Below are 57422 nucleotides of genomic sequence, written 5' to 3'. Positions count from 1 at the left end.
GTGCGGCCGCCCCGGCCGATGACCTTGCCCAGGTCATCGGGGTGGACGTGCACCTCGACGGTGCGCCCGCGGCGGCCGGTGATCAGCTCGACACGGACATCATCGGGGTTGGCGACGATACCGCGAACCAGGTGTTCCACGGCATCGGCGACGACGACGCTCATTACTCGGCGGCCTCAGCGGACTCGGTCGCCCCGGCGGCGTCCTCTTCCTTGTCCTTCTTGGCCTTCTTCTTGGGGGTGATGGCCTCGGCGACCGGCTCGTTCTCGGCGGCGGCCAGCGCGGCGTTGAACAGGTCCAGCTTGGACGGCTTGGGCTCGGCGACCTTCAGGGTCCCCTCGGCACCCGGCAGGCCCTTGAACTTCTGCCAGTCGCCGGTGATCTCCAGGAGCCGCTGCACCGGTTCGGTCGGCTGCGCGCCGACACCCAGCCAGTACTGCGCCCGCTCCGAGTCGATCTCGATCAGCGAAGGCTCTTCCTTCGGGTGGTACTTGCCGATGGACTCGATGGCCCGGCCGTCACGACGGGTGCGGGCGTCCGCGACGACGACGCGGTACTGCGGGTTGCGGATCTTGCCCATACGGGTGAGCTTGATGCGAACAGCCATCTGCTGATCTGCCTTTCATAGTGGTCACGGCGCAATTCAGCGACTCACGCGGTCTCGCGAGCCCGGTTTTGCGAATGAAGTGTGTGACCGCCGCGCGGTACGTGACCGGAGACGGGCTGACACTGTCCAGAAGGACGGTCGACCATTCTGCCAGACGCCGCGGCCGACCCGGAAACCGCCCGGGTCCGCGAGCTCACGGGCGGCGCCGGGGCGTGTCGTCCCCGTCGGCGGGGATCCGCCGGTTGGCAACTGGTCAGTCGTCTGAGTAGCGTCCGACCGGCCGTATCCGGGCAGGATCCGGCCGAGTCGAATGGGAGTACCGACCACGTGTCATTCTCGAACAGAATTCTGGCCGCGGCCGCGGCCGGGGTGATCGGTCTGGTACCGGTCTCGGTTCCGGCCCTGGCCCAGCAGTCACCGCAGCAGCCGGAGTACGCGCCGACCATGCTGGTCCTGGACGCCTCGGGCTCCATGGCGGCGCCCGACCCCGGCAGCGGCACCAAGATGGACGCGGCGAAGAACGCGGTGCGGTCGTTCGTGACCGCGGCACCGGCGATGGCGGAGGTCGGGCTGACCGTGTACGGCACGTCCACGGGATCCGCGGACGCGGAGAAGGACGCCGGCTGCCGCGACGTCCAGGTGCTGCATCCGGCCGAGACCCTCGACAGGCCCGCGCTGACCGGCGCCACGGACCGGATCGTGCCCAGCGGTTACACCCCCATCGGGACCTCCTTGCGGACCGCCGCCGCGGCCCTGCCCCAGGAGGGTCCGCGTTCGATCGTGCTGGTCTCCGACGGCCTGGACACCTGCGCGCCGCCGGACCCGTGCGAGGTCGCGCGCGAACTGTCCGCCCAGGGCGCCGAGGTCGTGGTGCACGCCATCGGCTTCGGTGTCGACGATCCGTCCCGAGCCCAGCTGACCTGTATCGCCCAGGCCACCGGCGGCACCTATACCGATGCCGTGGACGGGAAGGCCCTGGAACAGGTCCTTCCGCGGGTGACCGCCACCGCCCTGCGTACCTACGCACCCGCCGGCAGCCCGATTGCGGGTACCGCGGGATACCGGGACGCACCGCTTGCCGCGGCGGGCCAGCACCTGGATGTACTCGGGCAGCGCGTGCCGCGCTATTACGCGGTGGACGTACCCGACGATGCGACGGCCTATTTCAGCGCCACCGTCTCCTTCCCGCGCGGCGGGGACGCCGTGTTCGCGAACAACCGCCTCGACCTGCGGGTCTACGGCACCGACGGCGAAGACTGCCATGTGTACGAGAACGAGCTGGCCACCCGCTCCACCGACGGTGTGGCGCTGACCGTGGGCACCGCGTGGACAGGCGCGGCCGAACCCGACACCGGCAGTCCGAGCACCGACCGGTGCCGGGGCGGCGGACGCTACTACTTCGCCCTGGAATGGGCTCATGTCGCCGAGAACGCTCCGGCGCAACTGCCGGTGGAGTTGCTGATCGGCGTGGAGCCCGCGGTCACCGATCCGGGGCCCGCCCCGGACCCGGATCCGGTGGAGTTCGCCGCACCGGACGGGGTGACCGTCCCGGCGATCGGCGGTGGCTCGTTCGATGTCGCGGCCGTCCTGTCCGGTTCCGGCCGGTACACCGATACTCTGCAGCGCGGCGAGTTCGTCTTCTACCGGGTGAAACTGGAGTGGGGCCAGGGACTGGCATACCGGGTGCGGTTCGCCGCGACCCCCGACCGCGGCAGTGACTACGTCTCGAATATCGCCACCACGCTCTACAACCCGTACCGGGCCGAACTCGATTTCGATTTCGCCGCCTACACCGGGACCGAGAACATTCTGCCGAGCAACGACACGGCGCTGGCCACCACACCGATCAGGTTCCTGAACCGGGAGGCCGCCGATCACACGATGCACGACCAGGCGGTGGCGGGCTGGTACTACATCGCGGTGAAGCTGGGCCCCGCCCACGGCGAACGGGCCCGGGTCGCGCCGGTGCCGGTCGAGCTGGAGGTGGATATCACCGGCAAGCCCGAGCCGGGGCCGCGCTACGCAGGCGATTCCGCGAGTCCGGGCACCTTCGGCACAGACCCGCAGCAGACCGGTGCGCCGGATCCCGCCGCCGCGGCCGACACAGCGGCCGACGGCCTATCGCCGCTGGTGTGGGTGGCCGTCGGTGGCGCGGTGCTGGTGATCTCGGCGGCGACGATCGCCTTCCTGCTCAGCCGTCGCAGGAAGCGCTGACCGACCTCGTCGGGGCGCAGCCGATGCGCACCCGCCCGCTGTGCCCCGTTTCCCGGCCGCGCCCCCAACACCGATTGGTCGCGCCCCCAACACCGGTCCCGGTCGGTCTCGGTCTCGGACTCGGACTCGGACTCGGACTCGGACTCGGACTCGGACTCGGACTCGGACTCGGAGCATCGAACCCCGACGCAACCACGAACAGCGAACACCAAATCCCGACGCAACCCAATGCGTCGAGTTTTACGAGACACAACAAAGGGTTGAGGCCCGTCTCGCCGTTCAGGCCTCGAAGCACATGCGCCGAAGGCGCGAGTCTCGAGGCCTGAACGGCGAAACACTAGGGGACCTCAACCCCGCGACGCCGCAGGCGGCGCCAATAACACAGCTCACTTATCCGGGAACTTGAACTTGGAGAGATCGAAGTTCTCCAGCCCCGGGGGCAGTTGATCGAGGCCGGGGGGCATATTGGACAGATCCGGCATGCCGCCGCCGGGCAGGCCCGGCATACCGGGGAATCCGCCGCGCGTCTTCGGCTGGGTGGGTCCGCGCCCGCCCTTCTTGCCCTTCTTGCCCTTCTGTTTCTTGTTACGACGGTTGGCGCCGGGCATCCCCATCTGCCGGCCCATCATGGTCATCATCTTGCGGGCCTCGAAGAACCGATCGACCAGTTGGTTGACATCGGAGACCTGGACTCCCGACCCGTTGGCGATGCGCAACCTGCGGGAGGCGTTGATGATCTTCGGGTTCTCCCGCTCGGCGGGGGTCATACCGCGGATGATCGCCTGCACCCGGTCGAGCTGTTTGTCGTCGACCTGGGCGAGGACGTCCTTCATCTGACCGGCGCCCGGCAGCATTCCGAGCAGATTGCCGATGGGTCCCATCTTGCGGATGGCCAGCATCTGGTCGAGGAAATCCTCGAGGGTGAGCTCGCCACTGCCGATCTTGCGCGCCGCCTCTTCGGCCTGCTGCGCGTCGTAGACCTGTTCGGCCTGTTCGATGAGGGTGAGCACATCGCCCATACCGAGGATGCGGCTCGCCATCCGGTCGGGATGGAAGACGTCGAAATCCTCGAGTTTCTCGCCGGTGGAGGCGAACATGATCGGCGCGCCGGTGACATTACGCACGCTCAGCGCCGCGCCGCCGCGGGCGTCGCCGTCGAGTTTGGTGAGCACCACACCGGTGAAGCCGACACCGTCGCGGAAGGCCTCGGCGGTGGAGACCGCGTCCTGGCCGATCATGGCGTCGAGGACGAACAGGGTCTCGTCGGGTTTCACCGCGTCACGGATACCGGCGGCCTGCGCCATGAGTTCGGCGTCGATACCGAGCCGGCCGGCGGTGTCGACGATCACGACGTCGTACTGTTTGGCGCGTGCCTCGGCGAGACCGGATTCGGCCACCGCGACCGGATCGGCCGCGGTGATCCCGAGGGCGTTCTCGCCGCCGCCGATCGAGGTGCCGGGATGCGGCGCGAACACCGGCACACCGGCGCGTTCCCCGACCACCTGCAACTGGGTCACCGCGCCCGGGCGCTGCAGATCGCAGGCCACCAGCAGCGGCTGGTGCCCCTGGTCGCGCAGCCATTTGGCGAGCTTGCCGGCGAGCGTGGTCTTACCGGCACCCTGCAGACCGGCCAGCATGATCACCGTCGGCGGGGTCTTGGCCAGCGTCAGGCGCCGGGTCTCGCCGCCGAGGATCCCGACGAGTTCCTCGTTGACGATCTTGACGACCTGCTGGGCCGGGTTCAGCGCGGCCGAGACCTCCGCGCCCTTGGCCCGCTCCTTGATCCGGGCGATGAAACCGCGGACCACCGGCAGCGCGACGTCGGCCTCCAGCAGCGCCAAGCGGATCTCGCGGCAGGTGGCGTCGATATCGGCCGGCGACAGACGTCCCTTACCGCGAAGATCCTTCAGGGCACCGGTCAACCGGTCGGAAAGGGATTCGAACACCTGGCGCGCTCCTGATCTCGAGTGACGTCACTGAGTCCCAGGGTAATGGGCGTCCCAGAGTAGCGGGCGGCCCGGCGGGGCCGGGGCCCGCACCGGACTGCTCGCATACATCACCGGAGATGGTCACCGGGCAGCCGTACCGGAGACCGGCCGTGGCGCCCGTCCGCACACATCTCGACCGCACCCCGGAGGGCCGGTCTCCACGGTCGGGGTCCGCCCGGGTTATGGAGCGAAGGTACGCAGCGATCGAGCGGCGGAGTGAAGAACCGGGGTCACGAAGGCCCCGACCCCGCGGCGCCGGAGGTGTCGCCGATGTACTCGGTGGAGAACCCGCGACGGTAGTCGTGCTGTTCCACAGCAACCAGATAAGCCGCCTCGCGCCCGGTGAGCCCGAGCTCGCGGGAGAGGCTGTCCAGCCGCGACCAGTCGTCGTCGGGCGGTAGCCCGTTGGTCGCTACGGCGGCGGCCACATTCATCGCGGCCATCGCCTGGGGTTCGGTGAGTGTGCGCCCCGGCAACCAGGACACCACCCAATAGGCGTCACCTACACATCGGGCGATGTGCGGTGTCATATCGCTGGTCATGATCGACGAGGTCACCACTTGGATTGCCACCGACCTGCTCCCCTCATGAGCGCGACAGCTGACCACCCGAATGTTAGGGGCCCGATCACCCGCCATCGCCGACTCGCTGGCAAACGGTGAGCAATCGACGCGCAACGGTGACATTCTCCTCGAACGCTAGTTCTGGTCGGCCTCCGGAGATTTGCGCGGAGCCGGTCGCGGAACCACCCCCAGGATCGCCGATTCGAGCTCCGCGCGGCGATCGGGGCCGGATCGTTGCCCCAGATCCACGCAGAATACGTCCACCACGAACGAGCCCATCGTCACGACCTTCGCCCAGCGCACATCGGCGCCCGCACCCGCCAGCACCGCGGCCAACCTGCAGAGCAAACCGATTCGGTCCTCGGCCCGCAACTGCAGGATCAGCCGGCCGGGTATCGCGGTCTCCGCCCACAGCAACCGGGGCTCGGCCTGGGCCCGGCGCGCCGCGCCGAGGGTCTCTCGTTCCCGCGTCTCCAGCGCCGCGCGCACATCCAACTCCCCGGCCGCCGCCCGTTTGATCTCCTGCCGCAACAGGCCCGCATCCGGCGGGCCGCCGAAAGTCGGTGTCACCACGAAGGTGTTGATCGCCGAACCCCCCGCACCGCCGACCGACGCCGAGAGCACCCGCAGCGAATGCAGGGCCAGTACGCCCGCGGTGTTGGAGAGCAGTCCGGGGGTGTCCGGGGCGATCACGGTGGCGATATGGGTGTATTTCCCCTCGCCCGGCGTCAATTCGACGTGCACGCCGCCGCCGGCGGCGCGGGCCAGCAATTCCTCGGGGATGGGTTCGGGTTCGGGCAGGGCGTCCCCCGCCATCACGGTGCGGCAGCGGCGGACCAGTTCTCCGATCAGGGTCGCCTTCCAATCGCCCCATACGCCCGGGCCGGTGGCCAGCGAATCGGCCTCGGCCAGCGCGTGCAACAGTTCGAGCCGGCGTGGATCGTTGTCCAGCGCGTCGACCACGTACCGCACGGTGTCCGGATCGTCGATATCCCGATGCGTGGCGACATCGGGCAACAGCAGATGGTGGCGGACCATGGCACTCAGGATCTCCACATCCGAGGGCCACAGGCCCAGCCGGCGGCCGATATGGGTCGCCAGGTCGGCGCCCACCGCGCAGTGGTCCTCCACCCGGCCCTTGCCGATGTCGTGCAGCAGCGCTCCGAGGGCCAGCAGATCGGGCCGGGCCACCCGGGTACTCAGCGCGCTCGCGTAGGCCACCGTCTCCACCGAGTGCCGGTCCACCGTCCACACGTGCAGCGCGTCACGCGGCGGTAGATCCCGGACCGCGCCCCATTCCGGCAGTAGCCTGCCCCACAGACCGGTCCGGTCCAATGCCTCCACCGCGTCGATCACGCCCCGGCCCGCGCCGAGCAGCACCAGCAGATCGTTCAACGCGTCCTTGGGCCACGGCTCACGCAGTTCGGGCGCGTCCTCGGACAGGCGGTTCAGAGTCGTGGCCGACATCGGCAGTCCGGTCTGCGCGGAAGCCGCGGCCACCCGCAGCACCAGCCCCGGGTCGCGCTGGGGCCGGGCGTCCCTGGCCAGCACCACTTCTCCGGCGTGTTCGACCACGCCCTCGTCCAGCGGCCGCCGCACCGGCATCCGGCGCAAGCGGGCCAGACCGCGGCGCGGCAGCGTATTGCCCGCGGTGCGCAGTCCCACATCCACCGAATATCCGACGGTGCGCGCCGCATCGCTGAGCGTGCGCGCCAGATCGAACCGGTCACCGATACGCAGCGCAGCCCCGATCTCGTCGGCATCCTGGGCGCGCAACTGGTCGCGGGCCCGGCCCGCCACCCGGTGCAGTTCGGTGCGCACATCCAGGAGCCGCCGATGGGCCTGGGCCAGGCCACCACCGGGCGCGTCCGGGCCCAGCCCGGGCATGGCGTCGGTGAGCTGGGCGATCGCCAGCGCGTCCAGCAGCTGGATATCGCGCAATCCGCCGCGCCCGTTCTTCAGATCCGGTTCGCTGCGGTGAGCGACCTGACCGCTGCGTTCCCAGCGCGCGCGTACTCCGGCGACCAGTTCGTCGAAGCGACCCCGTATTCCGCTGCGCCAGTCCCCGCGGATCCCCGCGACCACCCGGTCGCTGAGATCGGAGTCACCCACGATGTGGCGGGCATCGAGCATGCCGAGCGCGGCCACCAGATCGTCGGAGGCCACCTTCAGGGCATGCGGTACCGTGCGCACACTGTGGTCGAGTTTGATATGCGCGTCCCACAGCGGATACCAGAGCCGGTCGGCGATCTCGGCGACCCGTTTCGGGTCCATATCCTCGTGTAACAGCACCAGATCCAGATCGGAGTACGGCAGCATCTCCCGGCGGCCGAGCCCGCCCACGGCCATGATCGCCAGCCCGCTGCCCGGCGTTATCCCCACTTCGGCGCCCTTGCTGGTGAGCCACAGCTCGTACAGATCGACCAGTGCCGCGCGCAGCGATTCGGCGTCCAGCCGCGGATGCCGCGGCGCGCCGCCACCCAGCAGTTGATCCCGGGCCCGCACCAGGTCCGCGGCACCGTGTGACAGTGCGGCCGCTTTTCCGGGCCGCCCGCCGCCGGCTCGCCCGGGCTCTCGATCCTGCCGGTTGTCTCGCAACGAAACCACCACCCGTTCACGCAGGCGACCCCGCCCCGACCGGTAACCGGTGGGAGCGGGGCCGCGTTGTCGTTGTGCACCCGCCGGCGCGCTCGATGCGCGCAGGGGTCTATAGCGCGTCGGTGCCGCGTTCCCCGGTCCGGACCCGGACGATTGTTTCGACCGGGGTCACCCAGACCTTGCCGTCGCCGATCTTGCCGGTGCGCGACGCCTCGACGATCAGATCCACTACCCGGTCCACCGTCGCGTCGTCGACCACGACCTCGACCCGCACCTTCGGCACGAAATCCACCGAGTACTCGGCCCCGCGGTAGACCTCGGTGTGGCCCTTCTGCCGTCCGTATCCCTGGACCTCGCTCACGGTCATACCGAATACGCCCGCCTGCTCCAGGCCGGTCTTGACGTCTTCGAGCGTGAACGGCTTGACGATTGCGGTGATCAGTTTCATGGGGTTCATGCCTCCTTGACGGCCGAGCGTGCGGTTCCACCCAGTGCAGCGAAATCGTATGCCGTCTCCGCGTGCTCGGAATCGTCCATACCATTGGATTCCGCCTCGGCGTCGGCGCGCAGGCCGATCGTGAACTTGATCGCGTACGCGATCACCAGAGCGATCACGAAGGAGTACACCAGAACCGCGACCGCGCCGAGGGCCTGCCGGCCCAGCAGCTCGAGGTCACCACCGTAGAACAGGCCTTGGGCACCGGCGGGCGCCTCGGGCGCGGCGAACAAGCCGATCAGCACCGTGCCGAGGATACCGCCGACCATGTGGATGCCCACGACGTCGAGCGAATCGTCGTAACCGAACTTGAACTTCAGGCTCACCGCCAGCGCGCACAGCACACCCGCGATGACGCCGATGGCCAGCGCGCCGAGGACGTTCACCGAGGAGCAGGAGGGTGTGATGGCCACCAGGCCGGCGACGATACCGGAGGCGGCGCCCAGCGAGGTCGGCTTGCCGTCGCGGATCTTCTCCACCACCAGCCAGCCGATCATCGCGGCGGCGGTGGCGACCAGCGTCGTGACGAAGGTGGCTCCGGCGACACCGTCGGCGGCCGCCGCGGACCCGGCGTTGAAACCGAACCAGCCGAACCACAGCAGCGCGGCGCCGAGCATGACGAAGGGCAGATTGTGCGGGCGGAAGGGAGTTTTCGGCCAGCCCGCGCGTTTACCGACCACAATGGCCAGCGCGAGCGCCGCGGCACCGGAGTTGATGTGGACGGCGGTACCACCGGCGAAGTCGATGGCCTCGACCTTCTCCATGATCCAGCCGCCACCCCAGACCCAGTGCGCGACCGGGAAGTACACCACGGTGGCCCAGATGGCGGCGAACACCAGCCAGGCGCTGAACTTCAGGCGGTCGGCCACCGCGCCGGAGATCAGCGCCACGGTGATGATCGCGAACATGGCCTGGAACGCGACGAATACCGTCGCGGGAATGGTTCCGATCAGCGGGACACCCGCCGATTCGTCGCCGAACCCGGCGATCAGGGTCTTCAGACCGAAGAACTGCCCGGGGTCGCCGAGTAGTCCGCCTTTGTCGGTGCCGAATGCGACCGAGAAGCCGTACAGCACCCAGAGCACGGTGACCACGCCCATCGCGCTGATGCTCATCATGATCATGTTGAGCACGTTCTTGCCACGGACCATACCGCCGTAGAAGAACGCCAGCCCGGGTGTCATCAACAGGACGAGCGCGGCGCTCGTCAGTAGCCATGCGGTGTCGCCGGCATTGGGCACGCCGATCACGGTTTCCACCAGTTTCCTCCCTCATCCTCTGGCCCGCCGCTCGCGCGATATCGGGCCCGCTACTGAAGGGTCCTCACTCGGTGTTTCATCCGTGACGCCCAGGTGTTTCACCTACGTGAATGGATCGCGCACCAATGTTTCGGGTGTGTTGCGCAAGCTGTGCGGAGGTTTCCGGACCGCTGTGCGACACGCCGGAAACCCCGTACCGGGACAAGACCCGCGGTCGTTATCGCGGCGCGGTGAGGGCGTATGCGAGCCGCGCCGCCTCGTGCGCGAGGCCCGTGGGGTCTGTCGCGATGAACGTCGAGGTGCTCGCGATATTGCCCTGCGCATACCAGGTGCGGTCGGGACGGCCCGAGAGGAGAAGTCTCCCGGTGCCGGGTTGAGTGGTCAGCCCCCCGAACGGATGCCGTTCGGCCGATGCGGCGGCCATCAGCGAACGAACCAACCCCTCGGCCGCCCGGGGCACGGTGTAGGCCGGTGGGTTGACGGCATTGATCACCACATCGGCGGTCCATTCGGTGTCGTCGGTCACCGTGAACCCGGCAGGTGAGTGTGGCCGGATCTTCTGCAATCCCGGCCGCAGCCGTACCTGGCCGGAATCGAGCAGTCGCAGCAGGATATCCGCGTTGTGCGGCACCATGGGCGAGCTCAGGCAATTGATGGTGCGGAAGTACGTGCTGCGCAACATCGTCTTGTCCTGCTCGCGCAACAGCGGCCACACCGCCGGCACGACGGTCCGGATGGCCCGCCCGAGGAGCCGCCGGCCTTGATGCGGGTCCGCCACCAGGGACAGCTGGCGCCGCAACCGCCGCACAGGAGGTTCGGTGTCGTTGCCGACGACCTCATCGGCCAGTGTCCCGAAATCCTGCCCGAGCTCGGAGAGCTCCTTGTCCATCAGTTCGATCAGTGTGGTGAGTGTCATCGGACCTCCGCTTTCGCGAGCCCGTCGCAACGCGTACTCGGGTGTCAGATACCGCGGCTCGTATCGGATGGGACGTTGCTGTACGGCGGGCAATACGCCGCTTCGGGACATCAGGGTGATCGAACCGGTGTGTCCGGTGGAGACCAGTCCGGTGACGATATCGACCGCGGTCAATCCGCTGCCGATGACGGCGACGTGCCGGTCCGGGGCAACCTCGGCCATCGTGCGGTAAAGGGGGTACGGCTCATGGACATACCCGGGCGCGGCGGCCAGCCCGTAATCGTCGTGTGGCTGTCCGCCACCGACGGACAGCACCGCGCGGTCCACTCGGAATGCGCCGTCGGCGGCAGTGTGCAAGGCGGCGTCGGTATCTCGCGAGAACCCGGTGACACCGGAGTTGACCACGCTGACCCGCCACCCGTTTCCGCGCAGGTCGCCGATGGCGGTACGCGCGGTGTGTTCCAGGTATTGTCCGTACACCGCGCGCGGCACCACCGGTAGGCCGAGTCCTTCGTCGAGGTAGCGGGCGAGTTCCGGGCGTTCCTGCAACCAACGCAGGTAATGATCCAGGTCGCCGCCGCGGGCGCTCATGGCCATCGGTGGTGCGTTCACTCGTACGGAGTCCTGGTCGTATTGGTATGCGCGGCCGCGCCAGACAGCGGCGGAGGTCTCGAACACGGTGATCTCCCCCGGCTCCGCGTCCGCGGCGGCGATCGCGTCGAGCAGGGCCACCGTAGCCATTCCCGCGCCGACGATTCCGATATGCATGGTTGATTCCTCTTCCGAGTCTCCGACGGATGTGCGCCGACCAGCCTCCTCGGCCACCGGGCGGGATCCCATCCCCCGATCAGGGGGTTTCGCGAGGTCGTACAACCCCTCGGTTGCGGGGTTGTACGACCCCACACGCACGGGAACCATGGCGGCATGAGCAAGTCGATCGGTGAGCCCCCCAGCGGACTTCTGGCGGGAATCGCCGCAGCGCCCGACGCGGCGGGCCTGTTCGCCGTGACGTCGGCCCGCCTGCGCCGGATCGCGCCCTTCGATGCGGCCGTATGGGTTGCCACCGATCCGATCAACGGGTTGACCGCGGCACCGGTGCGGATCGAGAACCTCCGGCCGGGGGGATGCGGCATCTATTGGGAATCGGAATTCCTCGTCGATGCCGTCAATCCCTTCCGGCATCTGACGAAGTCCGCGGTTCCGGTTTCCGGGTTGCGCGACGCCACCGGTGATCGTCCGCTGTCGAGCCCGCTGTATCGCGATTTCATGCGGCCCCGGGGCTTCGACGACGAATTGCGTGCCGTGTTCCGGGTCGACGGCAGGCCCTGGGGACAGGTCAGTCTGTTCCGCGAGCGCGGTCGAGCACCCTTCCGGGCCGAGGAGATGGCAGTGGTCGGCTCGTTGTCGAGCCCGGTGGCGCAGCGGCTGCGCTCGTACGCCCAATCCGCGCAGCCGCCGCGGCGGCCCACCGATACGCCGGGAATGCTGCTTTTCGACCGTGCGGGAAACCTGATGTCGATCAATGACGAGGCCCGCGATTTCCTCGCGGATATGCCGCCGGAGCCGCGCGCGGCGACGCCGTCCGGTCTCGACCTACCGCTACCGGTGTGGATTCGCAGCACCGTCGGTCGTGCCCGCGAGACGGGCGCGAACGCGCGAATCCGGATGCGCGCGCTCACCGGCGAGTGGCTGATATGTCATGCCTCGTGCCTGCGTGGTGCCGACGCCACCGACGGGATGACCGCGATGACGATCGGGCCCGCCCCGGTATCGGAGATCGCCACGCTGGTCATCGCCGCCTACGAGCTGACGCCCCGCGAGCGTGAGGTGACCGAACTGATCGCGCGCGGGCTGTCGACCACGGAGATCGCGAGCCGGCTGTTCCTGTCGCCGCACACGGTCCGAGACCATGTGAAGGCGATTTTCGAGAAGGTCGCCGTGGCGAGCCGGGGCGAGTTGGTCGCGAAACTCTATACCGAACACTACGAGCCGCTCATAGCGCCCGGGAGCGCCCGCGTCCACCGCCCGTAGCCAACAGTGAAGAGCCTCGTTTCTCGCGCACCTAGCCCAGCAGCGCGTCGACGAAGGCCGAGGGCTCGAACGGCGCCAGATCGTCGGCGCCCTCGCCCAGACCCACCAGTTTGACCGGAACGCCCAGCTCGTGCTGGATCTGGAAGACGATTCCGCCCTTGGCGGTGCCGTCGAGCTTGGTCAGTACGACACCGCTGATGTCCACCACTTCCGCGAAGATGCGCGCCTGCGCGAGACCGTTCTGGCCCACCGTGGCGTCGAGTACGAGCAGCACCTCGTCCACCGAAGCCTTCTTCTCCACCACCCGTTTGACCTTGCCCAGTTCGTCCATCAGCCCGGTCTTGGTGTGCAGCCGGCCTGCGGTGTCGATCAGGACCACGTCCACACCGGCGTCGATACCGGTGGAGACGGCGTCGAAGGCGACGGCTGCCGGATCGGCGCCCTCCCGGCCGCGCACGGTGTCCGCACCGACCCGCTCACCCCAGGTCTGCAGCTGGTCGGCCGCCGCGGCACGGAAGGTGTCCGCGGCGCCCAGCAGCACCCGGCGGCCGTCGGCGACCAGTACCCGGGCGAGTTTGCCGGTGGTGGTCGTCTTCCCGGTGCCGTTCACGCCGACCACGAGCAGGATCGACGGATGGTCGGCGTGCGGCAGCGCGCGCACCGAACGGTCCAGTTCCGGCCGCAGCGACTCGATCAGCACATCGCGCAGTACCGATCGCGCGTCCTCGGCGGTCCGGACACTGCGGGCGGCCATCTCCTCGCGCAGCCGTTCCACGATGACCGTGGTGACCGCGGTACCGATATCGGCCAGGACCAGCGTGTCCTCGACCTCTTCCCAGGAATCCTCGTCCAGGTCGCCACCGCCGAGCAGGCCCAGCAGGCTCTTGCCGACCGCGTTCTGCGACCGGGACAACCGGCCGCGCAACCGGGTCAGCCGACCCGAGGTCGGCGCGATCTCCTCGACCTCCGGCACCAGATGAGCTCCGGCGGCGGTATCGGGAGCCACCACCGCGGGCTCGGCACCTGCCTCGGCGGGCGCACTCGCCTGCTCGGCAGCCGGTTCGGCCGCGGTATCCGGGGTCGCGGGGCCACCGCCGGTCTCTGTAACCGGCCCGGTGCTGCCGGTGTCCGCCGGCGTCTCCGCGGTCTCGGGCGCGACGGTGTCGGTGCCGTCGGTGGTGACCGCACCGGACTCGGTTCCGGTCGGCGCGGTGTCGACGGTATCGGTTTCGGGCAGCGGTACATCGGTGATGCCGCGGCGCGGAGCGTCTCGCGGGATGGCGGCGTCGTCACCGATATGCGGCTGACCCTCCACATCGGTCCGCTCAGTGGGACTCGGAGCCGACGGTTCTGCGCGGCTGCCCCCCGGCGGCGCGGGGGCGGCGGTGACACCCTGGCCGCCTCGGCTGAAGGAGAAACCACCCGCCGCCTGATACCCACCCGACCGGTCGGTCAGCTCTCCCTTCTCCGCCGGCGCGGTCAGCGAGATCCGGCCGCGCTTGTACCGGACGAAACCGGCCACGAGCGCGACCAGCAGTACGGCGGCGATCACTGCGATCAGAATCCAGGCTTGCGCACTCACGCCGACCATCCTTCCAGAGCGGTACCGAGCGGTAGGTTACCCGGCCCGGCCCGCGCGGCGGAGGTCCGCACCCGCCGCCACGCACCCGGCACATCCCCAGCTCAGCCCCGCGAACACCACCGGTGAGATTTCTTGTCCTGCGGAACTTCTCGCGGCAGGCCAATAGGATCGGCGATGTGACCGATCGAAACGTGCTTGGGGGTCCGCTACAAGAGTGCGGCACCGATCCTCTGACCGGGTTCTACCGGGACGGCTGCTGCAGCACCGGCCCGGAGGACCTGGGCAGCCATACCGTGTGCACGGTCGTCACCGCAGAGTTCCTCGAGCATCAGGCGTCCATCGGAAACGATCTGAGCACGCCTCGTCCGGAGAACAATTTCCCCGGGCTCCAGCCGGGGGACAGATGGTGTGTCGTGGCGGTGCGCTGGTTACACGCGCACGAGGACGGTGTCGCCGCACCGGTGGTGCTGGCGGCGACCCATGAGAATGCCCTGGAAGTGATAGCTATGGAAATCCTGCGCAAATACGCGGTCGACGTGCCCGACGACGTCAGCGACCTGCTCTGAACGCCGGCGCGGGCCCACGGCATCGCCGGGCATACGGCGCGGCGGCTACTGTGCCGGGCTCCCGGCGGACGCGAGCTCGTGCCCGCGCAATCGCTGCGAGATGACCTGGGTGATGCCGTCGCCGCGCATGCTCACGCCGTAGAGCGCGTCGGCGATCTCCATGGTCGGCTTCTGGTGGGTGATGACGATCAGCTGGCTCTTCTCCCGCAACTGCTCGAACAGTCCGATGAGCCGGCGCAGGTTCGTGTCGTCGAGTGCCGCCTCCACCTCGTCCATCACATAGAACGGCGAGGGACGGGCGCGGAAGATGGCCACCAGCAGCGCCACCGCGGTCAGTGATTTCTCCCCGCCGGACAGCAGCGACAGCCGCTTGACCTTCTTCCCGGGCGGCCGCGCCTCCACTTCGATACCGGTGGTGAGCATATCGGTGGGGTCGGTGAGCAGCAGCCGGCCGTCGCCGCCGGGGAACAGCGCGGCGAAAACCTGGACGAACTCCCGTTCCACATCGGCGTAGGCGTCGGTGAAGACCTGCAGGATCCGCGCGTCCACCTCGGCCACCACGTCCAGCAGATCCTGGCGGGCCTTCTTGACGTCCTCGAGCTGGGTGGCCAGGAAGTTGTAGCGTTCCTCGAGCGCCGCGAACTCCTCGAGGGCCAGCGGGTTGACCTTGCCGAGAGTGGCCAGATCCTTTTCGGCGCGTTTGGCGCGCCGCTCCTGTGACGCGCGGTCGAACGGCATCGGGACCGGTGCGCTGACCTGCTCACCGCGTTCCTTGGCCTGCTCGTATTCCCGCATCTCCAGGTCGCTGGGCGGCAGGGCGACCTCGGGACCGTATTCGGCGATGAGATCGTCGAGCGCGATACCGAACTGTTCGGCGATGGTGGCTTCCAGCTGTTCGATCCGCAACGCCGCCTGCGCTTTGGCCACCTCGTCGCGGTGGACCGCGTCGGTGAGCTGCTCGAGCTGGGCGTTCAGGGCGCGTACCCGCTCTTTGATCCGGTCCACTTCGGTGGCGCATTCGGTACGCCGCCGGACCAATTCGTCGCGGCGCGCGGCGGCGGCCGCCACCACTTTCTCGAGTTCGGCCGCCAGATCCGCACCGGATCCGGCGACCGCGGCGGCGACGCCGGCGGCCTGACGCCGGGCGGCCTGCGCCCGTTCGGCCCGGGCCCGCGCCTCGCGTTCGGCCCGGGCGGCGCGCCGGAGCGTTTCCGCCTTACCGCGGACCGATTCGGCACGCTCCTCGGCCGTACGCACCGCCAGCCGCGCCTCCACCTCCATGGCCCGGGCTTCGGCCAGGGCGGCGGCGGCCTCTTCCCGGGCCAGTGCGGCGGCCTCGGTCCCGGCAGCGCCCGCGGCCTCGCTGTCGGTATCGGCCTGTTCGCGCTCGGCGTGCCGCAGCCGGTCCTCGAGCTCGGCCAGCTCGCCGATCGCTTTCTCGTGCGCGGTTTCGGCGTCGGCGCGCTGGCCGGTCAGCCGCTCGGCGTCGGTGTCGGCCGCGCGGACGGCCGCACCGAGCCGGCCGAGCCGTTCGTACACGGCATTGAGGGCCTGATCGGATTCGTGCAGGGCCAGTAAGGCGTGGTCGACCGCTTCTTTGCGGTCGGTCTGCTCGTCGAGCGCCCCGGCCAGACTCGCCTCCAGTTCCTCGGCGTGCCGGTGGGCGGCGACCAGATCGGCTTCGGCGGCATCGATACCCGCCTGGATCTCCAACCGGCTCGGAGACCGATCCGAACCGCCGACAAACCATCCGGTCCCGGCCAGATCGCCCTCCCGGGTGACCACCCGCAGTTCCGGGCGTGCGGTCAGCAGCGCCGACGCCGCGTCCAGATCGTCGACCACCGCGACCCGGCGGGTCAGCGCCACCACGGCCGCCCGTACCGGCCCCGGGCAGTCCACCACGTCCAGCAGCCAGCGCGCCGACCCCGGCAGTTCCGGTTCCGCGGGATCTGCCACTTCCGGCCCCTCGTACACCAGCGCGGCCCGCCCGCCGTCGGCCTTCCCCAGCGCCCGCAGTGCGCCCAGCGCCGTTTCTCCGGTATCGGCCACCACCGCTTCGGCCACCGGGCCGAGTACCGCCGCCACCGCCGGCTCGTACCCGGCGTGTACCCGCAATTGCCCCGACAGTGGGCCCAGCAGTCCGGCCGGCTGGTTCTCGGTGAGCCAGGCCGCGCCGTCGCGGCTGGCCAGGTTCATACCGAGCGCTTCGATCCGCGCGGTCAGCGAGGCGACCAGACGACCGGCTTCCCGATCCTCGGCGCGCAATTCGGTGACCCGGCGGTCGGCCAGGCCGAGCGCCTCCACGGCGTGCTCGTGCTGGGCGTCGAGCCCGGTCTCGCCGGCCTCCAGCTCGGCCAGTTCGTCCTGTACCGCGTCGAATTCCGACCGCGCAGCCGTCCCCCGGGCACGGGTCTCGGTGATGGCGGTGGACAACCGCACGATCTCGGCGTCGATCGATTGCGCGCGGGTGCGCAGGTTCTCGACCTGCCCCGACAACCGGACCAGCCCCTCGCGCCGGTCGGCGATGGCCCGTACCGCGGCCAGATGCGCCTGTTCGGCGGCCTTGGCGGCATGCTCGCGGTCGCCGAGAGCGTCCCGCGCGGCTTCCAGCGTTTCGGTCGCCATCTCGACGGCCTCACGCAGTTCGGCTTCCTCGGCCTCGACGCGGTCGGCTTCGGCCTCGAGCTGCTCGGGGTCGCGGCCGGTGTTCGCGGGGGCGGCCGTATCGAGGTGCCGGGCGCGATCGCCGGCGATCCGGATGGTCGCGTTGACCCGTTCGGAGAGCGCGGAGAGCTGGAACCACAGTTGTCCGGCGGCCTCGGCGCCGGGGGTGAGCCGGGAGAGCTGGTATTCCTGCTGGGCGAGCGCGGCATTGGCGGCATCCAGCTCGCTGCGTACGGTGATCTGCTGTTCCCGTGCGTAGGCCTCTTTGCTCTGCTGACTCTGCAGTTCGTTGCGCCGGGTGACCAGATCGTCGGCGGCCAGCCGCAATCGGGCGTCGCGCAGATCCGCCTGCACCGTCTGTGCCCGGCGCGCGACCTCGGCCTGCCGGCCCAGCGGTTTGAGCTGGCGGCGGAGTTCGGTGGTGAGGTCGGTGAGCCGGGCCAGGTTGGCCTGCATCGCATCCAGTTTGCGAACGGCCTTTTCCTTGCGTTTGCGGTGTTTGAGCACACCGGCGGCTTCCTCGATGAAGGCGCGCCGGTCCTCGGGGCGCGATTCGAGGATCGCCGAGAGCTGCCCCTGCCCGACGATGACATGCATTTCCCGGCCGATACCGGAGTCGCTGAGCAGTTCCTGCACATCCATGAGCCGGCAGGAGTTGCCGTTGATCTCGTATTCTCCGGCGCCGTCGCGGAACATGCGGCGGGTGATGGAGACCTCGGCGTAGTCGATGGGCAGGGCGCCGTCGGAATTGTCGATGGTCAGCGTGACCTCGGCGCGGCCCAGCGGGGCCCGCCCGGAGGTGCCGGCGAAGATGACGTCCTGCATCTTCCCACCGCGCAGCGCCTTGGCGCCCTGTTCGCCCATCACCCAGGTGAGCGCGTCGACGACATTGGATTTACCGGATCCGTTCGGTCCCACCACACAGGTGATCCCGGGCTCGAAGCGCAGGGTCGTCGCGGACGCGAAGGACTTGAATCCCTTCAACGTCAAGCTCTTCAGGTGCAACGCCGACGACCCTTTCCGCCTCCGTGACTGTCCGCCTCGCCCAGGCCGATCAGCCATCGTATCGGCCTGCGGCGCCGTATCACCGACCGGCGCACCGGCCGTGGCCGATCGATTGCCGGGTACGCCGGCGACCGCGGCCGGGCGTTCGCACCGGCCGGACGTCACGAAGGCTACCGGGCGTTATATCTTCCGGCGATGGCAGTGGCCGCTCTCGATACCGGTTGCCGCCCGCACTGCCAGCACCGCACCCCACGGGCCGATGACCCATATGGGCCAGAAATAGGTGAACTCGCCGACGCCCAGCGAGATCGCGCCCCAGATCACCAGCACCAGCACGCTGACCGTGAGCCACGCGGTGCCCTCGATCCGCTGCCAGATCGGGAAACGCGAGCGCGGTGACGCCGAACGCGCCGGCGCCAGGGTGGGCAGGTCGGCGAGGACGCCGGTGAGCTCCTCGCGGGTGGTGGTGCGGTACACCTGCGCGACCCGCTGATCGTATTCGGACAGGTCGATGCGGCCGTCACCGAGATGGCGGCTCAGATCGCGCACGATTCGATCGCGTTCGGCGTCCGAGGCCCGGGTTCCCGTCGTGATCTCCATTACCGCTCCCCTTACAGGTCGGACCACCTTCCACAGTGGATGCACTCAGAGTGCACCTTCCACTGTGTTATGTCAAGGTGGGCGGTGATCTCGCGGGACTACCGCTCGACGAAACCTCCCAGCCCGCCCCGCGCCGGCTCCCACGACTCGACCACCAGGTCCACCCGGCCGGGCGTATCCCCCGACCGCAACAGCGCCAGCAACCCCTCGGCCGCGGCACGCGGCCCCTCCGCCACCACGTGCACCCGGCCGTCGGCGGCATTCGTGGCATGCCCGGTGAGGCCGAGTTCCAGCGCCCGCGCCCGCGTCCACCATCGGAAGCCCACGCCCTGCACATATCCGTGCACCCAGGCGCTCAACCGCACCGGGTCGGTTCCTTCCGTAGCCGCGGCCACGATCAGTCGACCGTGTCGATATCGAACGACAGCGTCACCTTGCTGCCGGCCTTCAAGGTACGGCCGACCGTGCAGACCTTGTCGATGGCTCGCTGCACCGTCACCAGCAGCCGGTCCCGGGCCGCGGCGTCGAGCTCGCTGAGATCGAGCTCGAAGACCTCGTCGAGCTGCGGATACACCTCGTTCTCCCGGTCGGCGGCGCCGGACACCCGGATGGTGGCGTCGTAGTCGTCACCGAGCCGCCGCGACAGCGGGAGATCCGAACTCATCCCCGAGCAGGCCGCCAGCGCGATCTTCAGCAGCTCACCGGGGGTGAACACGCCGGGCACGCCTTCGGAACCGATGAGCACCTCGGCGCCGCGCGAACTGTGTCCGGTGTAGCGGCGAGTACCCGTCCGTTCCACCCACAGGGTGGTCGGCCCGGCCTGCGCCGCGGGCGCCGTCTCGCCCGCTGCCGGGGCTGATGCCGTAGAGGTGTTGTCAACCATGCTCGCGATCCTGCCACCCGCCGTCGCCACACCGTGCACCCGACCTCGGCCGATCGCGCCGTACGGCCCACGGCGCCTGCGCACGGCCTTTCGGCCCGCCGCTCATCGCGGACTCGAAGGTACGGTCGGCGCCACCGGCACCGCCACGACACCGTCAGGAGCCTGGGTGGCACACACGCGAACCCGCATAGCGGTTGACCACGCGTACCGGCTGATCGGCACCACCGACCTGCCGCCAGTTCGACACCCGCCCCTGGAACAGGTCGCGGATCTGCCCGCCCGTCAGATCCCGCACCCCGCACGTTTCCGCCGGTCAGCCGCCAGGAGTACGGGTCCACTCCAGAAGTTCCTCCACGGGGCGGGTGTTCACGACGCGCTCCGGCGGGACCTCGGCGGCCACCGCGCGGGCACAGCCGTAGCCCTGCCAGTCCAGCTGGCCCGGTGCATGCGCGTCGGTATCGATGGAGAACTCACAGCCCATCTCCACTGCGAGCCGGATCAACCGCGACGGCGGGTCCTGCCGTTCGGGGCGGCTGTTGATCTCTACCGCCGTACCGTAGCGGCGGCAGGCCTCGAACACGATCCGGGCGTCGAAATCCGATTCCGGCCGGGTACCGCGCCCGCCTTCGACCAACCTGCCCGTGCAGTGGCCGAGCACATCGACATTCGGGTTCGCCACCGCGTACACCATCCGCCGGGTCATGGTGTCGCGGTCGTCGCGCAACCGCGAATGCACACTGGCGACGACGATATCGAGTTCGGCGAGCAGATCGGCGTCCTGGTCGAGCGAGCCGTCGTCGAGGATATCGACCTCGATTCCGGTCAGTACCCGCAACGGCGCCAGTTCCGCGTTGAGTGCGGCCACCACGTCGAGTTGCCGCCGGAGCCGGTCGGCCGATAGCCCATTGGCCACCGTCAGCCGCGGCGAATGGTCGGTGAGGGCGCAGTACTCGTGCCCGATCGCGGCGGCACAGCCCATCATTTCGGCGATCGGGCTGCCGCCGTCGGACCAGTCCGAATGGGTGTGCAGATCACCGCGCAGCAGATCACGCAGGGGCGCGCCTTCGGCGCCGATCGGTTTCGCGGCGGCACGTAATTCGGCCAGATAGCGCGGCACGGTCCCGGCGTACGCCTCCTCGATCACCGCGGCGGTTTTGGGGCCGATTCCCGCCAGCTCCTGCCAGCTGCGGTCCCGGCGGTGCCGATCGGCCGCGGCATCGTCGAGGCCGGCGAGGGTGTCGGCGGCCCGGCGGTAGGCCTTCACCCGGTGCGTCTGCGCCCGGTCTCGTTCGAGCCAGAATCCGATCTCGCGCAAGGCCGCGATGGGCCCCGGCGCGGGCGATCCGGCCTGCTCCGCCCCCGGCGACTCGCCCGCCACCACCTAACCCACCCGGCCGTACTTGACGAAGGCGACGCCATCCTCGAAGACCTGGCTGGTGATCACCCGGAAACACGCCGGATCCGGCAGTCGCGGACCGGTCCCGAACAGCGGCCGTCCACGGCCCAGCACGATCGGATACAGCTTCAGGAAGACCTGATCGATCTCCGGCAGCAGCGCCCGGGCCAGTTCACCGCCACCGCACAACCAGATGCCCAGACCCTGCTCCCGTTTGAGTTCGGCCACCGCGGCGACCGGATCGGCGCCGATCAGCGCCACCGCCGGGTCCGGCGGGGCGGTGAGCGTAGTGGACACCACGTACTGCCGCAGATGCGCGTACGGGCTCGCGGTACCGGTACGGACCCCGAAATCGTGGGTCCTGCGGCCCATGATCACGGTGTCGAAGTTCTCGTTGCGCTTGGTGATACCCAGCGATTCGCGCACCCGCGACGGTAGCGTTTCCGGATACTGCGCGGTGATGGCGGGACCGTGGTCGCCGCCGACCGGGAAGAAATCCACCGAGCCGTCCTCGGTGGCGATGAACCCATCGATGGTGGCGGCGACGTAATAGGTGAGCTTGCGCATGGCCTGCCTCCCAGCCGGACCGGGTCGGTGATCTTGCCGAGGCCCACCGTAACCCGCCGCCGGGCCGGGCGCGAGAGGGTCGTCAGGAGGAAACGCGACGCCCGCGTGGCGGCGGCTGACAGCGCGGGCAGGAATAGGACGAGCGGTTCATGAACTTCTCCCGCACGATCACCGCCCCGCAGCGCGGGCACGGCCGGTCGCCGCGCCCGTACACCGCCAGGGCACGCTCGAAGTACCCTGATTCGCCGTTCACGTTCACGTACAGGGCGTCGAAGGAGGTACCGCCGGCGGCGAGCGCGTCGGTCATCACCGCGCGGGCCTCGGCGAGCAGGGTGCGCAGTACCGGACGGGTGAGCGCCGAGGCGATCCGGCCGCCGTGCACCTTCGCCCGCCACAGCGCCTCGTCGGCGTAGATGTTGCCGATCCCGGAGATCACGGCCTGATCCAGCAATACCCGCTTGATCTCGGTGTTCTTGGATCGCAGCACACCGATCACCCGCTCGGTGTCGAACCGGGGGTCCAGCGGATCACGGGCGATATGCGCGAGCAGGTCGGGGAGCAGATCACCGTCCACCTCCACCAGCGGTGCCAGTACCCAGCCGCCGAAGGTGCGCTGGTCGACGAAGCGCAGTTCACGCCCGTCGTCGAGGGTCGCCCGGATATGTGCGTGCTTCTCCACCGGTGCGCCGGCGGGCTGTACCAGCATCTGCCCGCTCATACCCAGATGCACGACCAGCGCGGTATCGGCGGATCCGCCGCCGGGTTCGTCGAAGGTGAGCCACAGATACTTCCCACGCCGCTGCGCCGCGGCCACCGTGAGCCCGGTGAGCCGGGCCGCCATATCGGCGGCACCCGCCTCGTGCCGGCGCACCGACCGCGGATGGGTGACGGTGACCGATTCCACGGTCCGCCCGCACAGATGTTCGGTGAGGCCGCGGCGTACGACCTCCACCTCGGGAAGTTCGGGCATTCAGGATTCGCCGGTCAACGCGCGGTAGGCCGCGCCCGCCGCCTTCTGCTCGGCTTCTTTCTTCGACCGGCCGACCCCCTGACCGTAGGCATCCCCGGCGATCACGGTGGTCGCGGTGAATTCCTTGTCGTGGTCGGGGCCGGTGGAGGTGATCTCGTAGCTGGGTACACCGAGACCGCGTTCGGCGGTCAACTCCTGCAGGCTGGTCTTGAAGTCCAGCCCCGCGCCCATCCGCGGACCGCGTTCGAGCAGATCGGCGAACAGCCGGAGCACGACCTCACGGGCCACGTCGATGCCGTGCTCGAGGTGGACGGCACCGAGCAGCGATTCCATACCGTCGGCGAGGATGCTGGGCTTGTCCCGGCCGCCGGTGAGTTCCTCACCTTTGCCGAGCAGCAGATGCGCGCCCAGACCACCCTCACCCAGGTTGCGTGCCACCTCGGCGAGCGCGTGCATGTTCACCACACTCGCGCGCAGCTTGGCCAGCTCACCCTCGGATTTCTCCGGATGCTCATGGTAGAGCCGTTCGGTGATGCTCAGACCGAGCACGGAGTCCCCGAGGAACTCGAGCCGCTCATTGGTCGGCAGGCCGCCGTTCTCGTACGCGTACGAGCGATGGGTCAGTGCCAATCGCAACAATTCCGGAGCCACCTCGACGCCCAGGGCGGCGAGCAGACCCGAATGATCACCCGGTTCACCGGGCTCGTCTTTACCCGCGGTCAACGGTCGCGGGGTCAGACGGCGGAAACGACCTGGCGGCCCTTGTAAGTACCGCAGGAGGGGCACGCGATATGCGGCGGGGTCTTCTGACCACACGCCCGGTTCGGGCAGGTGATCAGGGTGGGGGCGGCGGCCTTCCACTGGCTGCGCCGCGACCGGGTGTTGGAACGGGACATCCGGCGCTTGGGAACGGCCACGACTACTTCTCCTCTGTACTGTTACGTGCTGTCTCGGTGGAATGATCTCCGGTGGCCGCACCCTCGTCGGGGCTGCCGCTGCCGGGCGATCCGGAGGCGAATTTCGCCAGCCCGGCCCAGCGGGGATCAAGTATCTCATGCCCATGATCGGATCCCGCAATCGCCATCCGGACGCCGCACTCCGGGCACAGGCCCGGGCAGTCCGGCGAGCACAGCGGCTGCAGCGGCAATTCCAGACCCAGCTGGTCCACTACCAGGGGCTCGAGGTCGATGAGGTCGTCGCTCATCCGGTAGATCTCATCCTCGGAGGAGGTCTGGTCGGTGGCGCTGTCCGGGTAGGCGAACAACTCCGTCAGCGACAACCGCACGGTATCGGTGAACGGTTCGAGGCACCGTGAGCACTCACCGGCCACCGGTGCCTCGAGGGTGCCGGTGACGAGCACTCCCTCGGACACCGATTGCAACCGCAGATCCAGTTCGACCTCCGCGCCGACGGGTACGCCGACGAGGTCGAGTCCGAGTCGTTCGGTGGTGGTGACCGTCCGCCGCAGTTCGCGCATCGAGCCCGGGGCGCGACCGAGGCTGCGGACATCCAGCACGAAGCCCGCGCCGTGTGCACGAGGTGCACCCGAACGCGAGCGCGCGGTGGTATCGGCAGGCATCGCAAACACTCCACTGGGTGGGTCGGGGCTGTTGGTTTTGCGCCGGAATCGGCGAGCAACTACACCACAGTACGCGGCTTGGTCGGACCGGCAAAACTCGGTGGGAACGCAGCGACCGATCGCGGACGGTCACCGTCCATGGCGGGAAGTACCGACTTCGGTCCGCCGAGCACCTTTCGTCTACTCCGAATGGCCGGCATTCGTGGTCGGGCCCGCCCCCGTTTCTGGAGCGTATGCAGCCGAAAGTCCAGAGACTGGTGACCATTGAGCACTTGCGGCGACGTGCACCTCCCCAGGCCGGTCCAGGCGCACGACAGCATGCACCTTCTGTCTATTTCTGATGGTCTACCTCCACGGTCGGGGCCCGCCCCCGATTCTGGACCGACGGAGCGATTCTGGACCGACGGAGCGAAGGAGCGCAGCGACTGAACGGAGGAGGGAAGAATCGGGGTTACAGGGCCCCGACCCGCGCGCCGGAGGCGCGCAAACAAACACAGCTCACCGCCGGAACTCCGCGGCGTAATCGGGCACCCCAGACCCGTTGCGCAACTGCTGGCGGCCCCGGCCGACGGTGCGCAGCGCGCTGCCGAGGGTGTCCTCGAATTCGGCGAGTTTGGTGTCGACGTAGTGGTCGCAGTCGGCGCGCATCCGGTCGGCGTCGGCGTGCGCGGTGTCGATGATGCGGGCCGATTCGGCGTGCGCGGCCCGCACCACCTCCGTGTCCTCCACCAACCGACGCTGCTCGGCCTGGCCTTCGGCGACCGAGCGGTCGTAGGCGGCCTGGCCGGCTTCGACGGTCCGTTCGGCTTCGGCGCGGGCCCGGCCGGTGACCACCTCGTACTCGGCCTTGGCGTCGGCGATAAGGCGTTCGGCCTCGGCGGTGGCCGTATCGACCATCCGGTCGGCGTGCGCGGTGGCCTCGGCGACCATCCGGTCGGCGTGCGCCTTGGCCTCGGCGAGGATCCGGTCGGCCTCGGCGCGGGCGTCGGCCACGGTGCCGGCGGCCTGTTCGTCGGCGGAGCGGATGGTGTCCTGCGCGAGACCCCGGGCGTCGTCGACGATCTTGTCCCGGTGATCGAGCACATCCTGGGCGTCGTCGATCTCGGTGGGCAGCGCATCGCGCACGTCGTCGAGCAGATCGAGGGTTTCCGGACGCGGCACGATGCAGTTGCGCGTCGCGGGGATACCGCGTGCCTCCTCGACTATGGCGACCAGTTCGTCGAGCGCCTCGAATACCCGATACATGCTCAAAGTCCTCCTGCTGACGATCGGCGACACATCACGCCGTTCCCAGTGTGCCCCGGGCCGGTGGATGCGCCGAACCTACTTTCGGTGTGTCGCCGTTCTGCCCGATATCTGCAGAGTCACACAATCAACTGGAGACCCACCCTCCGCTTGGTGTTAAATTCTTGGGGAGCCCAACCGCGGCGCGGAGGGGTGTCTGTCCCTTGCCCGATCGGAACCGCCCATGACCATCCTGCAGTTGCCTACTTCCACGGCACTGACCACCGGGGATCTGGATATCGATTGGCCGGAAGCATTCACCCCCACCGCCTGGCGGCAGCGCCTCCTGCAGTACCTGCGCGGTGACCGTGCGTTCCCGCAGTTGATTCGTTTCGCACTGGTCGGCGGATTGAGCAATATTTCCTATGTCCTGCTCTTCCTGACCCTCACCGGCGCCGGGCCGCTGCTCGCCAATGTGGCCGGTTCGGTCGTGAGTACCGTCCTGGCCAACGAACTACACCGCCGGCTCACCTTTCACGCCGCCGAGCGGGTCGGCTGGTTCACCGCGCAGTGGGAAGGCGGCGGCCTGGCGCTGCTGGGGCTGGGTATCAGCACCGCGGCCCTGGCCGCGCTGGAGGTCCTGGCCCCGGCACTGAACGAGCCCGCCCAGGCCGCGGCCGTGCTGGCGATCAGCGCCGTGGTCGGGGGCCTGCGGTTCCTGGCGCTGCGCGGTCTGGTGTTCCGGCCGCTGCAGCGGGCCCGGGAAGTGACCGCCGCGCGGTCCGGGTCAGCCCGCTCGCTCGGCCAGCCGGTCGAGTAGCCGTTTGTGTACCAGCGGCGGCAGCATATCGCTGACATCGCCGCCGAAGGCCGCCACTTCCTTGACAAGGGAGCTGGACAGGTAGCTGAAGGTGGGGTTGGTCGCGATGAAGAAGGTGTCCACACCGGAGAGCTTCTTGTTCATCTGCGCCATCTGGAGTTCGTAGCCGAAATCACCGGCGTCGCGCAGCCCCTTGACGATGGCGGTGATGCCCTGCTCCCGGGCGAAATCGACCAGCAGACCGTCCCAGGAGGCGACCCGCACGCCTGCCAGATCCGCGGTGGCGTCGCGCAGCATCTCGATCCGTTCGTCGATCGAGAACATGCCCTGCTTCTTCTTGTTGATCATCACCGTGATCACGACCTCGTCGAATTGCTCGGCTACCCGCCGGAACACATCGAGATGGCCGTTGGTCACCGGATCGAAGGATCCCGGGCACAAAGCTCCTGCCATGGATCAGACGCTAGCAGGTTCGTCCCGGTTCGCCGGGTCCGCGCCGACGTACACCGCCGACTCGATCCGGGTCTCCCCGTAGCGCCGGGCGGCACGACCCTCGAAGCCTGCGGGCCAGTCGATCTCGACCGACCGGGCGGAGCGTTCGACCAGCAGTAACGCATCCTCGGCGAGCCAACCGTACGCGGCGAGCGCCGTGAGATCCCCTTCGACGGCCTCGGTCGGCAACTCGTAGGGCGGATCGGCGAACACCAGATCGAAAGCGCCCGCGCCGCCGTGGGCGAGCACCTGCGTCACCGTCCCGATCCGCACCTGTGCACCGGCCAGGCCCAACTCGGCGATATTGCCGCGCAGCACCCCGGCCGCCCGGCGGTCGGATTCGACCAGCAGTGCGGCGGCGGCGCCACGCGACAGCGCCTCCAGCCCGAGCGCGCCCGAACCGGCGTAGAGGTCGAGCACCCGGGCGCCGGCGAGGTCCATCCACGCCTCGATCGAGGAGAACACCGCCTCCCGCACCCGGTCGGAGGTGGGCCGGGTCCCGGCGGGTGGCACCTTCAGGCGCCGCCCACCGGCGGTCCCGGCGACGATCCGGGTCATTCGGATTCGCGCTCGCCCAGCTCGACCAGCAGATCACCGCCTTCGACCTGCTGTACCTGCGTGATGGCCACCCGGCCCACCACCCCGCCGCGCGGCGCGGTGATGGCGGCCTCCATCTTCATGGCCTCGATGGTGCCGATGGTGTCGCCCGAGGCGACCGCTTCCCCTTCGGCCACGGTCAGCGTCACGACGCCGGCGAAGGGCGCCGCGATGTGATGCGGGTTGTTCTTGTCGGCCTTCTCCGCGGCCGGGATCTCACTGGCGATGGAACGGTCACGCACGGATACCGGGCGCAACTGCCCGTTGAGGATGCACATGACCGTGCGCATCCCGCGTTCGTCGGGTTCGGAGATCGCCTCCAGCCCGATGAGCAGGATGACGCCCTTCTCTAGCTGTACCCGGTGTTCTTCGCCGTGGCGCAGGCCGTAGAAGAACTGGTTGGCCGACAGGCCGGTGGTATCGCCGTATTTCTCCCGGTGCGCCAGGAACTCCGCGGTCGGACCGGGGAACAGCAGCCGGTTGAGGGTCGCGCGTCGCTCCTCGGAGCTACCGGCCAGGCCCGCTTCGTCCGCGGCGGACAACTCGGATTCGGGTTTTGCCGCGCTCCGGCCGGCGAGCGCTCTCTCCCGGAACGGCTCGGGCCAACCGCCGGCCGGTGTGCCGAGTTCGCCGCGCAGGAAACCGATCACCGAATCGGGGATGTCGTAGCGACCCGGATCGGCGGCGAACTGCTCGATATCGATACCGGAGCCGACCAGCGACAGCGCCAGGTCACCGACCACCTTGGAGGAGGGCGTGACCTTGATCAGCCGGCCCAGCAAACGGTCCGCGGCCGCGTATTTCGCCTCGACCTCCTCGAACCGGTCGCCCAGCCCCAGGGCGATGGCCTGCTGGCGCAGGTTCGACAGCTGCCCGCCGGGGATCTCGTGGGTGTAGACGCGGCCGGTGGGCGCCGGCAGACCGGATTCGAACGGCGCGTACACCTTGCGCAGCGCCTCCCAGTAGGGCTCCAGATCGCAGACATTGCGCAGATTCAGCCCGGTGTCGTATTCGCTGTGCGCGGCGGCGGCCACGATCGCCGAGAGCGCGGGCTGGCTGGTGGTGCCGGCCATGGCGGCCGACGCGCCGTCGACGGCGTCGGCACCGGCCTGCCAGGCGGCGAGATAGGTGGCCAGCTGCCCACCCGGAGTGTCGTGGGTGTGCACATGGACCGGCAGATCGAAATTGCTGCGCAGCGCGGTCACCAGTTTCGCCGCGGCGGGCGCGCGCAACAGTCCGGCCATATCCTTGATCGCCAGTACGTGCGCGCCCGCGTCCACGATCTGCTCGGCCAGCTTGAGGTAGTAGTCGAGGGTGTAGAGCTTCTCGTCCGGGTCGGTGAGATCACCGGTGTAGGACAGCGCGACCTCGGCGATCGCGGTACCGGTTACCCGGACCGCGTCGATGGCCGGACGCATCTGGTCCACATTGTTCAGGGCATCGAAGATTCGGAAGATATCGATACCGGTCTCGGTGGCCTCGGCCACGAACGCCCGGGTCACCCGTTCCGGATAGGGGGTGTAGCCGACGGTGTTGCGGCCGCGCAGCAGCATCTGCAGGCAGATGTTCGGAATCGCCTCGCGCAGCGCGGCCAGCCGCTCCCACGGGTCCTCGTAGAGGAACCGCAGCGCCACATCGTAGGTCGCCCCGCCCCAGGCCTCGATGGACAGCAGTTCCGGGGTCAGTCGCGCCACATGCCCGGCCACATCGAGCAGGCCGTTGGTGCGTACCCGGGTCGCCAGCAGCGACTGGTGCGCGTCGCGGAAGGTGGTGTCGGTGACCCCGACCGCCTTCTGTTCGCGCAGCGCCCGCGCGAATCCCTCCGGGCCCAGCGTCAGCAGTTTCTGCCGCGAACCGTCCGGCGGCGGCACCGACAGGTCGATCGCGGGCAGTTTGTCGTGCGGGTACACCGTGGTCGGGCGGGCGCCGTGCGGTTTGTTCACCGTGACATCGGCCAGGTAGTTCAGGATCTTGGTGCCGCGGTCGGCGGGTTCGCGGGTGGCCAGCAGTTCCGGGCGCTCGTCGATGAACGAGGTGGTGATACGGCCCGCGGTGAAATCGTCGTCGCCGAGTACCGCGAGCAGGAACGGGATATTGGTGGTGACACCGCGGATCCGGAATTCCATCAGCGCCCGCCGGGCCCGCGCCACCGCCGCCGGGAAGTCCCGGCCGCGGCAGGTGAGCTTGACCAGCATGGAATCGAAGTAGGCGCCGATCTCCGCGCCGAGGTTCGCGCCGCCGTCGAGCCGGATACCGGCGCCGCCGGGGGTGCGGTAGGCGGTGATGCGACCGGTATCGGGGCGGAAGCCGTTGGCCGGGTCCTCGGTGGTGATCCGGCACTGCAGCGCCGCGCCGCGAATGGTCACCTTGTCCTGGCTCAGTCCCAGATCCGCCAGACTCTCCCCGGCCGCGATCCGCAACTGCGACTGCACCAGATCCACATCGGTGATCTCCTCGGTCACCGTGTGTTCCACCTGGATCCGCGGATTCATCTCGATGAACACGTGATTGCCGCGTTCGTCGAGCAGGAACTCCACCGTGCCCGCGCAGCTGTACCCGATCTGCCGGGCGAAGGCCACCGCGTCCGCGCAGATCCGGTCCCGCAATTCCGGATCCAGATTCGGGGCCGGCGCCAGCTCGATCACCTTCTGGTGCCGCCGCTGCAGCGAACAGTCCCGCTCGAACAGATGCATCACATCGCCCTGGGTATCGGCCAGGATCTGCACCTCGATATGCCGCGGGTTCACCACGGCCTGCTCCAGGAACACCGTCGGATCACCGAACGCCGACTCCGCCTCGCGCGAGGCCGCCTCGATCGCCTCCCGCAGCCCGGACGGCTCGGCCACCCGGCGCATCCCGCGTCCGCCACCGCCGGCGACAGCCTTCACGAAGACCGGGAACTCCATGGATTCCGCGGCCGCCAGCAACTCGGCCACATCGGCCGACGGCGCGCTCGAATCCAGGACCGGCAGCCCGGCCGCGCGCGCGGCCGCGATCGCGCGGGCCTTGTTGCCCGCCAGTTCGAGTACCTCGGCCGACGGTCCGATGAAGGTGATGCCCTCCCGCGCGCACGCGGCGGCCAGATCGGGATTCTCCGACAGGAACCCGTAGCCGGGGTAGATCGCATCGGCGCCCGCGGTCTTCGCCGCCTCGATGATGGCGTCGACCGAGAGGTAGGCGCGGACCGGATGACCTTCCTCGCCGATCTCGTATGCCTCGTCCGCCTTCAGGCGGTGGACCGAATTGCGGTCCTCGTGCGGGAAGACGGCAACCGTTCCGACACCGAGCTCGTACGCCGCGCGGAAGGCTCGGATGGCGATTTCGCCGCGGTTGGCAACCAAGACTTTCGAGAACATTGAACCAACGTACCCGGCGCCACACCCAGGAGCGACAGCGAAGTCCACTTCGCACAATCTTCACAAGCTCGTATGGCAACGCTGCGAAGTCCTGTTCACCGCAGCGTCATATCTCACCGCCCACGATCCCGGCCTGTGCGTATCGTCCGCTGCGGCCATCTCCCGGCTATCCGAGCGGTCCGGGCATCTTACGAAGATGTGCGAAGCCGGACGCGGATCCGGATACTGTTCGAGCCGCCGCGGGCGGGCTCGGCGCGTCCGCGTTATGGTGGATCCGCAGCTGGTCCGCCGGCCGGACGAACAGGAGCCCCGAACGTCCGCCCCCGGCGCCGAAGCCCGCACCACGCGGGTGAGAGGGAATCCGGTGGGAATCCGGAACTGTCCCGCAGCGGTGAGCAGGAACGACCGCCGTCATCAGCACTGGGCAGTACGCCCGGGAAGCGACGGCCAGTAGGTCGGCCGACAGGCCGGTGCCCGCGAGTCCGAAGACCTGCCGGTTGTACCGGATACGCCGTATCCGGTGGCCGTCGCCTCGTGGAGCGGGCGCCGCCACCAGTGCTGACATCCGGCCCGGCCGTACGACCGGGTCGTTCGGGGTCTCATCGGTGCCGTGCGCCCGGTAACGGCGATGTCCGTCGAACTTCACAGCACTGGAGAACACCGTGACTGTTATTTCGCACCATCCGTTCACCGCAACGGTTCTCGGGCTTCCCCGGGTGGGGCCACGCCGGGAACTCAAACGCGCGACCGAGTCGTATTGGGCGGGCCGGATCGATGCGGCGCAGCTGCACGAGACCGGTCGTGTCCTGCGCCGAAACCAGTTCGCAGAACTGACCGCCGCCGGGCTGGATTCGATCCCCGTCGGCACCTTCTCCTACTACGACCAGATGCTCGACACGGCAGTCCTCCTCGGCGCCCTGCCCGCCCGGGTCGCCGGTATCGCGGATCGGCTGGACCGCTATTTCGCCGCCGCACGCGGAACCGAGTCGGTGGAACCGCTGGAGATGACCAAGTGGTTCGACACCAACTATCACTACCTGGTGCCCGAACTCGGCCCGGACACCACCTTCGGCCTGCATCCGCAAGACCTGCTGGCCCAGGTGGCCGAAGCGATCGAACTCGGCGTGCGGGCCCGGCCCGTGGTCATCGGACCGGTCACCTTCCTGAAACTGGCCAAGAGCACCGGTGGTGCGGCGTTGGACCGGATCGACGAGCTGATCCCGCTGTACCGCGAGCTACTGCCGCTGCTCTCGGACGCGGGCGCGGACTGGGTACAACTCGACGAGCCCGCGCTGGTCACCGATCTCACCGCGGCGGAACTGGCGACGGTCCGACGGGTCTACACCGAACTCACCGCGGCGGCGCGGCGCCCGGCGATGCTGGTGGCCACCTATTTCGGGCATCCGGGCGCCGCGCTGGAGGCCCTGGCCGCCACCGATATCGAAGGGATCGCCGTCGATCTGGTCGCGGGTACCGATGTCGCCGCGGTGGCGGCCGTCCCCGCGTTATCGCACAAACTGCTGGTCGCGGGTGTGGTCGACGGCCGCAATATCTGGCGCACCGACCTCGACGGCGCGCTGTCGACGCTGGCCACGCTGCTGGGCAGCGTGCGGACACTGGCGGTTTCCACCTCGTGCTCGCTGCTGCACGTTCCGTACTCGCTGGCGGTGGAGACACGACTCGACGACACGCTTCGCTCCTGGCTCGCCTTCGGCGCCGAGAAGGCCACCGAGGTGCGCGTGCTGGCCACGGGCCTGCGTTCCGGCACCGAGGCGGTCGCCACGGAACTGGACACCGCCCGCACCGCCGCGGCGAGCCGCCGCGCCGATCCCCGGATCAGCAACGCGCAGGTACGCGCGCGACTGGCCGCGCTGGGTCCGGATGCCGCGCGACGGGCTCCGGCCGAACAGCGCCGGATCCTGCAGCAGGAGCGTCTGCAGCTGCCGCCGCTGCCGACCACCACCATCGGCTCCTACCCGCAGACCGCGGCCATCCGGCTGGCCCGGGCGGCGCTGCGGTCCGCAGAGATCGACCGGGACGAGTACGTGCGACGGATGCGGGCCGAGATCGGCGAGGTCATCGCCCTCCAGGAGGAACTCGGGCTCGATGTCCTCGTGCACGGCGAACCGGAACGCAACGATATGGTCCAGTATTTCGCCGAACAACTGGACGGGTTCGCGGCGACCGATCTGGGCTGGGTGCAGTCCTACGGCACCCGCTGCGTACGCCCGCCCATCCTGTTCGGTGACGTCTCCCGCCCGGCCGCGATGACGGTGGACTGGATAACCTACGCGCAATCGCTCACCGATAAACCGGTCAAGGGCATGCTCACCGGCCCGGTCACCATCCTGGCCTGGTCCTTCGTCCGCGACGATCAGCCGCCGGCGGATTCGGCCCGGCAGGTGGCCCTGGCGATCCGTGACGAGACGGTGGAACTGCAGAACGCCGGTATCCGGATCATCCAGGTCGACGAACCCGCGCTCCGTGAACTGCTACCACTGCGCGAGGCCGAGCAGCAGACCTACCTGGACTGGTCGGTGCACGCGTTCCGGCTGGCGACCTCCGGAGTGGCCGACTCCGTCCAGATCCACACCCACCTGTGCTATTCGGAGTTCGGTGAGGTGATCGACGCCATCGCCGGGCTGGATGCCGATGTCACCTCCATCGAGGCCGCCCGCTCCCGTATGGAGGTGCTGGACGATCTGAACGCCTCGGGCTTCGCCGCCGGCGTGGGACCGGGCGTCTACGATATCCACTCGCCCCGGGTGCCCGGCGTCGAGGAGATCACCGCGTCTTTGCGCGCCGCCCTGAAAGCTGTTCCAGCGCAACGTCTCTGGGTCAATCCCGACTGCGGCCTGAAGACCCGCCGCCCGGCCGAGGTGGAGGCGTCCCTGCGCAATATGGTGGCCGCCGCCCACGGCGTCCGCTGAATTCCCGGCCCGGGCCGCATCGCGCCGGTCCGGGCCGTTCAGCCCTCCAGCTCTTCCGCCCCGGGTTCGCGGCGTTTCGTCCGCCGGGCCACACAGTGCGGGCAGGCCTGCGCCGCCCGCAGCACCGGCCTGATCCGCGCCGGCACGGACGGCCCCCGCCGCACCGACCGGCACCCCTGTCTTTCCTGCATGACGCCAACCCCTTTCCCCTCGGCGATTCCGTTGCCAGGTTTGACGCCGAGCGCCCCGGCACGGTTCCCGTGCTGCCGATCAGGATTTGGCCAGGTACTCCAGGCGTTCGGAATCGACGGCGGCGTGCATCATCGCCGCAAGGCCGGGGTGCCGGGTCAGCCCGGGATCCTGCTCGACCAGAGTGCGGGCCAGTTCCTGGGCGACGGTGATGACCTCGAGATCGTCGAGCAGCGACAGCAGGCGCAACGACCGGGTGGTGCCCGACTGCGCCGCGCCGAGCACATCCCCTTCGCGACGCTGCCGCAGATCGAGTACCGAGAGCTCGAATCCGTCGGTGGTGGCGGCGACGGCCTCCAGCCTGGTCATCGCCGGTCCCCCGGGTGCGGCATCGGTGATGAGCAGGCACAACCCGGGATGTGCCCCACGCCCGATCCGGCCCCGGAGCTGGTGTAGCTGGCTCACCCCGAACCGATCGGCGTCCACGATCACCATCACGGTCGCGTTCGGCACGTCCACGCCCACCTCGACCACCGTCGTACAGACCAGCACATCGATATCGCCGGCATTGAAGTCGCGCATCACCTGGTCTTTTTCATCCGACGGCAGCCGTCCGTGCAGCAGCCCGAGCCGCAATCGCGCGAGCGGTCCGGTGCGCAGGCGGTCGAAGACATCCACCACGGCCTGGGTGGACGGGGCCTCCTTCTCCGCGGCTTTCTTGCCCCGCGGCCCGGAACCGTCCTCGTCGTCACCGATGCGCGAGCACACGACATAGGCCTGCCGGCCCGCGCCGACCTCCTCGGTGATCCGCTCCCAGGCCCGGTCCACCCAGTTGGGATGCACCCGGCGCGGTACCACCTTCGACTGGATCGGCGAACGGCCCCGGGGCAGTTCGGTGAGGGTGGAGGTCTCCAGGTCGCCCAGGGTGGTCATGGCGATCGTGCGCGGAATCGGGGTCGCGGTCATCACCAGCAGATGCGGCGAGAAACCCGTTTTCGCCTTGGCCCGCAGCGCATCGCGCTGCTCCACCCCGAACCGGTGCTGTTCGTCCACCACCACCAGGCCCAGATCGAAGAATTCGACCGTGTCCTGGATCAGTGCGTGGGTTCCGATCACGATGCCCGCGTCCCCGGTCACCGCGGCGAGCAGAGCGGCCCGTTTCGTCGCGGCCGGCATGGAGCCGGTCACCAGCGTCACCGACGTGGCGGTATCGGCCGCTCCCAACTCCCCCGCCTGCCCGAGATCGCCCAGCATCGCCCGCAGCGACCGATAGTGCTGGGCGGCGAGTACCTCGGTGGGCGCCAGCAGTGCGCACTGCTGACCCGCGTCGATCACCTGCAGCATGGCGTGCAACGCGACGATTGTCTTACCCGAACCCACCTCGCCCTGCAGCAGCCGGTGCATGGGCTGTTCCCGGGACAGATCCCCGGAGATCTCGCCGATGACCCCGCGCTGGCCCGCGGTGAGTTCGAAGGGCAGCCGCTCGTCGAAGGCGGCGACGATACCGTCCCCGCGCAGCGGGCAGGCCCGGGCCGTACGGCCCGCCACCTCGTGCCGGCGTTCGGCGAGGACCAGCTGCAGCGCCAGAGCCTCGTCGAAACGCAGCCGCTCCCGGGCACGCTCGATATCGGAGGTGTGTTCGGGCAGGTGGATCAGGCGCAGCGCATCGCCTACCGGCATCAATTCCCGTTCGTCGCGCACCTGCGCGGGCAGCGGGTCGGCGAGCGGGTCGAGCTGATCGAGAATCTGCCGGACACAGGCCAGGATCTCCCAGCTCTGCACCTTCGCCGTGGCCGGATAGACCGGGATGAACTCACGATCGAAGAAGGACATGTCCACCCCGTCGGCGCCCTTGGCGCTCTGCGCGATTCCACGCAGGTCACCCCCACCGCGCACGGTGGTCAGGGTCGGCTCCTCGTCGTCGGCCTCCGGCAGGATCAGATAACCCGGATGGCTGAGATTCCACTGACCGGGGCGCCAGTAGTTGACCGTGCCCGACATCATGGCCCGGACACCCTGGCGCACCGCGTATTTCACCTTGTCGCCGTTGAAGAAGGTGACATCCACACCGCGCCCGCCGCCGGTATCGAGCACCACCTTCAGCAGCGACCCCCGCCGCTGCCGCATCGGCCGCAGATCCGCCTTGGTGACCCGCCCGATCACCGTGATGTGCGCCCCGTCCTCCGGCGCCTCCTCGGTGAGCGGCTGCCCTTGGGTGGCGTAGCGCAGCGGATAGTGGCGCAGCAGATCTTCCACGGTGTGCATATCGAACGCGTCCGCCAGCGACGCGGCGGCCTTCGCGCCGAGCAGATGGTCGAGCCGGTCGCTCAGTGTCGCCATCGCGCTACTCCTGTCCCCACGGCCCGCGGCTGCGGGTCCGGCGGATACTCATTCCACACCGATCTGTATCAGGTCGCCTTGCTGGCCTCCGGCATACACCGTGACCTCCACACCGGGGAACGTGGCACCGATATGGCGCGCGAGGTCGTCGGCGAGCCCGTCCGGCGCGTGCGCGCCGACCAACAGGGTCACCAATTCACCGCCCAGCCCGAGCATCCGGTCCAGCAGGGTCTGCGCCGCGGCCCGGGTATCCCGGTCGATCACCACCACATCGTGGCCCACGAGACCGAGTCCGTCGCCGGGCGCGCAGGTCCCGACCATGGTGAGCGCTCGTCCACGGGCGCGGCGCAGCGCGCCCCAGCGGGTGCTCGCGGCCGCCTCGGACATGGTGAAGGCATCGTCCACGGCGATGCGGGCCCGGTCGTGCACCGCCAGGGCCGCGAGGCCCTGGACCATGCTGGCGCTGGGCAGCAGCAGCACGTCGCGATGCGCGTCACGCGCCGCCGCACCCACCGCCACCAGTTCGTGGGCCGGTAGCGCGCCGTTGGGAAGTACCAGCACTTCCCGATGCGGAAGCTGCCGGATGGCGGCGAGCAGCACTGCCGACTCCAGCGTCCGTTCGGCGTTCAGCACCACCGCGCCCCCCGTTTCGAAGAGCGACGCGGCACCGGCACCGGCCGCGACGGCGAGCACCCCACGATCGGCGGGTTCGCCGGTGCGCCCGCTGATCTGCCGGGCGGCCCGGTCGTGCACCGGCCGGCTGTCCGCCGCCTCGCGCACCCCGGTGGCCACGGCGCCACCGGCGCGCGGACCGCCGTGCCCGGCGGTCCCGTGGCCGCAGTCCTCGATCAGGTGCTCGATACGGATTGCGACCGGGCGGCCCACGGCGAGCCCGGCCTCCACCGCCGCACCCGCGTCCGCGCAGTGCACATGTGCCGACCAGCCACCGGCGCCGTCGGCGGCCACCACCACCGAATCGCCCAGTGCGGCGAGCCGCGCACGCAGTTCGGCGGCGAGATCCGGGTGAGCCCCCTCGATCCGGTACATGACCTCGTAGCGCCGCGCCGATTCGGCCCGGGCCGACGGCGTGCGCAACCCCGCGGCCGGGTATGCGGCCCGCACCGGGCTCTCGCCGGTCACCACGGTGACCAGCTCGTCCAGCAGTACCAGCAACCCGCGGGCACCGGCGTCCACCACTCCGGCGTCGCGCAGCACCGCCAACTGGTCACGGGTGTCCTCCAGCGCCCGCGCCGCCGCGTCGGCGCCGGCGCGCACCACCGCCGCCAGTCCGGGCTCGACGCAGCGGTCCGCCGCGGCCCCCGCCCGATCGAGAACCGTGAGGATGGTGCCCTCCACCGGATCGCTCAGGCTTCCGCGGACCAGTGCGGCCGCCCGCGCCAATGCGACCCGATAGGTCAGTTCGGTCAGCCCGCCGTCCACCGTCGCGTCCGCGATACCCCGCAGTACCTGGGACACGATGATGCCGGAATTGCCCCGCGCTCCGGCGGTCGCGCCCCGGGCCAGTGCCGCGGCCACCGGATGGGCGGCCGGCCCCTCCGGCTCTCCCGCGGTGCCCGATGTCGAGTTGTCCGCTTCCGCGACGGCGGCGCGCATGGTCGCCAGGAGGTTGGTGCCGGTATCGGCATCCGGTACCGGGAAGACGTTGAGCGCGTCTATCTCCGCGCGTCTTTCTTCCAGCGCGGTGACGCAGAGACGACCCCAGGCCAGAAGTTCGGCCCCGCCCAATCCGCCGTGTGCGGAACCGATGGCCGGCGAATCGCCGCGCACCTGCCGGGTTTCGGGCACCGTCACCTCGTTCCTCGTCGTCGCACAAGTCGAACGCCAGGTTAGCGGCCGCTCCCGACACCGCGACCCGGACCGGGCCGCGGCGATATGGTGTCTCGGTCGGGTCGGTGGTTCGGCCGCGGTGTGATCGATCGGCCCCGGTTTGGTGGATCGCAGCGGGTCGGGCTACCCTTGCAGGGTTGCCTGGCGCGGCCGTTATCGGCCGGCGCTCTCCGATGGTCATCGAATCCGCCGATGCTCGTCGGCGGGCATGACGACATTGACCAGGATCGACCGCTGTACCGGTGGCTGGTCCCCCATGATGACATGAAGGAGTTCGCGACTATGGCTGCCGTCTGCGACGTCTGCGCCAAAGGCCCCGGCTTCGGTAAATCGGTCTCGCATTCGCACCGGCGCACCAACCGTCGCTGGAACCCGAATATCCAGACCGTGCGGGCGCAGGTCGCCCCGGGCAACACCCGCCGGATGAACGTGTGCACCTCCTGCCTGAAGGCGGGCAAGGTGGTCCGCGGCTGATCACCGGGTAACCGGTTTCTCAGTTCTTCGATACGACCTCGCCCCGGCTCCACCACAGGAGCCGGGGCGAGGTCGTATCGCTTTCCGGCGAAGGAGCAGCAGATGAGTAGCCGAGCCGGTGATCCGCGCAGCGCGGACGCCCCCTGGACGCTCACGGCGCTGCGACCCGCCCATGCCCGGGCCCTGGCCGCCTGTCATATCGCCTGCTGGCGCGAGGCCTATCGGGGCCTGGTTCCCGACCATGTGCTGGCCGCCTTCGATCTCGATCGGCGCGCCGCGAACTGGGAGCGCATCGCCGGCCACCACCGCGGGCGGATCCTGGTCGCGGAATCGGGCGACGATATCGCCGGGTTCGTCCATTACGGCCCGCCCCGCGACGCCCCCGCGGTCGCCGAGCGGGAGCTGCAGGCCATGTACGTCCGCGCCGAGTGGTACGGCAGCGGGCTGGCCCGGGCCCTGCTGGATGCGGTATTCGAACCGGAGCGCTCGTGTTCGCTGTGGGTCTTCGAAGACAACCCCCGGGCCCGCGCCTTCTACACCAAATACGGTTTCGTCCCCGACGGCACCGCGCGGGCCGAGCGTTTCGCCACGGCCACCGAGATCCGCATGGTGCGGCCGTAGCGATATCCCGGCGCGGCCGCGCGCAGTAATGTCGCGGCCATGAGCACCGAAGCCGAATACGTCCGCATCGACGACGGGGTCCTGGAGATCACCCTGTCCACCGCAGCCAAGGGCACCTCACTGGATTTCGCCGGGGTCGCCGCGGGCACCGCCGCCCTGGCCGACCCGGGATCGGATATCGGTGCCGTACTGCTCACCGGCGCGGGGCCCAATTTCTGCGCCGGTGGCGATGTGCGCGATTTCGCGGCGGCGCCCGACCGCGCCGCACACCTGTACCAACTGGCCGATACCCTGCACGTTTTCGTCCGGGCGCTGGACAGCGCGCCGGTGCCGGTGGTCGCCGCGGTCCACGGCTGGGCCGCCGGCGCCGGGATGAGCCTGGTCTGTGCCGCCGATATCGCGATCGGGGGCCCCGGTACCCGGATGCGCCCCGCCTATCCGGGGGTCGGACTCAGTCCCGACGGCGGTATGTCGTGGACGCTGCCCCGGCTGGTGGGTGCGGCCAAAGCCCGCGAGATCCTGCTGACCGACGCCGTACTCGATGCCGCCGAGGCCCAGCGCCTCGGGATTCTGGCGCGTATCGCCGGCAGCGACGAGACAGTCCGCGACGACGCCCGCGAACTCGCCCGCACTCTGGCGCGCGGACCACGCGCGAGCTACGCCTCGATCCGGACGCTGCTGAGCCGGTCGGCCACCGCGACCCTCGGCGAGCAACTGGACGCCGAACGCGATGCGATAGGAGCGGCCGCGGGCAGTCCGACCGGTCGTGAGGGTGTGGACGCGTTCCTCGCCAAACGCACCCCGGACTATTCCGGACCGAGCTGACCGTCCGCGGCCGCGCGGGGCCGGATTCGCGCCGCCCGCCGTCCGTGGCGGGCTCGGCCGGTCCCGGTCAGCGAGCCCGTGTGACGAACTTCGCGACCGCCTCGGTGAACGCGTCGTTGTCGTCGCCGGCGGCCGTATGTGCGGCATTGCCGATTTCGACCAGCTCGGCATGCGGGACCAGCTCGAGGAACTCCGCGGCACCCGCGGCGCTCACCACATCCGACTGCAGCCCCCGCACCAGCAGGACCGGAATATCGAGTGCCCGTGCCGCGCCCTCCAGGGTGCGGGCCATCTCGTCGGGGTCGGCGGCTTTGTCGCCGAGAATGCCCGGATCCCAGTGCCAGTACCAGCGACCTTCACGTTTGCGCAGGTTACGCAATAGTCCCGCGTTGGATTTCGGCCGAGGTCGGTGCGGGAGATAGTCGGCCACGGCGTCGGCGGCCTCCTCCAGGGTGGCGAACCCGTCGGGATTCTTGCTCAAGAAGGTGAGCACGCGGTTGACGCCTTCGGGCTCGGGCCGGGTGACGATATCCACCAGGACCAGCGCGCCGATCGCGTCGCCGCCCGGGGCCGCGGTGGCCAGCAGACCGGTGATCCCGCCCATACTGGCACCGACCACCACCACCGGGCCACCGCCCAGCTGGTCCAGAACCGCGAGTACATCGCCGACCATGGCCTCGTAGCGGTAGTCACGATCGAAGGCCCATTGGCTGTCACCGTGGCCGCGCGCGTCCAGCGTGACCGCCCGGATCCCCGCCGCGCCGAGCTGGGCACCGGTCTGTTTCCAGGAATGCCGGGTCTGGCCGCCGCCGTGCAGGAAGAGCACGGCCGGGCCGTCCGGTGGGCCGTACTGGTCCGCAACGAGCTCGATCCCGCCCCGGCCGCGTAACCGCAGCTGGACGGGATCGAGCAGATTGTTCGCATTACTCACGATTTTCAGCATCGCAAATATGCGGGCGTTACGCCGTACGAACCGGCGAATCAGCAGTCCAGGTCCATGGCGCTCAGGGTCCGCTGGAAGAGGCAGGCGCCTTTGGCGTTCACCGAGGCCGAAATCGTGGACGAGCCGCTCGAGGTGAAATCCTCGGCGATCGGGGCCGCGGGCTCGGTCGCCGGACTCATCGGTTCCAGAGTCAGCGGGGCCGCTCCGGCCGTCGCTCCGGCCGCCCCCGTCAGGGCGGCGCCCAGCGCGAGCGAGGCGGTGATGCCGCGCAGTTTCATGGTGTGCTCCTCTTCTTGTTTCTCGTTCGACGCCCACTCAGGGCAGGCGCCAGTCCACCGGCTCGGCGCCGAGTTCGTCCAGCAGTTCGTTGACCCGGGAGAACGGACGTGAGCCGAAAAACCCTCGTGATGCCGACAGCGGTGACGGATGCGCGGATTCGATACTGGGCACCTCCGCCGCGGCCAGCGCCGGTTTCAGCGAGGCGGCGTCCCGGCCCCACAGCACTGCCACCAGCGGCTCGTCGCGCGCCACCAGGGCCGCGATCGCCTGCTCGGTGACCTTCTCCCACCCTTTGCCGCGATGGGAGGCCGGTTTGCCCGGCGATACCGTGAGGACCCGGTTCAACATCAGCACACCCTGGCGCGACCAGGGGCTCAGGTCGCCGCAGCTCGGGGTGGGATGGCCCAGGTCCTTGGAGTATTCGGCGAAGATGTTCGCCAGACTGCGGGGTACCGGCGAAACATTCGGCGCCACCGAGAAGCTCAGTCCCATCGGGTGACCCGGAGTGGGATAGGGGTCCTGGCCGACGATCAGCACCCGGACGGCCTCGAACGGTTCCTGGAAAGCACGCAGCACATTCTCCCCGGCGGGGAGATACCCGCGGCCCGCGGCGTTCTCGGCACGCAGGAATTCGCCCATCTCCGCAATACGGTCGGCGACCGGATCCAGTGCCTTCGCCCAGCCCGGATCGATGATTTCCACGAGTGGTTTCGTGCTCATGACCGCACAACCTATCGTGAGTGGCCGACATTCGCCGAGTCCGTCCCGGAGAATGCTTCCCAGCCCTGCGGACCGCGGTACCGCGCGCCGTCCACGGTCACCCCCTGACCGGCCTCGATTTCGCCGATGACGGTCCATCCGGGTGGCACCGGCGACCCTGACGGCCAGACGCCGGCGAACACATGATCCTCACCCCCGGTCAGAATCCATTGCCGCGCATCGATTTCCAGGAAAGTCGCGCACTCCTCGAGTTCGGTATCGCGTAACGCCGCCGAACGCACATCGATGGCGACTCCGGAAGATTCGGCCAGATGCCCGATATCGGCGAGAAGCCCGTCGGAGATATCGGTGAGCGCCACCGGCGGATGCGCCCCGGTGACGGCGGCACGAACGAGGTCGTAGGCAGGTCGCGGGGCACGGTGCGCGGCCACAGCCGTCGCCGCACCCGGACCGGACTCCGGCGAGTGCCCGCCCACGAGTACGGCGTAACCGGCCGCCGACCAGCCCGGCCGCCCGGCGATCGCGAGGAGCCCACCGGGCCGCGCACCGGATCGGGTCACCGGTTCTTCGCCCAGCGGGTCACCGAAAGCCGTCACCGAAATCACCACCTGCGGACTGCGCACGATATCCCCACCGGCGACCGAGCCTCCCGCCCGTGTCGCCTCCGCCCAGAACCCGTCCGCGAGGCCGGTCACGAAATCCACCGGGGTCCGTTCCGGTACCCCGAGGCCAACCACGTAGCCGACCGGTTCGGCGCCCATCGCGTAGATATCGGCGGCGTTCTGGGCGATCGCCTTACGGCCGACGTCCTCGGCGGGCGACCAGTCCAGCCGGAAATGCCGGTCCTCGATCAACATATCGGTGCTCACCACGTAGCGCCCACGCGCCGCCGCCAGCACCGCCGCGTCGTCGCCGGGGCCCAGCTGCACGGCGGGCCCCTGTTCCCGGCCCGCGTTGATCCGGGCGATGAGGGCGAATTCGCCCACCTCGCGCACTGTGGGTCCTGTACTGATGGTGGGACCTTCCTCACTCGCTGCTGCCACCGACGGCACCGGCCGCCGCCTCGCCGGCCCGGACAACGCCGACCGTGTATCCACCGGCGGAACGCCGCTCCGCCGCACCCCCGACGACGCGGCTCCCCGATCCCGCGCGCCCGGCCGGTACTTCGCCGCTCCCCGCACGACGGTACCCTGTGCCCGGTGACCAGGCGCGGCGGCCGGGACCCCGCATGCGCCCCGCCCACCGCGTACGCGCTGACGAAAGGACCGCCGAGGATGCCGGGGACATCGCCGGACGACGACACCGATACCCCGGACAGCAGCGGCGCCGAGCGTAGCGGATATTCGCCCGCGCTCATCGCGACCGCGGTCGCGCTGCCGATCGCGGTGCTGATCGGCGTGGTGGTCGCGGCGGTCATCGCCGCGCGCACACCGGTCGAACGCGAACCGCTGGCACTGGGCCCGGTTCCGGCGCCCGCGGCCGACGGTTCCGCCTGTGCCACCCTGCTGCCCGCACTGCCCGCCGACCTCGGCGAATACACCCGCGCCACCCTCGTCGAACCGGTGCCGCCGGCGACGACGGCCTGGCAGCGGCCCGAAGGCGGTGAACCGATCGTGCTGCGCTGCGGACTCGACCGCCCCCTGGAGTTCAACCGGGCGTCCCCGTTACAGATGGTCGACGATGTGCAGTGGTTCGAGGTCCGCGACGACGCGGCCGCCACGGCCACCTGGTTCGCGGTGGATCGCGAAACCTATATCGCCCTCACGGTTCCCGACGGGTCCGGCCCGACGCCCCTGCAGGCGGTTTCGGATACCCTCACCGCGCAGCTGCCGGCCCGCCCGATCGACCCGGGCGAACTGCCGAACTGAGCCCGGTCACCGCAGCCCGGTACCGCGGGCGAGGGCCGTTTCCACGAGCGTGGTCAGCAGTTTTCCGTAACCGACCCCGGTCTCGTCCCACATCCGCGGATACATCGAGATCGGGGTGAATCCGGGCATGGTGTTGATCTCGTTGATCACCGGGCCGTCCTCGGTCACGAAGAAATCGACGCGGGCCAGACCCTGGCAGTCCAGCGCGCGGAAGGCACGTACCGCGAGCGCGCGGACCTCGTCGGACACCTCGTCGTCGAGTTTGGCCGGTACATCGAATTCGCAGACGTCGTCGAGGTATTTGGTGTCGAAATCGTAGAAGGCCGGCCCGGGTTTCTCGCCGGCGTCGGCATCGGCGAGATCCTCGGGCATCTTGATCTCGGCGAGCACACTGGCTTCCACCCGGCCGTCCGGGAATTCCAACACCCCGCATTCGACCTCGCGGCCCACGATGCCCGCCTCCACGATCACCTTCGGATCGTGAGCGCGTGCGGCGGCGACAGCGGCGTCCAGATCGGCCCAATCGGTGACCTTGGTGATCCCGATCGAGGAACCACCGCGCGCCGGTTTCACGAACACCGGCAATCCCAGCCGCTCCCGCTCCGCGGAGGTGACGGTCGCGGTTCCCGGCCGCAACACCACCTGCACACCGACCGGCAATCCGTCGGCGGCGAGGAGTTTCTTGGTGAACTCCTTGTCCATACCGGCCGCGCTCGCCAGCACCCCCGGCCCCACGTAGGGGATACCCGCCAGTTCGAGCATGCCCTGCACGGTGCCGTCCTCGCCGAACGCACCGTGCAATACCGGGAACACCACATCGATGGCTTCCAGGGCGGTGTGCGGATCGTCCAGCGCCACCAGTGTCCCGGCTCGGCTCGGGTCCGCGGCCAGCATGAGTTCCCGGCCGCCGCCGGTGACCGAGGGCAGGGTACGGTCGTGCCGGCCGAGTTCGGCGGCGTCGCCGCCGGCCAGCACCCAGGTGCCCTCCGGGGTGATCCCGATCGGTACCGCGTCGAAACGCGCCGGATCGAGGTTCCGCAGCACAGCACCGGCCGACACACACGACACCGTGTGCTCGTTGCTGCGTCCGCCGAAGACTACGGCCACCCTGATCCGGTTCATGACCGAACCGTACCCTGCCGGGGCACCCGCCAACCGTGCCGGACCACCGGTGTGGCTATTCCGGTTTTATCTGTCGGCCCAGCAGCTTCTCCACTGCCGTCTGCACCGCCAGTCCTTCGTGGCACACCTGGTGCACGGCCTCGGTGAGCGGCATCTCGACATTCTTCGCCGCGGCCAGTGCGCGCACCGAGGTGCACGATTTCACCCCTTCGGCGACCTGGCCGTGTGTCGCCTCCTGTGCGGCCTGCATGGACCCACCGCTACCGAGGACCTGCCCGAAGGAGCGGTTCCGGGACAACGGCGAGGTACAGGTCGCGATGAGGTCCCCGACGCCGGCCAGCCCGGCCAGGGTCACCGGTTCGGCGCCCAGCGCCACACCGAGCCGGATGATCTCGGCCAGCCCCCGGGTCATCAGCCCCGCGAGGGAGTTGTCGCCGAAACCCATTCCCGAGGCGATCCCGCAGGCCAGGGCGATGACATTCTTGCAGGCGCCGCCGAGTTCGCAGCCGATCACATCGGTGTTGGTGTAGGGCCGGAAGTAACCGGTCACGCAGGCGCGCTGCACCGCGGCGGCCCGTTCGGCATCGGCGCAGCCGATCACCGTGGCCGCGGGCTGCCCGGCGGCGATCTCCTTGGCCAGGTTGGGGCCCGACAGTACCGCGATCCGGTCCGGCGCGGCACCGCTGACCTCGGCGATCACCTCGCTCATCCGCAGCAGGGTGCCGTTTTCGATCCCCTTGGCCAGACTCAGCAGTGTGGCGTCGGAGCCGATGGCCGGTGACCAGATCTTCAGATTCGCGCGCAGTGATTGCGACGGCACCGCGAGGACCACGATATCGGCGCCGTCGAGGGCCCGCGCGTAGTCGTCGGTCGCCGCGACCGGCGGCAACTGCACTCCCGGTAGGTAATAGGGGTTGCGGTGGTCGGTGGCCAGCGCCTCGGCGACCTCGGGCCGGCGCGCCCAGATGGTCACCTCGGTTCCCGCCTCCGCCAACACCTTCCCGAATGCCGTGCCCCACGATCCTGCACCCAGTACCGCCGCCCTCGTCATCAGCCCAATATGCCATGACAGGATGGGGCCATGTGCCCGCACACCGTGCACGCCGTCATCGCGGTGAAAACCCTGGAAAGCGCCAAGAGCCGGCTGGCCGGGGTCCTGGCCCCCGCTCAGCGGTCCCGGCTGGTCCTGGCCATGCTGACCGATACCGTGCGCGCGGCCGCGGCGGCCCCGGAGATCGCCTCGATCACCGTGGTCACCCCCGATCCCGTGGTCTCCCGCGCGGCCCGCGCGCTCGGCGCCACCGTCCATCCCGAACCCCGCAGTGCCACCACCGACCCCGATCCCCTCAACACCGCCCTGTCCACCGCGGCAGCGGCGCTACGGGTACGGCACGGCGAGGTGACCGTCCTGGCCCTGCAGGCCGACCTGCCGGCCCTGCGCACGCCGGAACTGTCCGCGGTCCTGGCGACCGCCCACCGCACCCGCGCGTTCGTGGCCGACCACGGGGGCACCGGTACCGCGGCGCTGCTGGCTCCGGCCGGTACCGCGCTACGGCCCAGGTTCGGGCGGGATTCGGCGCGTCACCACCACGACGACGGCGCGGTCCGGCTGCACGGGGACTGGCCCGGCCTGCGCCACGATGTCGATACCGCCGAGGATCTGGCGGCGGTGCAGGCACTGGGGACCGGCCCCGATACCGCCGCGCTGCTCGCCGAACTCGGCTGGCCGGCTCCCGTCCGCGAAGTGGTCTCCCAGGTGTGTCAGGCGTAACTCCGCCATCGCTGCGCCCGTGCGCGGCCGGTGGTCGTGACCCGATCGGCCGCGCCAACGGGCAGCCGCCACCGCGTGAACTCGAGATAACAGTCATCTACGGCATATGCACCATGGCCGGTTCGTAGGGAATGATCGTAGGCGTGAGCGATACGGAAACCATCAAGCAGCAGCAGGTGCTCCCGACCCCGCCTCCGGCCGCCACCCCGATCCCCGCCGGCGGGACCGCACCACGTTTGCCGGCCGATCGCTACCTGAACCGGGAGTTGAGCTGGCTGGATTTCAACGCCCGAGTACTGGCCCTGGCCGAGGACAGTTCGCTGCCGTTGCTGGAACGCGCGAAATTCCTGGCGATCTTCGCCTCGAACCTCGACGAGTTCTACATGGTCCGCGTCGCCGGTCTCAAACGCCGCGCCGAAACGGGGCTTTCGGTGCGGTCGGCCGACGGCCGCACGCCGAACGAGCAACTGGCCCTCATCGCGGCCGGCAGTCAAGATCTCGCGGTCCGGCACGCCGAGGTCTTCCTCACCGAAGTGCTCCCGGCGCTCACCGCGGAGGGTATCGAGATCATCGATTGGGCCGACCTCGACGACGCCGAACGGGAACGACTGTCGGCGCATTTTCAGGATCAGGTCTTCCCCGTACTGACCCCGCTGGCCGTCGACCCGGCCCATCCCTTCCCCTACATCAGCGGACTGAGCCTGAATCTCGCGGTGACCGTCCAGGACGAGAGCACCGGTGGCGAGCATTTCGCCCGGGTGAAGGTCCCCGACAATGTGGACCGCTTCGTCCGAGTGCGCCGACCGGGACCCACCGGCGGCGGTATCGCCGCGTTCCTGCCGATGGAAGCCCTCATCGCCGCGCATCTGGATCAGCTGTTCCCCGGTATGACCGTGGTGGAGCACCATTCGTTCCGCATCACCCGCAATGCCGATTTCGAGGTCGACGAGGATCGCGACGAGGACCTGTTGCAGGCGCTGGAGCGCGAACTCGCCCGCCGCCGCTTCGGTTCCCCGGTCCGGCTCGAGGTTTCCGACGATATGACCGAGCACATGCTCGATCTGCTGCTGCGCGAGCTCGAGGTCGATCCCGCCGACGTCATCCAGGTCCCCGGGCTGCTGGATCTGTCCTGCCTGTGGCAGGTGTACGGGGTGGACCGGCCGAACCTCAAGGACGCACCCTATGTGCCCGCGACGCCGCCCGCGTTCGGCGAACGGGAAACACCGCGCAATGTGTTCCAGGCGCTGCGTGAGGGCGATGTACTGGTGCACCACCCCTACGATTCGTTCTCCACCAGTGTGCAGCGTTTCATCGAACAGGCCGCCGCCGATCCGCAGGTGCTGGCCATCAAGCAGACCCTGTACCGGACCTCCGGCGACTCCCCCATCGTGAACGCCCTCATCGATGCCGCCGAGGCGGGCAAACAGGTGGTGGCGCTGGTGGAGATCAAGGCCCGGTTCGACGAGCAGGCCAACATCAAATGGGCGCGCACCCTGGAACAGGCGGGCGTGCACGTGGTCTACGGCCTGGTCGGGCTGAAGACCCACTGCAAGACCTGCCTGGTGGTGCGCCGCGAGGGTTCCACCATCCGGCGCTACTGCCATATCGGCACCGGGAACTACAACCCCAAGACCGCCCGCCTGTACGAGGATGTCGGATTGCTCACCGCGGCACCCGAAATTGGTGCCGATCTGACCGATCTGTTCAATTCACTCACCGGCTACTCCCGTAAATCGGACTACCGCAACCTGCTGGTGGCCCCGAACGGTATCCGCGCCGGGATCATCGCCCGGATCGAACGGGAGATCGAACTCGCCGGCTCCGGTGCCGAAGCCGGAATCCGGTTGAAGGCCAATGCGCTGGTCGACGAGCAGATCATCGACGCGCTCTACCGCGCCTCCCAGGCGGGGGTGCCGGTGCGAATCGTGGTGCGCAGTATCTGCGGGTTGCGGGCGGGGGTTCCCGGAATGAGCGAGAACATCGAGGTCCGCTCCATTCTGGGCCGCGTACTCGAGCATTCCCGGATCCTCAACTTCCGGGCCCAGAACGAGTTCTGGATCGGCAGCGCCGATATGATGCACCGCAATCTGGACCGCCGGGTGGAGGTCATGGCCCAGGTGAAGGACCCCAGGCTGTGCGAGCGGCTGGACGATATCTTCGAATCCGCCCTGCACCCGATGACGCGATGCTGGGTGCTGGACGCCGACGGCAACTGGAAATCCAGCCCCGGCCGGGACGGTGCCGAGGGTGACGGTGTCGAAGTCCGCGATCATCAGGTGGCGCTCATGCGACTACGCCGTCCGGATCAGCAGTGAACGATACGCATACCCCGCCGGCCTATCCGGATCCCCGGACAGCACCCAATATCCACGCGGCGGGCACCGTGTTGTGGCGGCACGCATCCGGTTCCGCGGGCGGTATCGAGATCGCGGTCATCCGGCGCCCCAAATACCAGGACTGGTCGCTGCCCAAGGGCAAACTCGATCCCGGCGAGTCGCCGGTACTGGCCGCGTTCCGGGAAACCGAGGAGGAAACCGGACTCCGGCCCCGGCTGGGCCGCTATCTCGGCAAAGTGACCTATCCTGTCACCGGGCACCGCAAGATGAAACGGGTCGACTACTGGGCCGCCGAGGTCGTCGACGGGAAATTCAGCGCCAACAGCGAGGTCGACGAACTCACCTGGTGCTCGCTGGACACGGTGATGTCGGAGCTGTCGTATCCGATGGACCGCCAGATCGTGCGAGCGTTCACCCGGCTCCCCGCCGACACGCACACCGTGCTGCTGGTGCGCCACGCCAAGGCCGGACGACGCGACCGCTACAAGGGTCCCGACGAACAGCGCCCGCTGGAACTGGCCGGCTATCGGCAGTCGCTGGCGCTGGTCCCGAATCTGCTGGCGTTCGGCGCGCAGGACATCTATTCGGCCGAACCGCTGCGCTGTGTGCAGACGGTGGCGCCGCTGGCCGAGGAACTCGGCGTCGATGTGGAGATCGAACCGCTGCTGGGCGATATCGGCTACGCCGCCGATCCCGACAAGGCCCGGGACCGGATCCGGTCGCTGGTCTCGGCACAGCGTGTCCGGGTGCTGTGCAGCCAGGGCGACACCATTCCGGACCTGGTCCGCTGGTGGGCGGCAAAGGACGGCATGCGGTTGTCACCCGCGCGGACCCGTAAGGGGTCGGTCTGGGTGTTGTCGTTCGCGGGAGAGCGGCTGGTGGCCGCCGATCACCTCGACCGTTCCCTGTCGGTCGATACCGCGCCCGCGGTCACCGCGTAGGACGCGCGCCGAGGCCGGCGCCGTGCAGCAGAGACGGCTACGCCCCCGGGGGTTGCCCGGGGGCTCGTCCGTCCGGCGTTCCGGTTGTGTGGATCTGCGAGTCGCCGAGTCGTCACACCACCCACTGACTCGCTGACGAGAACCGATCGGGAGGTCTCGTGCCGTCCGCAGGTGCGAGCACGCACCCGGGATCCGGCGAAGTCGAACGATGCGGCGGAGCCGCACGGGCAGGCCGGGCATACGGGATCCGGTGGGACCCCGGCCGGGATCAGTGGGCCGCCGGCGCGCCTGGCCCGCGGGTCAGCGAGCCTTTTTTGCTGTCGTCTTCTTGGCCGGGGTCCGCTTCGCGGTGGCCGACTTCTTGGCCGTGGACTTGGCGGCCGTGGTGGTCTTCTTGGCGGTGGACTTCTTGGTGGCCGCGGCCTTGGCGGGGGTCTTCACCGCCGTCTTGCGGGCCGCGGTCTTGGTGGCCGTCTTCTTGGCGGCGGTGCTCTTGGCAGGCGCCTTGGTGGCCGTCTTCCGTGCCGTTGTTTTGGCGGGCGCCTTCGTAGCGGCCTTCTTGGCGGTGGTTTTCTTCGCGGTTGTCTTCTTCGCTGTGGATTTCTTGGCCGCCACAGGAGCATTGACACCGCGTTTCACCGCGGGCCCGGTTGCCGCGAGCTTCTGTTTACCCGCGATAACCGCCTTGAACTGGGCGCCGGGCCGGAACGCGGGCACCGAAGTGGGCTTCACCTTGACGGTTTCCCCGGTACGCGGATTCCGCGCCACGCGAGCTGCCCGCTTACGCTGTTCGAACACACCGAATCCGGTGATGGTGACGCTCTGCCCTTTGTGTACCGCGCGCACGATGGTGTCGACCACATGCTCGACTGCCGCGGTGGCCGTGCGCCTGTCAGTACCCAACTTTTCGGTCAGAACGTCGATCAGTTCCGCCTTGTTCATTGAATCCTCCGCAGACTAATGGCCCGTCGTCGGACCGACTAGGTACCACGGTAAACCCACATTGGGCAAGAGTCTATGTGCCACGCCAAAATTCATGTGGTCTAGCACACGCACAGCTACCACGACATCTGGGGGGCCGCTAAGAGGCCGAGAACATTACGCCTGCGAAATAGGTTCGGGCAGGGTCTTTGGTTTCCAACCCGGCCTTGCCTTTTCGAACTCGGCGATCACATCGCTACGTCGCAGCGTCAGGCCGATGTCGTCCAAACCCTCCAACAGGCGCCACCTGGTGTAGTCGTCAATATCGAACGGCAACACGATGGTTCCTGCGGTCACCGTGCGCGCCTCGAGGTCCACAACCAATTCCAGTCCGGGCTGTTCCTCGAGCAACTTCCAGAGCATTTCGACATCATTCTGTGACATTCGTGCCGCCAGCAGGCCGCCCTTACCCGCATTACCGCGGAAGATGTCGGCGAAACGTGAAGAGATAACTACCCGAAAGCCATAGTCCATGAGCGCCCAGACAGCGTGCTCACGGGAAGATCCGGTCCCGAAATCGGGTCCGGCCACCAGGACGCTGCCGTGCTTGTACGGCTCGGTGTTCAGAATGAAGTCCTCGTCACCGCGCCAGGCGGCGAACAGGCCGTCTTCGAATCCCGTACGCGTGACGCGCTTCAGATAGACGGCCGGGATGATCTGGTCGGTGTCGACATTGGACCGGCGCAGCGGAACGCCGATCCCCTTGTGCACGGTGAAGGCTTCCATCGTATTTCTCCCTGTTTCGGCTATAAGTGAGTTTCGATATAAGACGGGCTCAGTCGAGGTCCGCGGGGGCCGACAGCGTGCCGCGGACCGCGGTCGCGGCGGCCACCGGCGGCGACACCAGATGGGTACGCCCGCCTTTGCCCTGCCGGCCTTCGAAGTTGCGGTTCGAGGTGGACGCGCAACGCTGTCCCGGAGCGAGCTGATCGGGGTTCATTCCCAGGCACATCGAGCACCCGGCCTGCCGCCATTCGGCTCCGGCCGCGGTGAAGATCTCGCCCAGCCCTTCGGCCTCGGCCTGTTCTCGCACCCGCATCGAGCCCGGTACCACCAGCATTCGCACGCCCTCGGCCACCTTACGACCCTTCAGCACCTCTGCCACGGCCCGCAGATCCTCGATCCGGCCGTTGGTGCAGGAACCGACGAACACCGCGTCCACCGAAACCTCGCGCAGCGGCATACCCGGGGTCAAATCCATATAGCGCAGCGCCTTCTCTGCGGATTCGCGCGCGGTCTCGTCGGCGATCTCCGCCGGATCCGGCACATTCGCACCCAGCGGCAGTCCCTGCCCCGGGTTGGTGCCCCAGGTGACGAACGGGGTGAGCGCGCTGGCGTCGATGTGCACCTCCCGGTCGAAAACCGCGTCCTCGTCGGTCTTCAGCGCCTCCCAGGCCTCGACCGCGGCATCCCAGTCCGCGCCCTGCGGGGCGTGTGGGCGGCCTTTCAGGAACTCGTAGGTGGTTTCGTCCGGGGCGATCATTCCGGCCCGGGCACCGGCTTCGATGGACATATTGCAGACGGTCATCCGCGCTTCCATCGACATATTGCGAATGGCCTCACCGCGATACTCGAGCACATAGCCCTGGCCGCCCCCGGTACCGATTTCGGCGATGACCGCCAGAATCAGGTCTTTACTGGTGACCCCCGGCGGCAGCACACCGTCCACGGTGATCGCCATCGTCTTGAACGGCCGCAGCGAAAGAGTCTGGGTGGCCAGCACGTGCTCGACTTCGCTGGTACCGATGCCCATGGCCAGCGCGCCGAAAGCACCGTGGGTCGAGGTGTGGCTGTCCCCGCAGACCACGGTGGTGCCGGGCTGGGTCAGCCCCAGCTGAGGTCCCACGACGTGGACGATGCCCTGCTCCCGGTCGCCCATGGGGTGCAACCGCACGCCGAATTCGGCGCAGTTGCGCCGCAGCGTCTCCACCTGGGTCCGCGACACCGGGTCGGCGATGGGTTTGTCGATATCGACGGTCGGGACATTGTGATCCTCGGTCGCGATGGTGAGGTCGGGACGACGCACCGGACGTCCGGCGGCCCGCAGACCGTCGAAGGCCTGGGGACTGGTCACCTCGTGCACCAGATGCAGATCGATGTAGATCAAATCGGGTTCGCGCGCCTCGCCCTCACCCTCGCCGCGGGCGACGACGTGCTGTTCCCATACCTTCTCGGCCAGCGTACGTGGCATTGTTGCGATCACCTTTCGGGCTCGGCATCCGGCCCGGGACTCCCCGGCACCGGATACGCGCTAGCTGGAATCATGCGACCCCTTCCAGGACGCCACCTGGGCTGTTCGTAATGGCATCTCAGAATGCAGGACGCTAATATCGTTGTATGAGACAGCATAGCGGTATCGGCGTCCTGGACAAAGCGGTGACAGTGTTGTATGCGGTCGCCGAACGGCCCTGCAGTCTCAACGACCTGTGCGAGCGCACCGGCCTGCCGCGCGCGACCGCGCACCGGCTCGCGGTCGGCCTGGAAACCCATCGGCTGCTCGCCCGGGACGGCAACGGCTCCTGGCGCCCGGGCCCCGCCCTCGCCGAACTTGCCGCCGGCGCCGCCGACCCGCTGCTCGAGGCTGCGACCTCGATCCTGCCCCGGCTGCGCGAGATCACCGGCGAGAGCGTGCAGCTGTACTGCCGGGAGGGCAATGAGCGGGTCTGCGTCGCCGCCCTCGAACCCCCCGCCGGGCTGCGCGACACCGTGCCGATCGGCTCCCGCCTCCCGCTGACCGCGGGATCCGCCGCCAAGGTGCTCCTCGCCTGGGCCGATCCCGACCTGCAGCGAACCGTCCTCGCCGACGCCATGTTCACCGAACGCACACTCGCCGAGGTCCGCAAACGCGGCTGGGCCCAGAGCGCCGGCGAACGCGCGGCCGGGGTGGCCAGCGTTTCGGCGCCGGTGCGCGATCAGCAGGGCGCGGTGGTCGCCGCGGTCTCGGTGTCGGGCCCGATCGATCGAATGGGCCGCCGACCGGGGGCGCGCTGGGCGGCGGACCTGGTCGCGGCCGCCGATGCGCTGCACCGCCGACTCTGAGCGGTGGGCAGGTGCCGTCACTTATGGTGGCCTGATGGGAGTGAACCAACGGTCACAGATCGTGATGACCGATACCGAGATCACCGATTTCCTCACCCGCAGTCGCGTCGCCACCCTGGCAAGCCTGGGCCCGGACGGTAAACCGCACCTCACCGCGATGTGGTACGCGCTGATCGCCGATCCGGAGCGGCCCGACGCGATACCCCAACTGTGGTTCGAGACCAAGGGCAAATCCCAGAAAGCCGTCAACCTGCGTCGCGACCCCACGGTCACCTGCATGATCGAGGCCGGAAAAACCTACGACACCCTGCGCGGAGTTTCCCTCGAGGGTCGTGCCGAGGTGATCGACGACCCGGAGAAGCTGTTCGCCGTCGGGGTCAGCGTCTGGGAGCGCTACACCGGCCCCTACACCGAAGACATGCGCGAGTACGTCCAGGGCATGCTGAACAAGCGCGTCGCGGTCCGTATCGTCCCCGATCGCATTCGCAGCTGGGACCACCGCAAACTGGGCCTACCCGCCATGCCCCTGGGCGGATCCACCGCCAACGCCCTGGACGACTGACCGACCCCCGGGTGCTGTCCGGCCGGCAGCACCCGGCACCCGTCCGGCCCGGGTCCGGAAACCCCGCCGACCCGGCCGCTACCGGCCCGTCATTACTTGCCGCCCACAGCCATCACCGTCGAGGACGGCCGTCCGAAGAGGGCTCCGGGGAAGCCCCGGCAACGCAACCAGCGAGCGAACGGGTTGCAGGGGCGAAGCCCCACGGTGAGCATCCCGCAGGGGATCCAGGGGCGCAGCCCCGGCCGGTCCCCGAACCGTTCCCGGTCCGCAAGGGGGGTCCAGGGGCGCCGAGCCCGCCTGGGCGGGGTGCGGGGGTTGCACCCCTGCAATGCATCGCGAATCAGCAAAGGCCCATGCTCTCCATGAGCATGGGCCTCGCAGCTGAGTAGCCCCGACGGGATTTGAACCCGCGCTACCGCCTTGAGAGGGCGGCGTCCTAGGCCGCTAGACGACGGGGCCAGGACTTGTGATCAACTCCTGGCTGGAGTGGATCGCGGATCTCTCGATCCGAAGCTCGATCAGCGTAACCGACCGGGCGGCGGCGACCAAATCGCCTGGATAACTCGTTCCGCACCGCATCTGGACGATGAAGCTGAGAGCGATCTCCGCTGGGGTACCAGGACTCGAACCTAGAATGGCTGAACCAGAATCAGCTGTGTTGCCAATTACACCATACCCCAATGACCTGGGCTTTCGGTTGCACCGCTGGCTGCGGCGGCACCGTCGTTCCGGCCGAGAAAGAGAGTACCAAACCGCTCCGGGGAAACTACAAATCGCCTGGTCACGCCGCCACATCAGGTGTGTAACGGTGCCGCGGCGCCGCCGACCGGCCACGGGAGGGGTGGACCGACGCCGGCCCCGGCGGCCCCGGGGACGGCGTCGTGGCCCGGCGGTCACTCGGCCGGCGGCGTCCATTCGCGGCCCGCGCGCAGTCGCTGCATGGTGAGCTCGCGGCCCAGCAGTTCCATGGATTCGTACAGCGGCGGGCTGATATGCGATCCGGTGACCGATACCCGCACCGGCGCGAACGCCTTCCGCGGTTTCAATTCCATTCCGTCGATAAGCGCGACTTTCAGCGATTCCTCGATCTCGGAGGCAGTCCAGGCGGTCAGCGGTTCGAGTGCGGGAATTGCGGCGTCCAATACCGGAACGGCGTCCGGCCCCAAATTCTTCTTGCCCGCAGCGGGGTCGATACCGAACTCCTCGGACGGTGCGAAGAGGAATCGCAACAGACCCCATGCGTCATCGAGCACGACAATGCGCGTCTGCACCAGATCGGCGGCTGCGGCAAAAACCTTCTCGTCAATTCCGGCACCGATATATCCGCGGTCCGTGAAAAAAGCGCGCAACCGTCCGGCAAAATCGGCCGGCTCCAGCAAACGGATGTGCTCGGCATTGATCGCATCGGCCTTCTTCTGGTCGAAGCGGGCCGGGTTCGAATTCACCTTCGATATATCGAAGGCCGCGACCATCTCGTCCATGGAGAAGACATCGTGGTCGTCGGCGATGCTCCAGCCGAGGAGCGCCAGGTAATTGAGGAGCCCCTCGGGAATGAATCCGCGATCGCGGTGGAGGAAGAGGTCGGACTCCGGGTCGCGCTTGGACAGCTTTTTGTTTCCCTGGCCCATCACGAACGGCAGATGACCGAATTCGGGAGTGAAATCGGCGACCCCGATGCGCTGCAGCGCGGCATAGAGCGCGAGCTGGCGCGGCGTGGAGGAGAGCAGGTCTTCGCCGCGCAGGACGTGGGTTATCCGCATGGTGGCGTCGTCGACCGGGTTGACCAGCGTATAGAGCGGATCGCCGGTGCCACGGGTGAGTGCGTAGTCCGGTACCGAACCCGCTTTGAAGGTGGTTTCCCCACGTACCAGATCGTGCCAGGTGAGGTCGGCATCGGGCATGCGCAGCCGAACCACCGCACCCCGGCCGGCGGCCTTGTATTCGGCGATCTGCTCGGCGGTGAGGTCGCGATCGAAATTGTCGTAGCCGAGTTTCGGATCACGCCCGGCCGCCCGATGGCGCGCCTCGACTTCTTCTGGCGTGGAAAAGGATTCGTAGGCCTCGCCGGCATCGAGGAGTTTCTGCACCACATCGCGGTGGATTTCGCGCCGCTGCGATTGCCGGTAGGGCGCATAGGGGCCGCCGACTTCCGGGCCTTCGTCCCAATCGAGTCCGAGCCAGCGCAACGCGTCCAACAGCGCCTGATAGGACTCTTCGGAATCCCGTGCGGCATCGGTGTCTTCGATACGGAAGACGAACGTGCCGCCCTGGTGGCGGGCATAGGCCCAGTTGAACAGCGCAGTGCGGATGAGCCCGACATGCGGTGTCCCGGTGGGTGACGGGCAGAAACGGACCCGTACGTTTGTCATGTCCCTCTTTCGTTCAGCGTTTCGCGGCAACAGGATTGGTCAGCGTGCCGATACCGGAGACGGTGACCGACACCGTTTGACCGTCTTTCATCGGGCCGACACCTTCGGGAGTTCCGGTGAGGATGACATCACCGGGGAGCAGGGTCATCACCCGGGTGACCCATTCGATGATATCCGGAATATCATGCAACAGTAGCGATGTGGTACTACGTTGACGTACTTCGCCGTCGAGTTCGGTGGTGATCTCGAGATCCGCCGGATCGAGTTCGGTTTCGATCCAGGGCCCCAGTG

Annotated in this window: 50 protein-coding genes, 2 tRNA genes and 1 riboswitch (2 of these 53 running past the window's edge); of the genes, 14 read left to right on the top strand and 38 right to left on the bottom strand. The window is 68.8% G+C overall.

Features of this window, described 5'->3' with window-relative positions; genetic code table 11:
- Both NS4_RS12400 and rpsP read right to left on the bottom strand, forming a co-directional pair.
- Positions 1 to 164, bottom strand: partial view of an RNA-binding protein gene (locus tag NS4_RS12400; protein ID WP_030521790.1) — the 5' portion only. Its footprint begins 79 nt before the window's first position; 164 of the gene's 243 nt are visible here — the first part of the coding sequence; its start codon is at positions 162 to 164; the stop codon falls past the left edge of the window.
- On the bottom strand, positions 164 to 607 hold the full coding sequence (gene rpsP / locus NS4_RS12395; protein ID WP_063059648.1) for a 30S ribosomal protein S16: 444 nt from the start codon (positions 605 to 607) through the stop codon (positions 164 to 166). Before rpsP ends, NS4_RS12400 begins: the two co-directional genes overlap by 1 nt.
- Before the next feature lie 327 nt (positions 608 to 934).
- Between rpsP and NS4_RS12390 the strand changes: the two genes are divergently transcribed.
- The gene (locus NS4_RS12390) at positions 935 to 2821 is read left to right on the top strand and encodes a vWA domain-containing protein (RefSeq protein ID WP_084487150.1); all 1887 of its coding nucleotides are present in this window, start codon (positions 935 to 937) and stop codon (positions 2819 to 2821) included.
- Between the two features lie 386 nt (positions 2822 to 3207).
- Here the strand turns inward: NS4_RS12390 and ffh are convergent, their stop codons facing one another.
- The 6 genes from ffh to NS4_RS12360 form a co-directional block, all read right to left on the bottom strand.
- Positions 3208 to 4767, bottom strand: coding sequence for a signal recognition particle protein (ffh, locus tag NS4_RS12385; RefSeq protein ID WP_063059647.1), 1560 nt, complete (start codon positions 4765 to 4767; stop codon positions 3208 to 3210).
- Between the two features lie 272 nt (positions 4768 to 5039).
- Positions 5040 to 5381, bottom strand: a complete 342-nt coding sequence (locus NS4_RS12380; RefSeq protein WP_084487148.1) for a hypothetical protein — start codon at positions 5379 to 5381, stop codon at positions 5040 to 5042.
- 126 nt (positions 5382 to 5507) lie between these two features.
- Positions 5508 to 7970 carry a [protein-PII] uridylyltransferase gene (locus NS4_RS12375; protein WP_084487165.1) on the bottom strand — a complete coding sequence of 821 codons (2463 nt, stop codon included), beginning with the start codon at positions 7968 to 7970 and terminating at the stop codon, positions 5508 to 5510.
- Positions 7971 to 8079: 109 nt separating this feature from the next.
- Positions 8080 to 8418: a P-II family nitrogen regulator gene (locus tag NS4_RS12370; protein WP_030521796.1), complete on the bottom strand. Its 339-nt coding sequence runs from the start codon at positions 8416 to 8418 to the stop codon at positions 8080 to 8082.
- A gap of 5 nt (positions 8419 to 8423) precedes the next feature.
- Complete coding sequence (locus tag NS4_RS12365; RefSeq protein WP_157106017.1) at positions 8424 to 9728, bottom strand: ammonium transporter; 1305 nt, start codon at positions 9726 to 9728, stop codon at positions 8424 to 8426.
- A gap of 214 nt (positions 9729 to 9942) precedes the next feature.
- A complete protein-coding gene (locus NS4_RS12360; protein WP_063059645.1) occupies positions 9943 to 11409 on the bottom strand; it encodes an FAD/NAD(P)-binding protein in 1467 nt (488 codons plus the stop codon).
- A 156-nt stretch (positions 11410 to 11565) separates the two neighbouring features.
- Here NS4_RS12360 and NS4_RS12355 point away from each other — a divergent pair, with 156 nt between their 5' ends.
- On the top strand, positions 11566 to 12672 hold the full coding sequence (locus tag NS4_RS12355; RefSeq protein WP_063059644.1) for a helix-turn-helix transcriptional regulator: 1107 nt from the start codon (positions 11566 to 11568) through the stop codon (positions 12670 to 12672).
- 31 nt (positions 12673 to 12703) lie between these two features.
- On the opposite strand, the gene ftsY is transcribed toward NS4_RS12355, so the two are convergent.
- On the bottom strand, positions 12704 to 14254 hold the full coding sequence (gene ftsY / locus NS4_RS12350) for a signal recognition particle-docking protein FtsY (protein ID WP_063059706.1): 1551 nt from the start codon (positions 14252 to 14254) through the stop codon (positions 12704 to 12706).
- A 176-nt stretch (positions 14255 to 14430) separates the two neighbouring features.
- Here ftsY and NS4_RS12345 point away from each other — a divergent pair, with 176 nt between their 5' ends.
- A complete protein-coding gene (locus NS4_RS12345) occupies positions 14431 to 14820 on the top strand; it encodes a DUF2237 family protein (protein ID WP_030521801.1) in 390 nt (129 codons plus the stop codon).
- Positions 14821 to 14865: 45 nt separating this feature from the next.
- Here the strand turns inward: NS4_RS12345 and smc are convergent, their stop codons facing one another.
- From smc to NS4_RS12295, 11 genes are all read right to left on the bottom strand, one after another.
- Positions 14866 to 18489, bottom strand: coding sequence for a chromosome segregation protein SMC (smc, locus tag NS4_RS12340; protein WP_063059643.1), 3624 nt, complete (start codon positions 18487 to 18489; stop codon positions 14866 to 14868).
- Between the two features lie 180 nt (positions 18490 to 18669).
- A complete protein-coding gene (locus NS4_RS12335; RefSeq protein WP_063059642.1) occupies positions 18670 to 19089 on the bottom strand; it encodes a DUF1707 SHOCT-like domain-containing protein in 420 nt (139 codons plus the stop codon).
- A gap of 98 nt (positions 19090 to 19187) precedes the next feature.
- Positions 19188 to 19454 carry an acylphosphatase gene (locus NS4_RS12330; protein ID WP_157106016.1) on the bottom strand — a complete coding sequence of 89 codons (267 nt, stop codon included), beginning with the start codon at positions 19452 to 19454 and terminating at the stop codon, positions 19188 to 19190.
- Between the two features lie 32 nt (positions 19455 to 19486).
- A complete protein-coding gene (locus tag NS4_RS12325) occupies positions 19487 to 19972 on the bottom strand; it encodes an OsmC family protein (RefSeq protein ID WP_084487164.1) in 486 nt (161 codons plus the stop codon).
- A gap of 313 nt (positions 19973 to 20285) precedes the next feature.
- A complete protein-coding gene (locus NS4_RS12320; protein ID WP_063059704.1) occupies positions 20286 to 21350 on the bottom strand; it encodes a PHP domain-containing protein in 1065 nt (354 codons plus the stop codon).
- A gap of 3 nt (positions 21351 to 21353) precedes the next feature.
- Positions 21354 to 21935 (bottom strand): dihydrofolate reductase family protein, encoded by a 582-nt coding sequence (locus tag NS4_RS12315; RefSeq protein ID WP_063059640.1) that lies wholly within the window; start codon positions 21933 to 21935, stop codon positions 21354 to 21356.
- Between the two features lie 82 nt (positions 21936 to 22017).
- Entirely contained in the window at positions 22018 to 22905 is an 888-nt protein-coding gene (gene mutM / locus NS4_RS12310) for a bifunctional DNA-formamidopyrimidine glycosylase/DNA-(apurinic or apyrimidinic site) lyase (RefSeq protein ID WP_063059639.1), read from the bottom strand.
- Positions 22906 to 23628, bottom strand: a complete 723-nt coding sequence (gene rnc / locus NS4_RS12305; RefSeq protein WP_063041739.1) for a ribonuclease III — start codon at positions 23626 to 23628, stop codon at positions 22906 to 22908.
- Between the two features lie 11 nt (positions 23629 to 23639).
- The gene (rpmF, locus tag NS4_RS31475) at positions 23640 to 23822 is read right to left on the bottom strand and encodes a 50S ribosomal protein L32 (protein WP_039825884.1); all 183 of its coding nucleotides are present in this window, start codon (positions 23820 to 23822) and stop codon (positions 23640 to 23642) included.
- Positions 23823 to 23824: 2 nt separating this feature from the next.
- Complete coding sequence (locus tag NS4_RS12300) at positions 23825 to 24484, bottom strand: YceD family protein (protein ID WP_174552089.1); 660 nt, start codon at positions 24482 to 24484, stop codon at positions 23825 to 23827.
- A 498-nt stretch (positions 24485 to 24982) separates the two neighbouring features.
- Positions 24983 to 25729, bottom strand: a complete 747-nt coding sequence (locus NS4_RS12295) for a DivIVA domain-containing protein (RefSeq protein WP_063059638.1) — start codon at positions 25727 to 25729, stop codon at positions 24983 to 24985.
- Positions 25730 to 25952: 223 nt separating this feature from the next.
- Here NS4_RS12295 and NS4_RS12290 point away from each other — a divergent pair, with 223 nt between their 5' ends.
- Complete coding sequence (locus NS4_RS12290) at positions 25953 to 26528, top strand: GtrA family protein (protein ID WP_084487146.1); 576 nt, start codon at positions 25953 to 25955, stop codon at positions 26526 to 26528.
- Here NS4_RS12290 and coaD read toward each other — a convergent pair.
- The 3 genes from coaD to NS4_RS12275 are packed head-to-tail and all read right to left on the bottom strand — an operon-like array spanning position 26496 to position 30973.
- On the bottom strand, positions 26496 to 26981 hold the full coding sequence (gene coaD, locus NS4_RS12285) for a pantetheine-phosphate adenylyltransferase (RefSeq protein ID WP_030521814.1): 486 nt from the start codon (positions 26979 to 26981) through the stop codon (positions 26496 to 26498). The genes NS4_RS12290 and coaD overlap by 33 nt on opposite strands.
- A 3-nt stretch (positions 26982 to 26984) precedes the next feature.
- On the bottom strand, positions 26985 to 27578 hold the full coding sequence (gene rsmD / locus NS4_RS12280; protein ID WP_063059637.1) for a 16S rRNA (guanine(966)-N(2))-methyltransferase RsmD: 594 nt from the start codon (positions 27576 to 27578) through the stop codon (positions 26985 to 26987).
- Positions 27575 to 30973 carry a pyruvate carboxylase gene (locus NS4_RS12275; RefSeq protein ID WP_063059636.1) on the bottom strand — a complete coding sequence of 1133 codons (3399 nt, stop codon included), beginning with the start codon at positions 30971 to 30973 and terminating at the stop codon, positions 27575 to 27577. Before NS4_RS12275 ends, rsmD begins: the two co-directional genes overlap by 4 nt.
- Positions 30974 to 31327: 354 nt before the next feature.
- Positions 31328 to 31465, top strand: a riboswitch (cobalamin riboswitch).
- 170 nt (positions 31466 to 31635) lie between these two features.
- On the opposite strand from NS4_RS12275, the gene metE reads away from it, so the two are divergent.
- A complete protein-coding gene (gene metE, locus NS4_RS12270) occupies positions 31636 to 33903 on the top strand; it encodes a 5-methyltetrahydropteroyltriglutamate--homocysteine S-methyltransferase (RefSeq protein WP_063059635.1) in 2268 nt (755 codons plus the stop codon).
- Positions 33904 to 34173: 270 nt separating this feature from the next.
- On the opposite strand, the gene recG is transcribed toward metE, so the two are convergent.
- Both recG and NS4_RS12260 read right to left on the bottom strand, forming a co-directional pair.
- Positions 34174 to 36432, bottom strand: a complete 2259-nt coding sequence (recG, locus tag NS4_RS12265; RefSeq protein WP_063059634.1) for an ATP-dependent DNA helicase RecG — start codon at positions 36430 to 36432, stop codon at positions 34174 to 34176.
- 48 nt (positions 36433 to 36480) lie between these two features.
- Entirely contained in the window at positions 36481 to 38238 is a 1758-nt protein-coding gene (locus tag NS4_RS12260) for a DAK2 domain-containing protein (protein ID WP_439955779.1), read from the bottom strand.
- Between the two features lie 324 nt (positions 38239 to 38562).
- Between NS4_RS12260 and rpmB the strand changes: the two genes are divergently transcribed.
- From rpmB to NS4_RS12245, 3 genes are all read left to right on the top strand, one after another.
- The gene (rpmB, locus tag NS4_RS12255) at positions 38563 to 38754 is read left to right on the top strand and encodes a 50S ribosomal protein L28 (RefSeq protein ID WP_011210730.1); all 192 of its coding nucleotides are present in this window, start codon (positions 38563 to 38565) and stop codon (positions 38752 to 38754) included.
- A gap of 102 nt (positions 38755 to 38856) precedes the next feature.
- Complete coding sequence (locus tag NS4_RS12250; protein WP_084487144.1) at positions 38857 to 39375, top strand: GNAT family N-acetyltransferase; 519 nt, start codon at positions 38857 to 38859, stop codon at positions 39373 to 39375.
- 39 nt (positions 39376 to 39414) lie between these two features.
- Positions 39415 to 40200, top strand: coding sequence for an enoyl-CoA hydratase/isomerase family protein (locus NS4_RS12245; RefSeq protein WP_063059633.1), 786 nt, complete (start codon positions 39415 to 39417; stop codon positions 40198 to 40200).
- Positions 40201 to 40267: 67 nt separating this feature from the next.
- On the opposite strand, the gene NS4_RS12240 is transcribed toward NS4_RS12245, so the two are convergent.
- Genes NS4_RS12240 through NS4_RS12225 form a run of 4 tightly spaced genes read right to left on the bottom strand, consistent with a single transcriptional unit; the run spans position 40268 to position 43185 of the window.
- Positions 40268 to 41131 carry an alpha/beta fold hydrolase gene (locus NS4_RS12240; protein WP_063059700.1) on the bottom strand — a complete coding sequence of 288 codons (864 nt, stop codon included), beginning with the start codon at positions 41129 to 41131 and terminating at the stop codon, positions 40268 to 40270.
- 50 nt (positions 41132 to 41181) lie between these two features.
- A complete protein-coding gene (locus tag NS4_RS12235; protein WP_063059632.1) occupies positions 41182 to 41421 on the bottom strand; it encodes a hypothetical protein in 240 nt (79 codons plus the stop codon).
- A gap of 37 nt (positions 41422 to 41458) precedes the next feature.
- Complete coding sequence (locus NS4_RS12230) at positions 41459 to 42142, bottom strand: uracil-DNA glycosylase (protein WP_063059631.1); 684 nt, start codon at positions 42140 to 42142, stop codon at positions 41459 to 41461.
- An 11-nt stretch (positions 42143 to 42153) separates the two neighbouring features.
- Positions 42154 to 43185 carry a thiamine-phosphate kinase gene (locus NS4_RS12225; RefSeq protein ID WP_245665311.1) on the bottom strand — a complete coding sequence of 344 codons (1032 nt, stop codon included), beginning with the start codon at positions 43183 to 43185 and terminating at the stop codon, positions 42154 to 42156.
- Positions 43186 to 43416: 231 nt separating this feature from the next.
- Between NS4_RS12225 and NS4_RS12220 the strand changes: the two genes are divergently transcribed.
- Positions 43417 to 44010, top strand: coding sequence for a DUF3515 domain-containing protein (locus NS4_RS12220; protein WP_063059630.1), 594 nt, complete (start codon positions 43417 to 43419; stop codon positions 44008 to 44010).
- 6 nt (positions 44011 to 44016) lie between these two features.
- On the opposite strand, the gene NS4_RS12215 is transcribed toward NS4_RS12220, so the two are convergent.
- Together NS4_RS12215 and NS4_RS12210 are read right to left on the bottom strand one after the other, a co-directional pair.
- Positions 44017 to 45132 (bottom strand): D-alanine--D-alanine ligase family protein, encoded by a 1116-nt coding sequence (locus NS4_RS12215; protein WP_063059629.1) that lies wholly within the window; start codon positions 45130 to 45132, stop codon positions 44017 to 44019.
- 55 nt (positions 45133 to 45187) lie between these two features.
- Positions 45188 to 46183 (bottom strand): NAD(P)H-dependent glycerol-3-phosphate dehydrogenase, encoded by a 996-nt coding sequence (locus NS4_RS12210; RefSeq protein WP_063059628.1) that lies wholly within the window; start codon positions 46181 to 46183, stop codon positions 45188 to 45190.
- A gap of 30 nt (positions 46184 to 46213) precedes the next feature.
- Here NS4_RS12210 and cofC point away from each other — a divergent pair, with 30 nt between their 5' ends.
- The 3 genes from cofC (at position 46214) to NS4_RS12195 (ending at position 50180) form a co-directional block, all read left to right on the top strand.
- On the top strand, positions 46214 to 46903 hold the full coding sequence (gene cofC / locus NS4_RS12205; RefSeq protein WP_063059627.1) for a 2-phospho-L-lactate guanylyltransferase: 690 nt from the start codon (positions 46214 to 46216) through the stop codon (positions 46901 to 46903).
- Positions 46904 to 47034: 131 nt separating this feature from the next.
- Positions 47035 to 49218, top strand: a complete 2184-nt coding sequence (locus tag NS4_RS12200) for an RNA degradosome polyphosphate kinase (protein WP_063059626.1) — start codon at positions 47035 to 47037, stop codon at positions 49216 to 49218.
- Positions 49215 to 50180, top strand: a complete 966-nt coding sequence (locus tag NS4_RS12195) for an NUDIX hydrolase (protein WP_063059625.1) — start codon at positions 49215 to 49217, stop codon at positions 50178 to 50180. Before NS4_RS12200 ends, NS4_RS12195 begins: the two co-directional genes overlap by 4 nt.
- Positions 50181 to 50480: 300 nt before the next feature.
- Here the strand turns inward: NS4_RS12195 and NS4_RS12190 are convergent, their stop codons facing one another.
- From NS4_RS12190 to leuC, 3 genes are all read right to left on the bottom strand, one after another.
- Positions 50481 to 51122 (bottom strand): HU family DNA-binding protein, encoded by a 642-nt coding sequence (locus NS4_RS12190; RefSeq protein WP_063059624.1) that lies wholly within the window; start codon positions 51120 to 51122, stop codon positions 50481 to 50483.
- A gap of 156 nt (positions 51123 to 51278) precedes the next feature.
- Positions 51279 to 51887, bottom strand: a complete 609-nt coding sequence (leuD, locus tag NS4_RS12185; protein ID WP_063059623.1) for a 3-isopropylmalate dehydratase small subunit — start codon at positions 51885 to 51887, stop codon at positions 51279 to 51281.
- Between the two features lie 49 nt (positions 51888 to 51936).
- A complete protein-coding gene (gene leuC / locus NS4_RS12180; protein WP_063059622.1) occupies positions 51937 to 53352 on the bottom strand; it encodes a 3-isopropylmalate dehydratase large subunit in 1416 nt (471 codons plus the stop codon).
- A 146-nt stretch (positions 53353 to 53498) separates the two neighbouring features.
- Between leuC and NS4_RS12175 the strand changes: the two genes are divergently transcribed.
- Positions 53499 to 54200, top strand: a complete 702-nt coding sequence (locus tag NS4_RS12175; RefSeq protein ID WP_063059621.1) for an IclR family transcriptional regulator — start codon at positions 53499 to 53501, stop codon at positions 54198 to 54200.
- A 34-nt stretch (positions 54201 to 54234) separates the two neighbouring features.
- Positions 54235 to 54762: a pyridoxamine 5'-phosphate oxidase family protein gene (locus NS4_RS12170; protein WP_063059620.1), complete on the top strand. Its 528-nt coding sequence runs from the start codon at positions 54235 to 54237 to the stop codon at positions 54760 to 54762.
- Positions 54763 to 55148: 386 nt separating this feature from the next.
- Here NS4_RS12170 and NS4_RS12165 read toward each other — a convergent pair.
- From NS4_RS12165 to NS4_RS12150, 4 genes are all read right to left on the bottom strand, one after another.
- Positions 55149 to 55221: transfer RNA gene (locus NS4_RS12165), tRNA-Glu, on the bottom strand.
- Between the two features lie 149 nt (positions 55222 to 55370).
- Positions 55371 to 55442 (bottom strand) — tRNA-Gln (locus tag NS4_RS12160).
- Positions 55443 to 55655: 213 nt separating this feature from the next.
- Positions 55656 to 57131, bottom strand: a complete 1476-nt coding sequence (gltX, locus tag NS4_RS12155; RefSeq protein WP_063059619.1) for a glutamate--tRNA ligase — start codon at positions 57129 to 57131, stop codon at positions 55656 to 55658.
- 13 nt (positions 57132 to 57144) lie between these two features.
- Positions 57145 to 57422 carry the final stretch of a fumarylacetoacetate hydrolase family protein gene (locus NS4_RS12150; protein WP_030521839.1) on the bottom strand. 484 nt of this gene lie beyond the right edge of the window, so only the last 278 of its 762 coding nucleotides appear in the window; its start codon lies beyond the right edge, outside the window; it ends in the stop codon at positions 57145 to 57147.

The organism is Nocardia sienata NBRC 100364 (assembly GCF_001613205.1).
GTDB lineage: Bacteria > Actinomycetota > Actinomycetes > Mycobacteriales > Mycobacteriaceae > Nocardia > Nocardia sienata.
Note: the sequence above shows the minus strand (reverse complement) of the source record. Positions and strands in the feature narration are given on the sequence as shown.

Excerpts from the sequence above, each read along its gene's own strand:
- rpsP (WP_063059648.1), bottom strand. The coding sequence starts at position 607 with ATGGCTGTTCGCATCAAGCTCACCCGTATGGGCAAGATCCGCAACCCG.
- NS4_RS12370 (WP_030521796.1), bottom strand. The coding sequence starts at position 8,418 with ATGAAACTGATCACCGCAATCGTCAAGCCGTTCACGCTCGAAGACGTC.
- NS4_RS12360 (WP_063059645.1), bottom strand. The coding sequence starts at position 11,409 with ATGCATATCGGAATCGTCGGCGCGGGAATGGCTACGGTGGCCCTGCTC.
- NS4_RS12355 (WP_063059644.1), top strand. The coding sequence starts at position 11,566 with ATGAGCAAGTCGATCGGTGAGCCCCCCAGCGGACTTCTGGCGGGAATC.
- NS4_RS12335 (WP_063059642.1), bottom strand. The coding sequence starts at position 19,089 with ATGGAGATCACGACGGGAACCCGGGCCTCGGACGCCGAACGCGATCGA.
- NS4_RS12325 (WP_084487164.1), bottom strand. The coding sequence starts at position 19,972 with ATGGTTGACAACACCTCTACGGCATCAGCCCCGGCAGCGGGCGAGACG.
- NS4_RS12315 (WP_063059640.1), bottom strand. The coding sequence starts at position 21,935 with ATGCGCAAGCTCACCTATTACGTCGCCGCCACCATCGATGGGTTCATC.
- mutM (WP_063059639.1), bottom strand. The coding sequence starts at position 22,905 with ATGCCCGAACTTCCCGAGGTGGAGGTCGTACGCCGCGGCCTCACCGAA.
- NS4_RS12300 (WP_174552089.1), bottom strand. The coding sequence starts at position 24,484 with ATGCCTGCCGATACCACCGCGCGCTCGCGTTCGGGTGCACCTCGTGCA.
- NS4_RS12295 (WP_063059638.1), bottom strand. The coding sequence starts at position 25,729 with ATGTATCGGGTATTCGAGGCGCTCGACGAACTGGTCGCCATAGTCGAG.
- NS4_RS12290 (WP_084487146.1), top strand. The coding sequence starts at position 25,953 with ATGACCATCCTGCAGTTGCCTACTTCCACGGCACTGACCACCGGGGAT.
- coaD (WP_030521814.1), bottom strand. The coding sequence starts at position 26,981 with ATGGCAGGAGCTTTGTGCCCGGGATCCTTCGATCCGGTGACCAACGGC.
- rsmD (WP_063059637.1), bottom strand. The coding sequence starts at position 27,578 with ATGACCCGGATCGTCGCCGGGACCGCCGGTGGGCGGCGCCTGAAGGTG.
- NS4_RS12275 (WP_063059636.1), bottom strand. The coding sequence starts at position 30,973 with ATGTTCTCGAAAGTCTTGGTTGCCAACCGCGGCGAAATCGCCATCCGA.
- recG (WP_063059634.1), bottom strand. The coding sequence starts at position 36,432 with ATGGCGACACTGAGCGACCGGCTCGACCATCTGCTCGGCGCGAAGGCC.
- rpmB (WP_011210730.1), top strand. The coding sequence starts at position 38,563 with ATGGCTGCCGTCTGCGACGTCTGCGCCAAAGGCCCCGGCTTCGGTAAA.
- NS4_RS12250 (WP_084487144.1), top strand. The coding sequence starts at position 38,857 with ATGAGTAGCCGAGCCGGTGATCCGCGCAGCGCGGACGCCCCCTGGACG.
- NS4_RS12245 (WP_063059633.1), top strand. The coding sequence starts at position 39,415 with ATGAGCACCGAAGCCGAATACGTCCGCATCGACGACGGGGTCCTGGAG.
- NS4_RS12235 (WP_063059632.1), bottom strand. The coding sequence starts at position 41,421 with ATGAAACTGCGCGGCATCACCGCCTCGCTCGCGCTGGGCGCCGCCCTG.
- NS4_RS12230 (WP_063059631.1), bottom strand. The coding sequence starts at position 42,142 with ATGAGCACGAAACCACTCGTGGAAATCATCGATCCGGGCTGGGCGAAG.
- NS4_RS12220 (WP_063059630.1), top strand. The coding sequence starts at position 43,417 with ATGCCGGGGACATCGCCGGACGACGACACCGATACCCCGGACAGCAGC.
- NS4_RS12215 (WP_063059629.1), bottom strand. The coding sequence starts at position 45,132 with ATGAACCGGATCAGGGTGGCCGTAGTCTTCGGCGGACGCAGCAACGAG.
- NS4_RS12210 (WP_063059628.1), bottom strand. The coding sequence starts at position 46,183 with ATGACGAGGGCGGCGGTACTGGGTGCAGGATCGTGGGGCACGGCATTC.
- cofC (WP_063059627.1), top strand. The coding sequence starts at position 46,214 with ATGTGCCCGCACACCGTGCACGCCGTCATCGCGGTGAAAACCCTGGAA.
- NS4_RS12200 (WP_063059626.1), top strand. The coding sequence starts at position 47,035 with ATGATCGTAGGCGTGAGCGATACGGAAACCATCAAGCAGCAGCAGGTG.
- NS4_RS12190 (WP_063059624.1), bottom strand. The coding sequence starts at position 51,122 with ATGAACAAGGCGGAACTGATCGACGTTCTGACCGAAAAGTTGGGTACT.
- leuD (WP_063059623.1), bottom strand. The coding sequence starts at position 51,887 with ATGGAAGCCTTCACCGTGCACAAGGGGATCGGCGTTCCGCTGCGCCGG.
- leuC (WP_063059622.1), bottom strand. The coding sequence starts at position 53,352 with ATGCCACGTACGCTGGCCGAGAAGGTATGGGAACAGCACGTCGTCGCC.
- NS4_RS12175 (WP_063059621.1), top strand. The coding sequence starts at position 53,499 with ATGAGACAGCATAGCGGTATCGGCGTCCTGGACAAAGCGGTGACAGTG.
- NS4_RS12170 (WP_063059620.1), top strand. The coding sequence starts at position 54,235 with ATGGGAGTGAACCAACGGTCACAGATCGTGATGACCGATACCGAGATC.
- gltX (WP_063059619.1), bottom strand. The coding sequence starts at position 57,131 with ATGACAAACGTACGGGTCCGTTTCTGCCCGTCACCCACCGGGACACCG.